The sequence below is a fragment of the Streptomyces incarnatus genome, from assembly GCF_001027185.1.
GTDB classification, from domain to species: domain Bacteria; phylum Actinomycetota; class Actinomycetes; order Streptomycetales; family Streptomycetaceae; genus Streptomyces; species Streptomyces puniciscabiei.
In genome coordinates this window covers 5,482,785-5,538,287 of record NZ_CP011497.1, presented here as the reverse complement: position 1 = coordinate 5,538,287, position 55,503 = coordinate 5,482,785, and the positions used below count along the sequence as shown (strand labels likewise).

Below are 55,503 nucleotides of genomic sequence, written 5' to 3'. Positions count from 1 at the left end.
GGCACGGCGCACGGCGACAGCCGGCACGGCGGCACGGCGCACGGCCACAGCCGGCACGGCGGCAGCCGGCACGGCGCACGGCGGCACGGCAGCAGCCGGCACGGCGAAACGGCGGCAGCCGGTACGGCGAAACGGCACACGGCGTCACACAGAAGAGCGCCGGCCCCTCCCCGCGGTCCTGGGGACGGTCCGGCGCTTTCCGTAGTGTGCGGCTGAGTGTGCGGCGCGGCCGGTCAGAGCGCCTTGCTGTTGCACCCCATGTCCGAACCGAGGTGGGTCTCCTGCGCGCCCGGGTTCCCCTCGCCGTTCAGCAGGTTGCCCGCCAGGCCGTTGACGGCGCCGACGCTGCCGAGCACATCGATGTTCATGTCGTGCGAGCGGCACTCGATGCCCTGGGTGACGTCGAGGTCGTCATGGCCCGGCTCGCCGTGGGCGAAGGCGGTGTTGAGGCCGAGCGTACCGACACTGCCGAGGACGGCAGCACCCACGAGGACGGCCTTGTGGAACGTGCGCATTACTTCTCCGTTGGTCGAGCGGATGCGATCTGCGCGTCACGAGCGGCAGATCGAGGGGGGACGGCGGACATCGCTGCGCGCGGTCAGCCGATTCGGGGAAGGCCCAGCTGGCCCACGGGAGGCGCCGCTACCTGCCCGAGGCCGAGCGGGGACACCTGCGGTTCGTCCGGCGCGACCAGCGGGTTGACGAGCGGGTTCACCTGAGGGTTCACCTGCGGGTTCACCTGGGGGGCGACATGCGGCGGGGCCTCCGTCGCGCCGAAGGTCTGGGGCACGGCGACCTGCGGGGCGACCCGCGGCATGACCTCGGGCGCCGACTGCGGGCTGACCTGCGGCACGACCTGCGGCGCCGCCTGCTGGGGCGCGGCGGCCTGCGGCGCGGCGTACGACGGGCCGGAGGCCTGCGCGGCGCCTCCCGAGGTGGCCGTGGCGCTGGCGCTGGCGGCGTGCTCCTGCGGCGGCGCCGGCGGAGGCGGAGGGGCCTGCATCGCCGGGGGAGCGTACGGCTGCGGAGCGGCGGCCTGTGCGGCGCCCGTCGAGCGGGACATCGCCTGGGCCTGCGGGCCGCTCGGCGGCGCGTACTGGGGAGCCGCGTACTGCGGCGGCGCGTACTGCGGAGGTGCGTACTGGGGAGCCGCGTACTGGGGCGGCGCGTACTGCGGAGGTGCGTACTGGGGCGGTGCGTACTGCGGCGGCGGGTACTGGGGAGCCGCGTACTGCGGTGCGGGGTACTCAGGAGCCGACGCTGGAGCGGCACCGCTGTACCCCGCGGGATAGTCGGCGGCCTGGCTGACGCCGGCGCCGATGGCGGACAGACCGCCGGCCGCTGCTGCGACGAGCGCGGCCTTGTGAAGCTTGCGCATGGAACCCTCGGCCCTTCAAATACCTGTACAGGGAAAACCGTTGTATTCGGTGCGGTCTCGCGTGCGTACGGTGTGATGGTCGTACTGCACCGCCAAAGGGATAACTCCTGGGCTGCACGCGGACTTACGCCGGAGCCGGCAGCGAATTCCCTTGCCCTCCGTGATCCATGATCGCTGCCCTCTCCCTGCTGGCAACGACTTCTCCCCCGACCCGGTCACGGGACGCTGAACGGCGTCACCCATTTGCCATTGACCGCCGGACGCGCCGGACCAGGATGGCAGAGGGGGCCGGAACAGGCCGTCGAGGCACACAGAGCCTGGGGCAAATGGGTGACCGGGGCCCGGTGTCCGTATCCGTTTCGCCGTTCGTCTCGTTCCCCACTGGGCCAGGGCGATGGTCCGCCGCAGCCGTACAGGGCAGCAGGAAAAAGCAACACCGGCACCAACTCACCAGTATTTCCCAAACGTTCCGAGCACAGGTCAATGAAGGGCCGAGGGTTTCATGCGCAAGCTTCACAGGGTCGCGCTCGTCGTCGCAGCAGCCGGCGGTCTGTCCGCAGTCGGTGCCGGCCCGAGCTCCGCCGCTCCCGACTACAGCGGTGGCGTCCCGCTCCCCGTCTCGCAGCCGGACGCCCAGGCGGCTTCGGCGACCTCCTCCCAGGCCAGCGTGCAGACTTACGGCTCACCGGCCCCGTATGCGGCCCCGCAGCGCGGTGCCGAGGTCACCCCGCAGGTGAACCCGAACCTGAGCCCGCAGCTCAACCCGCAGATCTCCCCCCAGGCGGCCCCGCGGTCGGGAGGTGGCCTCACGGGCCAGACCAACCTCTTCCGCCCGTCGCAGGAATGCAGCCCGCAGTCCCTGCTCAACGCGGCCGTCCCGGTCGCCCTGCTCGCCGCGTCCGAGACCCACGGCATCGAGTGCAGCCAGGCCAACTACCAGTCGAACGCGCTCGCCCACGCCAGCGCGCACTAGGACCACCGGACGGCCGCAGGCCGACGCCCGCGCGGGCCCTTCGAGGAGCACCCTCGAGGGGCCCGCTGGTATGCGATACGGCTTTCGGGTGCTTTTACCGGGAGATCAAGAAACCGGCGCGTCGCTGTCCGTTTTGGGTTATTTCCTATTAATCTCCGTGACTGTAAGAAAGCGATCTGCGACAGATCGTGACCCCTTCACTCCACCGGAGAAGACATGCACAAGCTTCGCAAGGCCGCCGTCCTGATCGCCGCCGTCAGCAGCATCGGACTCGTGGGCGGCACCGCCCACGCCGGCGGCCAGGAAGGCGGCGGCAAGGGCGGGGAGGGCGGACGCTTCAGCGTCCTGCAGAGCTCCAACTGCAAGTCGCACGACCTGAACCTGGACGTGCTCGGCGAGGTCGGCATCCTCAACGGCCTGCTGGGCAACGCGCTCAACGGCGAGGGCGACCCGGGCGCCCAGGCCACCCACATCGGCTCGACGATGGGCTGCAACAACAGCGCCTTCTAAGCGGGACCGTCGCGCCGTCGACAAAACAGAAAATAATCCCGGCACCGAGCCTCAGGCCCGGTGCCGGGCCCTTTTTTGTGCGGCAATGAGCATTCAGGGTGACAAGGAATTCAGAATTCGGCGCGTCGCTGGTTGTCCTCGGTATTTCTTATTAGCCTCCGTAACCGCACGAAGTCGATCTCTCACGGATCGCAACCACTTCACTCTCACCGGAGAAGACATGCACAAGCTGCGCAAGGCCGCCGTCCTGGTCGCCGCCCTCGGGAGCGTCGGGCTCCTGACCGCCGGCGCCGCCCACGCCGACCAGGGCTGGGGCAAGGGCGGGAGCGGCACCCGCTTCAGCGTTCTGCAGAGCACCACCTGCAGGTCCCACGACCTCAACGCCGACATCCTCGGCGAGGTCGGCATCGCCAACGGCCTGGGCGGCAACCTGCTGAACGGCGAAGGCGCCCCCGGCGCCCAGTCGTCGACCCTCGGCTCGTCGATGGGCTGCAACAACAGCGTCGGCAAGTAAGCCGGACCTTCGTCCCCGGTGCCCCGGCCACAGGCCGGGGCACCGGGGACTTTTCCATTACCGCACCGGAAAAGCGAAATGCCGGACCGGGAACGATCCCGGTCCGGCAGGTGCCGGTCGCGCATCAGAACGTGAAGTGAGGCTTGTCGAAACGGGGCCTCTGGAAGCCCTTGGGCAGCTTCACATGGTTGGAGCAGTCCAACACCGGCCCGACCTCCTCGGATCCGCCGTGCAGCAGCTGGTCGTCGGGAAACACCACGCGCGACCGGTCGGCGGTCAGGCAGTCCCGGGTCTGGTGGATGACGTGCTTGCCGTGGTCGTCGCTGCGGGTGTCGCTCTTGCGCATGCAGACGACGCCGCCCGAAGCGGTGGTCCGGCACTCGCCGCCGGGTTCGCCGGCGTGCGCCTGCGCGGCGCCGGCACAGATCACGGCGAGACTTCCGACCAGCCCCGAGAGGGTGGCGACCTTCTGTCGAGTGAACATGTCGTGCGTTCCTTTGCGATTGGGTGCAGGAAGCGAGCCGGCGCCGCCATTGACGCAGCCCGGACGCGCTCCCTGAGGGATCTGCCGCGCGTCCGGGCTGCCTTCGCATGGGGTGTTACTCAGCACACCGGTGAACAAGCCGAGTTGGTCCGGGACAGGAGGTCCGAGTTCGTGCGATGTGCCTGTCGTACTTGATTACTGGGCGTCGGTCGGGGCGGCGTACTGGCCGTAGCCCTCCTCGGGGGCGTCCTTGTGCTCGCCACCCTTCTCGCCCTTCTCGCCCTTGTCGTCATCGTCGTTGAAACCGCCCCACGTGGCCACGGCGTTGGAGGTCGAGTTGGCGACAGCGGTGATGGTCGGAGGGGCGACGTCGTCGTGGTCCTGACCGCCGGCGAAGCTGACGCCGATACCGAGGGTGGACAGCCCCGCAACCGCCGCCACTACGACCGCAGCACGCTGAAACTTACGCATGGTTTGACCCTTTCTTAACCCGGGCGGACAGCCCTGGTTGACTACGTGCCGTGAGCTTATACACACAGTCCGTAGCAATTTGGGATCTTCGCTCCATACGCCGTGTCGTCTCAGCGCACCGCGTCCAGTGGAAGTTTCCGTCCCGGACACTCAGACCAGACCGGGCAACTCCACCTTGCCGTCAGCCTTGTCGGGTGCGCCTGACGTCGTGTTGGAACAGGTGACCTGCGGTCCGATCTTCACACTTCCACCCCCCAGGGCGGCGGGCATGGTGAAGGGCTGCGTGGGCAGGCAGTTCTCGTAGTGGGGGATCGCGCCGTCCTCGGGAATCTCGCCCTGGATCCGCTGAACGCAGGTGACGTTGCCCAGGATGTCCTTGGTGCAGGTACCCGGGCCGGCCGCGGTGTGCGCCTGGGCCACCCCGGCGCAGGTCGCGGCGAGGCCGCCGATGAGCCCCGAGACGGCCGCGATCTTCTTCGTGCTGAACATGGCTTGCGTTTCCTTTGTGAGGGGCGCCGGGCACCGTGCGCCACCGACCGGGCGTGAAGGGAACCCTTCGGGAAGGGCCCGAAGGGTTCCGCGGAAGGCGTCGCGCGTGCTGACGCCGTCGACCTCAGCCAGAGAAGGCGTTGTTGAACTGACCGCAGGTGGTGTCCAGGGTCTGAGCAAGTCCGAGCACGCCGATCGGGAGATCGTTCTCGGCCACCGTCTGCGGGCTGCACTCCTGGTAGGGGCGGTAGAGGTCGTTGACCTCCAGCCCGCCGCGCTCATGAGCGTAGGCGGTACCGGCGCCGGCACCGATGGCGGACAGACCGCCGGCCGCCGCCACTGCTGCGATCACGACCTGCTGAAGCTTGCGCATGGAACCCTCGGTTCTTCATTGCTTGACGTCGAGGCTGATTGCCTACCGTGACTTAGCGAACACTAGCAGTAGCCAAGTGCGGTATTCCACTTTGGCGGATATCCGTGTCTAAAAGGGGACATGAGCGCTCGGGTTCTTCCGGAGAAGGACAACTGGCGCCGCAGCACTGCCGATTGGTATCGGATACGCCAACGCGGCCGGAGAAATGGGCAGTTGTTCGCGGAACGGCCGCACGCCCCGCCCCGGTATTACGAAAATGTCGGTTCCGCGGTCCGCTGACGGCGTTCCGCCGGCACCGACACCACGAGGTCCCGCAATCCCTCGATGTAGCGCCGCATGTTCTTGTACGCGACGTCGGTGTCCGGGTAGCGGCAGGCGAACCACAGGCCCTCGTGCAGCCGCGTGACCCAGGCGCACACCTGGTCGCCGTACGACACCCGGATCAGCCCGTACGCCTTCTGCTCGGTCCAGCGGGCCGAGCCGGGGATGAGGCGGGCGTCCGCGTACGAGACGATCGAGTACATGTCGGGCGACGTCGGGCGGAAGTCCGAGCCGAGCAGGCGCAGTACCCGGGCCAGCGGAATGCGCGCCAGCGACCGGTTGGCCTGCAGCTCGGCGCGGACCGCGGTGAGCGCGCCGTCGAAGTCCCGGGTCGCGGGCACCTCGATCGGTGCCCCGCCGACGTACCAGCCCACGGAGTCCGACCACGCCGACTTCACCCGGGTGTGGAAGGGCACCACCGTGCGGTAGACCGGTTGCCCGCCGAGCTGGTGCACCAGCAGGCTGGTCGCGGCCAGCACGCCCACCATGCTGCCGCCGTAGGGCCTGCAGTACGTCTCGAACGCGGCGGCGGCGTCCGCGTCGACGAGCGGCTCGCGCAGCAGCTTCTGGGTGGGCAGTACGCCACCGGGTCGCAGCCCGAGATCGACGGGGAAGTCCGGGAGCTTTCCGCCGCACCGGGCGATGAACTCCCGCCAGCGGGCGACGATCGCGTGGGTGCCGTCGATGTCGTCCGCGTTCGCCCGTTCCTGCTCGCAGAAGTCGACGTAACTGCCCACGGGCGTACCGGCCGTGGTCCGGCCCGTGGTGCCCGCCAGGTACAACTCCCGGATCTCGTCCGGGATGCGGTAGAGGGAGTAGGCGTCGACGTTGGTGTGGTCGAACGCCAGGTACACGCTGGTGGAGTCGTCGCGCAGGACGGCCGCGTAGATGAGGTTCGGCCAGCCGAGCGCGTCCGCCGCGACGTCGAATCGGTCCTGCAGATAGCGGACCAGCGTGTCCGCGTCGGCGAAGTCACCGACCACCTCGCGGCGCAGCGCCACGTCGTCCTCGTCGAGGGTGAACCGGTGCATGTCGTCACCGGTCCATCTGAAGCCGCTGCGCAGCGTCTCGTGCCGCAGTGTCCAGCCGCGCAACGCCTGTTCCAGCGCGTCGAGATCGGCTCGGCCCGGCAGATCGAACGACGCACCGATCCAGGTCGGCACGAACAGGCCGTCGTCGCGCACCGAGCGCGCGGTCCTGATGTGCGACTCCTGGATGTACGCCGGCGGCCGCGGGTCGGGGGGCAGCGCTGCCGCGGCCGCGACCGTCGCCGGGCTGAACGTCCACTCGACGAGCCGTCCGGGCCGGACTTCGCAGCGCTGAATGTCAGAAATTCGCACGGGGGCGTCTCCTTCGCAGAAGACCCAGACTTGATCACGGGGGAGCCGTGCGCGAGCGGCGGTCGCCGTGTCGCCGGCTTTTCAGCGGGACGTGTGAGGCCTCGAACGGCGAAGCGAGCGGCGCGGGTTCGGGTCGCGCCGGGAAGAGCGCCGGCACCGCGCGCGGCGGAGCTCTCCCCTGGCGCCTTTCCGCGACCGGCCTCACTCGTACCGGTAGATCCCGCCCAGGTCCTCCAGCTCGTCGGGGGTCACGTCCCACGGCGGCAGCCGCTCGTGCCGGGCCACGACCCGGCCGTGCTGGGCGTCGTGCGGGCCGGGCGGGTCGGCCGGGAGATAGCGGTGGCCGCGGTGGCGCCGCTGCCAGTGGGTCCACTGCAGGTCGACGAAGGCGTGGTGCAGCCAGAAGACCGGGTCGTTGGGGGAGGCGCCACCGACCATCACCCCGCCGATCCAGCGGTGCACCCGGTTGTGGTTGTGCCAGGAGACGCGGCCCGAGCCCTTCCCCCAGCCCTCCAGCCTGTTGCGGAACCCCTTGGTGACCGTCGAGTCCCAGGGCGCCGTGTCGTACACCGGATCGGCCAGCGCCGCCTCCACGTCATGGGCGGTCGGCAGCTGGATCGGGTCGACATGGTGGCCCAGGTCGCGGGTGAGGTAGGGCACGTCGGTCACGTTCTCGGTGATCTTCCAGTGGCCGGCCCGGTAGGCGAACGGGCCGCTCATCACCTGCCGGTCCGAGCGCCGCCCGTTGCCGCCCATCAGATCGTCGGTCCACGGCAGGGAGGTGGCCGTGCGGTCCCGGGTCCAGTCCCAGTACGGCACCGTCACCGAGTCGTCCACCCGGCGCAGCGCCCGCTCCACCTCCAGCACCAGCTTGCGGTGCCAGGGCAGGAAGGAGGGCGCCATGTGGGCGGTGCGCAGCCCGCGTTCACCGTCGGGGGCGTTGTACTCCATGTGCATCCGCACGAACTCGTCGTACTCGCCGCGCCGTTTGATCTCCAGCAGGGCTTCCACGAACCGGCGCCGCTCGGTACGGCTCAGCTTGGCGACGTTCTTACGCGTGTACGCCATGGCCGCCTCCCCCGTGCGTCGGCGCCCCGCCCATCGGTCCCGGTGCCAGGTCGCGCAGTTGCTCGTCGGGGCCCAGTTCGTCGACCGCAGCGCGGGCCGCGGCGAGTGGGGTGGCGTACGAGCGGTAGTGGTCGACCATGGTCAGCCAGCTGCCGTCGGCGCGGCGCATCAGGTGCAGTGGGCGGCCGTCGATCGTGACCTCCCACTGGGCTGTGGCGGCCCGGCGGCCGGTGCGGACCTCGGCGCCGCGGATGTGGCGCCCGCGGTAGGTCTCGTCGAAGGCGCCGGTCCGCCGGCTGTCGTCCGGGGTGTTCGGGGGCCGCTCACAGGCCGCGGCCACCGGGGCGAGCGCGACGCCGGCGGCCGAGGCGAGCAGCCTCCGCGTCACCTCCCGCCGGGTGCTCTCCTGTGGCCGCGCTCCGCCCGCGACCGGCGCTCCGCGCTGCCCGCCCACCGGGGCCGCGCCGACCTCTGGAACCATCGTTCCCTCCTCGTCCGGTCAGGTGTCCGAAGCCGTAACCGCCGAACGGCCCTCCCGGTCACCGCAGTGCGGCCGGACCGGTGACGGGAGCGCGGGGGCCTGCGCCGGAGCGGCAGGGGCGCCGGAGTGCTCAACTGGTCCAGAAGTCCCACCAGCGGGTCAGGACCAGCATGCCGACGACCCCGGTGTGCAGCAGCGGCAGCACCCAGGTGAACTCGGCGAGGAAGGCCCGCAGCGGTGCGGGCGCGGGCAGGAAACGGTGCAGTACGGCGAACGAGGTGACGTACCAGAACAGGACGATCGTGGCGACCCACGCCAGACAGCACCACAGGCACAGCGCGTTGATCCGGTACAGCGACTCGAACTGCAGCCACGACACGAACCCGATCCCGAACAGGCAGCCCGCGTCGAGGGCCAGCCAGTACCAGCGGGGGAAGGCGGCGCCGGCCAGCAGGCTCGTGCCCACGCAGATCACGACGCCGTAGGCCACCAGCCCCAGCATCGGGTTGGGGAAGCCGAAGACCGAGGCCTGCGCGCTCTTCATGACGCTGCCGCAGGACACCACCGGGTTGAGGCTGCACCCGGGCGTGAAGTTCGGGTTCTTCAGCAGCTTGAACTCGTCGAGCGTGATGACCCAGGAGGCCAGCAGCCCGGCCGCGCCGGTGAGGACCAGCAGAAGCCCGAGACCACGGCTGCCGCCCGCCGCCCGGACCGGCCGCGCCGACGCCATCAGGCGCCCGGGCCGAGGGCCGGGAGAGCGGAGTGGGCCGCGTCGGTCACGGCCCGCCCGGCGCGGCCCTCGACGCCCGGCCGCGGCCGCCGGTCGTCCCGGGACGGCCGGGGCAGTCCCGCCCGGCCCGGCGCCGGCCGGACCGTCGGGCCCGGCCGGGCGGAACTGCCCTGGCCGGCGGGGCGGAAGGAGCGCGTGTCGCCGGGGGTGGAGGTCACCGCGCGACCTTATCGGCACCCCCGGGACGGCTCGGCCGACCGCTCACCCGACCGGTGGAGCACACCCGGCGCTCCACACGATCGGGGGACACCGGGGGGGCCGTGCGGGGCCGCCGCCAGGACTTCCGGCAGCGCACGGAGGCCCGGCGCCGTGCCCGAGGGACCCCGGCGCGACCGGGACCGCCTGACGCACGCTCCCCCGGGGCCGCAGCAGGCCCCGCCCGCTCCCCCGCCCGGCCTTCGGGCGGCCGGGCCACGTGACCCGCTGCTAGAGGCCCAGCAGGGAGGCGAGGAGTCCGAGGAGGCCGGACAGGACTCCGTGGGACGCGCCGGTCACCTGGTCGCCGTCGCCGTCGGTGGACGCCTTCTGCAAGGTGTCCAGTGCCTTGTCGAGCGTGGCCTGCGCTTCCTTCACGTTGTCGGCCTGTGCCCTGGCGTCACCGCCGGCGGGCGCCGAGGCGGCCGGCGCCGTCGCGGCCGCCTTCGCCACGGCGTCCTTGGCGGCCTTGACGAGCTTGGTCGCCTGGTCGGCGGAGAGCTGGCCCTTGTCGGCCTTGAGCACGGCGTCGAGCAGCGTCTTGACCGGCTCGAGCACGGTACCGAAGTGCCCGAGGCTGTTGACCTGGGTGAGGACCTTGTCCGCACCGGGGACGGGCGCCTGGGCGGTGGCCTGGGTGCGCTCCGGGGTCGAGTCGGCCGCGAAGGCCGTGCCGGTGACGCCGGCCAGCAGGGCTGCGCAGAGCGCGGTGGAGGCGATGCGTCGAACGGGTGGAACCCCCATGGACGTTCCTTTCGCTGGTGAACGGGATCTTGTGCCCACCGTGTGATCACCCACCGCCCCCCGCAACCGATCGAGCGCGTTCCGGTGAACCGCCCGTCCATTCGGGGCACGAGGTCCGCACGCCGGGCCCATTGACCATCCGCTACGCACGAGTAAGTTGACTCTTCGGTAAGTCCGCGTCAGCCGAGCCCGACCGGGGAGCCGTCATGGGCGTACGCAGGGACCTGAAACGCGCTCGGCGGCGCACCGACCTGGCGGCGCGTGCCCGCACCGAGCTGATCCGGGACGAGAACGGCACGGTGCGCGAGGTCCGTACCGCCCCGCTGGCGCCGCGCGGCTCCGGGGGCGGCATCGCCGACATCCCCTTCACCAACGCGCGGGAGGCCCCCGGCTCCGTGGTCCTGCGCCGCCGGGAGAACGGCACCTGGCACCCGGTGACCGCCGAGGCCTTCGCCCGCGAGGTCACCGCCGTCGCCAAGGGACTGATCGCGGCCGGTCTCGAACCGGGAGGCCGGGTCGCCGTGATGTCCCGCACCCGTTACGAGTGGGCGGTCCTGGACTTCGCGGTCTGGGCCGCCGGCGGTCAGGTCGTCCCGGTGTACGCCACCTCGTCCGCCGAGCAGGTGGAGTGGATCGTCCGCGACTCCGGCGTCCGTCTCGTCGTCGCCGAGACGGAGGAGAACGCCGCGACCGTCACCACCGGCACGGCCCGCCACCCCGCACCGCCGCGCGTCCTCACCCTCGACGCCGACGCGCTCGACGGCCTCACCGCCCTCGGCCGGGACACACCCGACGAGGAGGTCACCAAGCGCCGTACGGCCCTGACGCCCGACGCGGTGGCCACCATCTGCTACACCTCCGGCACCACCGGACGGCCCAAGGGCTGCGTCCTCACCCACGCCAACCTGTACGCGGAGGCCGCCAACACGGTCGAGCTGCTGCACCCGGTCTTCAAAGAGGTCACCGGCCAGGTGGCATCGACGCTCCTCTTCCTGCCGCTCGCGCACATCCTGGGCCGCACCCTGCAGATCGCCTGTCTGCTGGCCCGGATCGAGCTGGGCCACTGCCCGAGCCTCAAGCCCGGCGAACTGCGCCCGATGTTCCGGGAGTTCAGGCCCACCTTCCTGGTCGGTGTGCCGTACCTCTTCGAGAAGATCCACGACACCGGGCGCGCCACCGCCGAGCGGATCGGCCGGGGCGCGTCCTTCGACCGCGCGGACCGCGTCGGGGTGCGCTTCGGGGAGGCGTACCTCGGCAAGTTCCTCGGCACGGGCAAGGGGCCGGGGATCGGCCTGTACGCGGCCTGGGCGCTGTACGACCTGCTGGTCTACCGGCGCATCCGCAAGGAGCTCGGCGGCCGGATGCGCTACGCCATCAGCGGCGGCTCCCCGCTCGACCGCGACCTCAACCTCTTCTTCTACGCGGCCGGCATCATCGTCTACGAGGGCTACGGCCTGACGGAGACGAGTGCCGCCGCCACCATCGTCCCGCCGCTGGGGCCGCGTCCCGGCACGGTCGGCCTGCCGGTGCCCGGCACCGCGGTCCGCATCGCCGACGACGGGGAGGTCCTCGTCCAGGGCGGGGTGGTCTTCGGGTCCTACTGGAACGACCCGGCGGCCACGGACGCGGTGCTCACGGACAACTGGTTCGCCACCGGCGACCTCGGCTCCCTCGACATCGACGGATATCTCACCATCACCGGCCGCAAGAAGGACATCCTCGTCACCTCCGGCGGCAAGAACGTCTCCCCGGCCGTGCTGGAGGACCGCCTGCGCAGCCGCCCGCCCGTCGGCCAGTGCCTCGTCGTCGGCGACCGGCGGCCCTTCGTCGCCGCCCTCGTCACGCTCGACCCCGAGGCGGTCGCCCACTGGCTGTCGGTCCGCGGACTGCCCCCGGACACGCCGATGCCGGAGGTGGTCCGGGATCCACGGATGCGCGCCGAGGTGCAGCGAGCCGTGGACCACGCCAACGCGGCCGTCTCACGCGCGGAGTCGATCCGCGCCTTCGCCCTGGTGGAGGGCGAGTTCAGCGAGGAGAACGGGCTGCTGACCCCGTCCCTGAAGGTCAGGCGGCAGGCGGTCGCGGCCGCGTACGCGCGGGAGATCGAGGCACTGTACGGCGGATGAGCCTTTCGGGCAGCACAGAGGCGCCGTTCGGGTGAATTACCCGGCATATCCCCTGTTCCGGTTACTTCGGGTGTCCATATCTCGTTCACAGTCTGCAGGTCGTGGCACGCGTGACGCCCCTGTCATCGGGCTCCGTGGCCGGCTTCCGATTCCCCCTGAGAGGAAGACAACGAGAGTGCGACAGACCCTGAGCAAGGGATTGGTCGTGGCTGCCGCCGCGACAAGCGCCCTGTCTCTGTACACCCCATGGGCGTTCGCCGACTCCGATCCGTTTTCGGCGGTGACGGACGCACACGCCCCTGCGCTGTCGGCCGCCATGGCCGGCGACGACGGGGCCGATGACGGTGTCCCGGGCATGGCGAGCGCCGTGCGGGCGATCGAGCAGGCACAGGACGCCGTGCGGATGGCGCACAGGGAGGCCAGACTGATGGCCCCGGAGGCCCCGGCCCCGGCGGCAGAACCGAGTGACCAGCGCTCCTCCGAGGGTTCCGGGAGCTACGGCGACGACGACAAGACGAGCCACAAGCCCTCCCAGAGCTACGGCGACGACGACAAGTCGAGCTACGGGAACTCCGGAAGCTACGGCGACGACGACAAGTCGGACCACGGGGACGACCACAAGTCCAGCTACGGCGACGACGGAAAGTCGAGCTACGGGGACGACCACAAGTCGAGCTACGGGGACGACCACAAGTCCAGCTACGGCGACGACGACTCGAGCTACGGCAACTCCGGGAACTACGGCGGCGACGAGCACTGCGGGTGCTACGGCGAGGAGGAGAAGCCTCCGCCGCACCGTCATGTGCCGCCGCCCCACAAGCCGGAGCAGCCGCACCAGCCGCCGCACCGTGATGTGCCGCCGCCGCAGCACCACCGGCCCCCGGAGATGGCCCACACCGGCGCCGAGGGCACCGTCACGGCCGCGGCCGCCGGCGGGATGCTGCTGGCCGCCGGAACCGTGCTCTACCGGCGGGGCCGCCGGACCGCGGCCCAGAAGTAGTTCCCCGGGTGCCGGACGCCTCGCGCCCGGCACCCGCCGGTCATCCTTGTGGCCGATCGGCGCCGAGTCACCCGATTCCTTTGGTGCAATGAGCGTATATATGGCGGTCCCGGCAATTGGGGCATAGCCGCACCAAAGGAGTGGGGAATGACGTCCGAGTGCCGCCGATCCCTGAGGCGCATGGCCTTCATCGCCGCCGGCCTGTGCGCGGCGGCGGCTTTCATTCCCAGCCCGGTGCTCAAGGGCGACAGCGCGGCGCACCTGCTCCCCCGGCCCTGTGCACCGGTGGCGCGTACCATGCCGCCGGCCGTGTCCTCACAGTCGCGGCCTGCCGGTCCCCTCCGCACGGCATGCCCCGCCGACGGGCCGGTCCCGTCCTCGGGAGCGGCGACGCCCCAGCCCGCGTTCGGCGCGTACCTCAACTACGGGCCCCTCGGCGTGCAGCAGATCCAGGGCCTCAGCGACTGGCTGAACCACGCCGAGGTGCGCGTGGGGCACACCTACCTGCCGGGGGACCTGTGGAGCAACATCGAGGGCGCCCACGACTTCCTCGATCCCTGGGCCCGTTGGCGGCGCGCCAAGGCCGACCGGCTCCTGGTGGTCAACGTCCCGATGATGGAACGCAATGAGGACCACCTGCCGGACGCGGAGGTCAGGCAACTGCTGCAGCGCGCCGCGGCGGGCGACTTCGACCGGCACTTCCGGGTGCTCGCCGAGCGCCTCGTCGCTCTGGGGGTGCCGGACACGATCCTCGTGCCCGGCTGGGAGATGAACGGCATCACCTACACCCACCGCTGCGGCCCCGACCCGGCCGACTGGAAGACGTACTGGCGGCGCGTCGTCACCGTCATGCGCTCGGTGCCCGGGCAGCGGTTCCGGTTCGACTTCACGCCCAACCGGGGGGCGGACGCGGTTCCGTGGCCGCAGTGCTATCCGGGCGACGACGTCGTCGACATCATCGGCATGGACTCCTACGACCAGCCGGAAGGCATCACGTTCGACCGCCAGGTGTCCGAGCCCTACGGCCTGCAGTACCAGGTCGACTTCGCGAAGGCGCACGGCAAGCCGTTCTCGTACCCCGAGTGGGGTCTGTTCCGCAACGGCGACGATCCGAGGTACGTGCTGCGCATGCTCGCGTGGATGGACGAGCACAAGCCGCTCTACCACACGATCAGCGACTACTGTCCGCACGGGGTGTGGCTGTGCTCGGCCAATCCCCGGTCGTCCGCCGTCTACCGGGCGGTGCTGTCCGACGGACCCGCGCCGAGCCCCACCCCGAACCCGACACCCGCGCCGCCGGGCCCCGCCACACCCGCGCCTCCCGGCCCGGCCACACCCGCGCCTCCCGGCCCGGCCACGCCCGCGCCTCCCGGCCCCGCGGCGCCGACGACCGCGCCGCGCCCCTGCGGCCCGTGCCGGACGGCGGGGCACACCCGCTAGGCGGAACCGGCCGCGGTGGCGGTCCGGCTCATGACCCGCCGGACGCCGTCCCGCGCCGCGGCACCGCAGACGGCGGCGGCCAGCAGCGGCACGGTGCGCCGGCGAGACAGCAGGAAACGCTGGTTGACGACGGTCTCGGGCAGCCAGCGGTACTTGTACGGTTCCTTGCCGCGCAGGAAGCTCAGCACCTCGACGCTGCCGGAAGCGAGGTCGTCGACGGCCGCGCTGAGCATCATGGTCGTCACGTCCGCCTTGCGCTCCAGCAGCCGCGGATGGATGCCGTAGAGGTAGAGCCCCGCCAACCGCCGTGTGCCGATGCTGAGATCGACGGCGACGACCTCGTCCTCCAGCCGGTACTCCCGCACCACGGCCTCGCCGGACCGGACGAGCGCGACCGCCGAGCGGACCAGGTGGTCGAGGAAGCGCGGCCGCAGATGCTCACCGGTGACCTTCCTGCCCTGCCACTGCAGCCGGTGGAGTTCCAGCATCCGCCGCAGCGCCGTCCCCGTTTCCAGGTGGTCCACGGTGCGCCACTCGACCCCCAGCCTGCGCAGCTTGTTCTGTTTGTTGCGCACCAGCTGGGCGCGCCTCCGGGGCAGCCGTCCGGTCAACTGCTCCATGGGCAGGGCGGGGATCTCCAGGCACACCGAGTCGCTCAGCCGCCGGCGCGGCCCGCGCCAGGCTTCGTAGACGCGTTCCATCGCACTGCCGGGCCGTACCTCGCGGAAGTCGATCAGGGCGGTGCGGGCCAGGTCGGTCAGGGCGTCCGCCAGCGCGGCCGCGCCCTGCGCGGCCACCGCCTCGTCGAGGAGCACGTCGCAGTAGTCGGTGATGGCGCCGCCGATCGGCGCCAGCACCGGCAGGGGGCCGGGCAGCCGCATCAGCGGTGCCACCGCCACCAGGTCACCGTGCGCACGCACCAGGACCAGCCGGAGCCTTCCCGGCTTTCCGTACGACAGCCACCACGAGTGCAGCCAGGCGTGGCTCTGGAACGCCGTCGCGGACGGACAGGCCCGGTACAGGCGTTCCCACTCCCCCGCCAGGCCGGTGAAGGTCTCCTCGTCGGTGCACACCTCCACCGACAGGGCGCGCACGGGTGCGGTGGTCATCGCACGGCCTGCGCGTCGGCGGCGGGAGCCGGCCCCGGCAGCTGCGCCCGTCCCGTGCCGTCGTCCTCCACCGCCCGCCGGGGCCGGGCCAGCAGCACGAGGCCGCCCAGCAGGCCTCCGGCGGCGGCCCCCACGAGCGAGGTGAGCGCCGGGGACTCGGACGACGGCCTGGTGGGTTTCAGGGCACGGGACAGGCCCACCAGCGCGACGCCGGTGTCGTTCCTGGTCCGGTTGGACTGCTGGGTCAGTACGCCGGACACCGCGTTGGCGATGGCGGCGGCACGGGCGGGGCGCTCGGAGGTCGCCGTGATCGCGATCATCGGCGCATCCGGCGAGGTCGCGGCCTGGACGCTGCCGCGCAGCTTGTCCACCGGGACCCCCGCCTGCGCCTGCACCTGCCCGAGCACGGCGGGGTCGGTCACCACCCGGCCGTATCCCTGCGCGAAACCGAGTGCCGTCGCGGAGTCGGCCTTCGCCCGGTCGGCCGGTACGGCGATGACGTAGCTGGTGGCCGAGTACCGAGCCGGTGTCACCACTCCGTACACGCCCCCGGCGGCGGCGCCGACAAGCGCGCCGGCCGGGATGATCCACCGCAGCAGCAGTCGCCCGGCACGCGCGAGCGTCCGGCGCGGCGGTCGTACGGGCGACGAGGGGCTGTCGGACATCGGGGCCTCACTTCCAGGTTGAGCCGGACAGCACGGCCGTGTACACGTCCATCAGCTGACCGGCGGTTCGCTCGATGCTGTAGTGCCGCACGGCGTCCGGGACGGCACGCCCGCCCGGTCCCGCCGCACGCAGGCGCAGTAGTTCCCGGACGTACGCGTCGATGCCGCCGGTGACACGCCGGGCGCGCGGTGCGGTGTGCGCGGGCAGGTCGTCGATGGCGGGGCAGGTCGTGTAGAGCACGGGCAGCCCGGCCGCGAGCGCCTCCAGCACGGCCAGGCCGAAGGCCTCCTCGGCCGACGGAGCGGCGAGCACGTCCATGGCGGACAGCAGGGAGGACAGCGCGGGCGCGTGATCCCGGGGGGCCGGCAGATGCGGCCGTTCGCCCGTCAGCACCACCCGGTCGGCGACCCCCAGGTCGTGGGCGGTGCGCCGCAGTGCCTCCTCCTGGCGTCCACCGCCGACCAGCAGCAGCCGTACGTCCGCGGGGAGCCGGTGCAGCGCGTGCACGAGCAGGTCGAAGCGCTTGCCCGGGTCGAGTCGGCCGAGGCCGCCGACGACATAGGCGTCCTGGGGGATTCCGTAGAACTCCCGGGCCTCCGCGCGGCGCACCGCGTCGTAACGCAACCGGGACGCGTCGATGCCGTTCGGGATCGTCCGGACGCGCCGACCGGGCACACCCCACCGCCGCAGCCGTTCGGCCACCGTCGGCGAGACGGCGATCGTGGCCCGGCCGAGGCGCTCGCCGGCCAGGTACAGCGCCCGCACGCCCGCGGTCAGCCGGCGGCCCTCGATCCGGGTGTCGCCCAGGGAGTGCTCGGTGGCCACCACCGCCCGCACCCCGGCCAGGCGCGCCGCGAGCCGGCCGTAGAGACAGGCCCGGTACAGGTGCGTGTGCACCAGGTCGTAGCCGCCGGCGCGGATCAGCCCGGCCAGGCGGGGCAGGGCGCTCAGGTCGCGGTTGCCACCCATCCCGAGGTGGGTGACACGGACGCCGTCGGACCGCAGTCCGTCGGCGACCGGGCCCGGGTTGGCGAGGGTCACCACGTCGCACCGGACGGGCAGGTGCCCGAGCAGCAGACGCAGTTGCTGCTCGGCACCGCCGACGCCGAGACCGGTGATGACGTGCAGGGCTTTCACGGTGCCTCCAGGCCCCGCCCGCAGAGGCGGGCGAGGCGTGTCTTCAGCTCCAGGCGGGCGGCGGTGTCGGCCTGCCCGATGTGCACCCGGGGCAGGGCCAGGTCGCCGGCGAGGGCGGGGTGGGGAGCGATGGCACAGGCATAGCCGTATCCGGCGCGGCGCACGGCCGCCTGGGCCTGCGCGTCGACCCGGCCGTAGGGGTAGGAGAAGCCCTGCACGTCGGCGTCGATCAGCTCGGCCAGTAAGGCACGGCTGCGGCTGACCTCGGCATCCAGTTCGCGGGGACCGGCCAGGGTGAGGTCGACATGGGTGAGGCCGTGCGAGGCGATCTCCATGCCGGCGGCCGCGGCCCGGCGGATGCCGTCGGCGCCGAGGAGGCGTTTGCGCGGGCCGAGCGGGTCCCAGTCGTTCTCGCCGTCGAGCCGCCGGGCCAGCACGAACACCGTGGCCCCGCAGTCCCAGCGGCGCAGCACCGGCAGCGCCGCGGTCACGAAGTCGGCGTAGCCGTCGTCGAAGGTGAGTCCGACGAGTCCGCGCTCCCGTCCGCGTGCGCGGGCCGCGAGCAGCTCCCGCACGCTGACCCCGCGCAGACCGCGGCCGCGCAGCCAGGCGAGCTGGCGGTCGAGCCGGGCGGGGGTGACGGTGATGTTGTACGGGTCCTCCGGGTGGTCCGAGACGGAGTGGTACATGGCCACCCAGGCGGCGGGCCCCCGCTTCCGGCCTTTCCGGCCGGCCCGTTCGTGATCCGGTTCGCCGTCGAGCGGGGACGATACGGATACGTCAGCGACCATGGCTCATTCCTCGTGTGACGATGCGTCGGGCGACAGGCGTGGCGCGGGCGAGGACGGTCCGGGCGTCTGCCACGTCGAGAGCCCAGACCAGCGCGAGGAAGACGGCCGTCACGCTCACGCAGCCCACGGCCACGGCGGCCGGGGGTGAGGTGAACGGCCGTGCGCAGACGGCCCCGGCTCCGGCGGCGCACAGGGCCGCCCGCACCGGTTTGGCCAGTTCGGCGACGACCCGGGGGACGCGCACGGGGATGCTGCGGGCACCCGTCCCGAGCAGCAGGAGGAGGGCGGTGAGGGTGATGCCGGCGGCGTTGGCCGCGGCGATGCCGCGCGCCCCCCAGATCCCCACGGCCCAGGCGCCGGCGCCGATGTTGACGATCAGGCCCGCCGCCATCGCGCCCAGCGGGTACCAGGTGGCGCGGCCCGCCGAGAAGTACGACCGTACGAGCGCCCCCACCAGGGTGTGGCCGAGCAGTCCGAGGGTGTACACCCGCATCGTGGAGGCGGTCGCGGCGGTGTCCGCGGCCGTGAACGCGCCGTGCTGGAAGAGCAGTTGGATGATCTGCGGCGCGCAGGCCTCGATCACGGCGATGCCCAGCAGCACGAGGCAGCCCACCAGGACGAGGTCCCCCTCGGTCCGCTCCCGGGCCCGCCGCAGGTCACCCTCGGCGACGGCCCTCGCCAGTACGGGAAAGGTGACCACGCACACCATCAGCGACAGCGACATGGGCAACTGCGCTACCTTCTGGGCGTAGTTGAGGTGCGAGATGGCACCGGCGGGCAGGGCCGAGGCGAGGTGGCGCTCGACGAACACCTGCGCCTGGCGGCACAGCACGAACAACAGCACCGAGGTGACCAGGGCCGGCGTCAGCGGACGCCGGTCGTCCCCGCCCGGCGCGGGCAGCGGCTGCGGGCCGGGTTCCCCGGCGATCCTGCGCCACAGGGACGGCAGCTGGACCGCGATCATCAGGCATCCCCCGAGCGCGACGCCCAGCGCGGCGCCCCGCACGCCCCAGCGATCGCCGAGGCCGAACAGCGTGGCGATGATCACGATGTTGAGCGCGAGAGAGGTCGCCGCCGGAGCGACGAACGAGCCGTGCGCGCGCAGCGCCGCACTGCAGTACCCGGCCAGGCCGAAGGTCAGCACGCAGGTGGCGGTGAGCCGGGTGCAGTCCGTGGCGAGGGACGCGTCCGGCAGGCTGGGGGCGAGGAGGGAGACCAGCAGCGGTGCGCCCACCATGATCGCCAGGGCCGCGGCGGCGAGGCCCAGGCACAGCCGGGGCAGCGACGCGGCGATCAGCGCGCGCACCGGGTCGCCCCCGCCCGGCACGCGGCCCCGCCGGGCCAGTGCCGCGCTGAAGGCGGGCACCAGCACATAGGCCATCCCGGCGTCGATCAGCAGCGTCGCCGCCGTCTCGGCCACGGTCCAGGCCACCAGGAAGGCGTCGGTGTCCGCCCCGGCGCCGAAGAAATGGGCCAGCGCCTGGTCCCGTCCCAGCCCGAGCACCGCCCCGGACACGGACAGCGCGGCGGAGATGAGGGTGGCCTTGGCGAGGAACCGGCCCGAGACGGTTCCGGGGAACGTCTCCTGCCCCGGGGCCGTCCCGGCGGCACGGCGGGTGCCGTCGGCGGCCGGGGAGTCCCCCGGGTCGCAGCCGTGCGCCGTACCCAGGTTGTGGCCGTCCGTCGTGCCCTGGTCGCAGCCGTGCGCCGTACCCAGGTTGCGGCCATCCGTCGTGCCCGGGGCGCAGACGTGCGCCGTGCCCGGGGCACAGCCGTGCGCCATACCCAGGTCGCAGCCGTCCGTCGTGCCCAGGTCGCAGGCGTGCGCCGTGCCCGGCTCGGGTGCTGTACCCGGCTCGGGTGCCGTGGGTGCGGGTGGGTCCGGTGCCACCGGGGGCGTGGGCGTCATCGCGGGAGCTCCGAGGCGGCCCGTTCCGTGGCGGCCGTTGCTCCGGGGGCCAGCGCCCACCAGGCGGCCAGCCCCAGGGCCACGGCCATCAGGACCGTGCTGGGGCCGCCGATGTCGGCGTACACGTAGTCGACGAGCTGCCACAGCAGCAGCCCGCAGGCCGCGACGGCACAGTCCGGGGCGCGTTCCGCACGCCGCAGCCGGCCGACCGCGCGGACCAGCAGCGCCAGCCAGCTGCCCGCCACCGTGAGCAGGCCCAGCAGGCCCTGCTCGCTGAGCATCAGCAGATACATGTCGTGCGGCGAGAGCAGGGGCTGGCGCCAATAGCCCCGGCCGGCTCCCTCCGTGTCGCTGCCCGACGACAGGGAAAGCGGGGCGTGCCCGTCCCGGTACGCGGGGAAGGCCTTCAGCCCGACGCCCGTCACGGGGTGTTCGCGCCACATGCCGGTGGCCGCCGCCCAGAGGCTGTAGCGGTCGATCACGGACTGGTCCGGTGCGTCGGTGACCCGGGTGATGCTGGTCAGCCGTTCCTGCAGCGCCGTGGTGCCGACACCGAACCCGCCCACCAGTACCACCGCGGCCGCGACCGCCGCCGCGCCCACCTTGGCCGCGCGCCGTACCCCGGCCGACAGCAGCTGCGCCCCGCAGGCGAGGGCAGTGGCGATCCAGGAACCCCGGCTGAAGGACACCGTGAGCGGCGCCAGCAGCACCAGCGCACACCCGGCCGCCACGACCCGCTGCCGCCGGGCCGGTGCCCCGAGGGCGAGGCCGGTCGCGGCCACCACCCCGAACGCCACGGCGGTGGCCATGTCCATCACATTGGTCGGCCCGAACGTGCCCACCGCCCGGATGTAGGCCCCCTGGTACGAGGCCCCGGTCCCGGTGAGGTACTGGTGCACCCCGATCGCGCCCTGCCACAGCGCGAGGCCGACCAGCGACCAGAGCACCAGCCGGGCGTCGCGCCGGTCCCGCAGCAGCACCACCACGGCGGCCGGAACGAGCACGAACGCCTGCAGATACCGGGCCAGTCCGGTGAGGGCGTCACCGGGCGTCGCCGCTCCGCACGCGGCGACCGCGATGCCCACCACCGGCAGCCCCAGGACGACCGCGGCCGTCGTGGTCAGCGGGCGCCGGGCCCGCCGCACGGTCCGTACGACGGCCCACAGCACGGCCAGCCCCGACACCGCGTCGGCGGGGGTGGCCCTGCTGTCCGGTGCGGCCGGCAGGCACAGCATGGCGATGATCGCCACGACGGGCAGGACCGGCGTGAGGCGGCGCAGCACCGGCAGCGCCAGGGGCCTCGCCGCGCTCGGCAAGGCCATCGGGGACGTGCTCACCGGCACTCAGCTCCCCGTCGGCCGTACGAAAGGCACCGCCGTCAGCGGCCGTACGAACGGCACCGCCCCGAGCGGCCGTACGAACAGCACCGCCCCGCGCCCGGCGACAGCGCTCCGCATCCGGTCGCAGCCGGCCTGAGACCGCCGGAACCGGGCCGGGGAGCAAGGCGGTTCGGGTCGCGGCCCGGCCGGGCGTGAGCGTCGGGAGCCCCGCCCGGAAGGCAGCCCTCGCCCGGTGGCGGCGCCGGGCGGGTCGAGCAGGGAGACGGCACGCCCCGCCGCCGGTGACCGCCGCCCGGCCGGAGGGGGAACGGTGCTTTCCGCGGTCATGTGGTGATGGACTCCCTGCTCTGGTTGGGTACCAGGACCGGCGGCGCGGTGGTGCCGAGCAGTTCGCGGTACACGTCGATCACCGCGTCCGTGGTCTGCTGTACGTCGTGGGCCGCGAGCACGTGCGCGCGGCCCTGCGCGCCCAGTGCCGCGCGCAGCGGTGCCCGGCGCAGCAGCGCGGTCAGGGCCCGGGCCAGCAGATCGGGGTCCTCCGGCGGCACCAGGCAGTGCGGCAGATGCCCGGGCGGCAGGCTCTCGCGTGCTCCGTCCACGTCAGTGACCAGGATGGGCCGGGCACAGGCCATGGCCTCCAGGGGGACGAGTGCCATGCCCTCCCAGCGGGACGGCAGGACGACGACGTCGGCGGCCCGGTACCAGGGGGCGGCGTCGGGTGCCGGGCCGGCGAACTCCACCGACGCGGGCGCGAGTGCCCGCAGCCGTCCGGCGTCCGGACCGTCGCCGACCAGTACCAGCCGGGCGGCGGGCTCCTGCCGCACGACCTCGGGCCAGGCCTCCAGCAGCACGTCCTGGCCCTTCTGCCGGCACAACCGCCCCACGCACACGACGAGTGGGCCCGTCGCGGACCGGGCGATGCCGCCCTCCGGCCGGAACCTGTTCGTGTCGACGCCGTTGGGAATCACCTGCCACTCGGCGGTGATGCCGCTCTGCTCCCCGGTGCGCCGCTCCGCCTCGCTCACGCACAGCACGCGCGTCGCCCAGCGCGCCCCGAACTGCTCCCAGCGCAGCGCCGCTTGGGCCATGACGCCGTCCACGGCCTCGAACGACCACACGTGCGGCTGGAAGACGGTCGGGAGCCGGCCGCGCACCGCGAGCCGGGCCGCGAGCCCCGCCTTCGCGCTGTGCGCGTGCACCACGTCGGGCCGCACCTCGCGCAGCAGCCGCGCCAGTCTCGCCACCTCTCCGGGGAGTTGGGGCCCCGGTGCGCGGGTCGCGTCCCAGGGCAGGACCCGGCAGCCGGCCGTGCGCAGGGCGTCCGTGAGCATGCCGCCTCGTGGGCAGGCCACGGCGACCCGCAGTCCCGCGACGCGCTGTGCCGCCGCCAGGTCCGCCACGAACCGGGCGACGCCGCCCTCCACGGGCTGCGCGATGTGCAGGACGTGCGGCTCGCGTGCGGCGGACCGCGCCGCACGGCGTGGGACGGAACCGAGGGGAATGCGCATGACCAGGGCTTCCCTTCCGAAGAAAACATTCCGAACGCGTCACGGGGCGCGTGAACGCAGTTTCGGCATAAACGCATCGGATTCAGTAGGCAACACTAGCCGCTTATCCGTCTTTTTCCGGGAAGCCGTCAACCAGTGTCGAAAACACGCCCTCATTCAGGGGATTAATCCGATAAAAATGTCGCACTGTCATTCAGGATGTATGAGTTCCGCGAACTTGTCGGCGCGGAGTTTCCCGCGGCGCCTTTCACTCGTTAGCCCAGCGGAAGCCAGATGAAAGGAACCCAATGAAGAATCTGAAGGCTGCCGCGCTCATGGCCGGCGCTCTGGCCATCGGCTGCGCTGCGGCGCCCGCTGTTGCCGCGGACCTGCCGGGGCAGGGCCTCGTCGAGGACGGGAAGTCGGTCGCCCGCACCCTCCCCAACGCAGCCGAGATGCCCACGGGTGAACTGGCCACCAACGTCAAGCAGACGGCACAGGGCGTGAAGAAGTCCGGCATCGTCAAGACCCCCGTCTTCGGCGGCGCCCTGCCGAACCCCCTCAACGGCAAGCCTCCCGTGGCGCTTCCGCTCAAGTAGAGGACATGCCCTGCCGGACCGCAAAGGCCGGCTCCGCCTGCCGCGGAGCCGGCCTTCGTCGTATGCGCGTTGTCCGGGAAAGGACAGGAAGCAGCCGACGGCCCGCCGACGCTCGGCGGGCCGCCAGGCTGGGGACTGCTCAGAAGAACAGGCCGCCGGTGTACGAGCCGAGCTGCGACTGGTCGACCGGGGCCGTGTTGCACGCGGCGTAGTGCGAGTTCGGCGCGATGGTCGCGGCGCCGCCGAGGACGCCGACGGCGCCGTTGGACCACGGCGCGATGCAGCGGCCGTCGACGAGCGAGCCGTTGGAGACGAGGAGGCCCTGCTGCGGGGAGTTCACGACGACCGGGGACTCCGAGAAGCCGTCGCCACCGGTGACGTTGGTGTTGTTGTCGTCGGCCGCAGCGGCGCCACCGGCCGCCAGGACGAGGCCCGCGGCCAGGACGGACAGGGCCGTAACCTTCTTACGCATAGATGCGCCTTTCAGATGGGAGGGGCGGGTCGGGCGGGAGCGTCTGCCGACGTCCCCGCCCTGCTCCGGATGGTTCGGAGCGCAAAGGGGGGCTCAGAAGAGCAGGCCGCCGACGTACGGGGCCTTCTGCGACTGGTCGACCTTGGCCGTGTTGCACGCGGCGTAGTGCGAGTTCGGAGCAATGGTCGCGGCGCCGCCGATGACGGCGCCGACGGCACCGTTGGACCAGGGCGCGACGCAGCGCAGGTCGACGAGCGTGCCGTTGGAGATGACGGCGCCCTGCTGCGGGGCGTTCACGACGACCGGGGACGACGAGAATCCGTTGCCGCCCTTGACCGTCGTGCAGTTGTCGGCTGCGGCAGTGCCGGCGGCCGCGAGGACGACGCCCGCGGCGAGGGCGGAGATGGCCGTAACCTTGTTACGCATGGAGTGTCCTTTCCGGACTGCGAGGGGGTTCACCTGCTCGGACGACTCGGAGCAGGGGTCAGAAGAGCCAGCCGCCCTGGTAAGGGGCCTTCTGCGACTGGTCGACCGTCGCGGTGTTGCAGGCGGCGTAGTGCGAGTTCGGCACGATCGTCGCGGCGCCGCCGAGGACGCCGACGGCACCGTTGGACCACGGCGCGATGCAGCGGCCGTCGACGAGCGAGCCGTTGACGACGACCACGCCCTGCTGCGGGGCGTTCACGACGACCGGGGACTCCGAAAAGCCGCCACCGCCAGTGACGTCGGTCGTGTTCGAGTGGGCGGAGGCAACGCCGGCGCTGCCGCACAGGGCGCTGAGGGCGAGGGCAGTGACGACCGCGAACTTCCTGGTCAACTCGGTTCCTTCCTGGATTCACGGTAAGCCGCGCTTACATAGCAAGAAACCGAAATATGTGGCGAAAAGTCACGCGGACAACGCTCATTCGGAGCGGATTCCACCGGATGGCGGAACAACTCCGTCCGCCCATTACCCCGACCGTATGCACCGTAATAACGCCCGGCGTGCGTCCGGCCCACTGGCAAGGAGGAGTCCAGTGGGCCGGACAGGCTTGAGGCGTATTTCCCGGCACGCATCGGGCGCCGGGCAGGTGCGGAACCACCGGTCCGGCCACGGCTTCTGGAGCTGGCGGCTCAGAGGCGCCGAACGGGGTCGAACCAGGCGTCCACCGGGGCGTTTCCACCCCGCGGCACTGCGGCGTCGGCCGCGGGTCGGGGTCTTCGGCGGACCAGAACCGGATCAGAGTGTCGGAATTCCGGTCCCGTCTCTGTCTTGCGAGCGGTCTCCGTGTCACCCCTGGTTGAGCAGGCTGCCGACACCGGAGCTGGTCGGCCCGTTCAGCGGGTGGAGCTGCACGGAGCCGGAGCCGAGCGGATTCTTCACCGGAATCGCGGGCTTCTTGTTGCTGCTGCGGCCCATACCGTCCAGGTACACCCCGGAGACCCTGGCCGCCTTGTTCTTGCCGGTGACCGTCGACGACTGGGCGTCGAACGCGCTGCCCTTGGTGAGGTTGCCCTGCTTGGCCACCCGCATCACCGTGTCCGCCGCGGGCACGAGCGCCGGAGTCACCTCGGTCTGGGACATGAGGCCGAGCGGGCCGGTTTGCGGGGCAGGTGCCTTGGTGGCGGCCGAAGCCGCCACGGCGGAACCACCCACAAGACCCGCACCAATGGCCAATGCCGCAGTGGTGAAAACTGCCTTCTTCATGATTCACCTCACTTGAAGTTACCTCTGATCCGACAGACGCAGAACATAGCAGTCCGGCGCACGCCTAAAGCGAGGCACTACTCCATACGCGTGAATACAAAGAGAGTGAAGAAGCGCATTACTCCGGATTCCATTGAGTTATTCACATGTGGTCGGCGAATCCATTGATCGTAAAAGAAAACTATGACACCACGTCCTTGCGGGCGAATCCCCGGAAGGCAAGGGCAAACAGCACCAGCGCGTACGTCACGGAGATCGCGGTGCCCTGGATCATGCCGGACCACTCCGGGCGCGGCTGGACGGCGTCGGCCCAGGCGAACTGCCAGTGCGCGGGCAGGAAGTCGCGCCAGTGGCCGAGCGCGGTGACGGCGTCCAGGACGTTGCCGACGATGGTCAGGCCGACCGCGCCGCCGACCGCACCGAGCGGGGCGTCCGTCCTCGTCGACAGCCAGAACGCGAGCCCGGCGGTCACCAGTTGGGACACGAAGATGTACGCCACCGTCACCGCCAGGCGCGCCGCCGCCGTCCCGGTGTCCAGCGCACCGCCCGTCGGTATCTGCAGCGGGCCCCAGCCGTAGGCCGCCGTACCGGCCGCGAGGGCGACCAGCGGGAGCAGGATCATCGCGGCGAGGCTGAGCCCGAGCGCCACCGCCAGCTTGGACCACAGCAGCCGGGCGCGCGGCACGGGCGCGGCGAGCAGATAGCGCAAGGAGGACCAGCTCGCCTCCGAGGCGACCGTGTCCCCGCAGAACAGGGCGACCGGGATCACCAGCAGGAAGCCGGCCGAGACGAACAGGTTCACCGCGGCGAAGTTGGCGCCGGACGCGGTGGCGGTGTCCATCAGGGTGATCCGGCCGTCACGGCTGGAGGGGTCGCCGCCGATCGCGAAGGCGATCAGCAGCACGAACGGCAGCAGGGCGAGGACGGCGCCCATGATCAGGGTGCGGCGCCGCTTGAGCTGGCGGACCAGCTCCACCCGCAGGGGCAGGGTGTGCCGCGTCCGGTAACCGGAGGCGGCCTCGGTGAGCGTGCTCATGCTGAGCCTCCGATCAGGGTGAGGAAGGCGTCTTCCAGGCGGCGGTGCGGGCCGACCGAGGCGACGGGCACCTCGAGCCGGACCAGCTCCGCGACCAGCCGCTCGGCCGTGCCGCCGGGGTCCAGCCGGATCAGCAGCCCGCCGTCGGTGCGCACGGCGGAGGCGACGCCGGGCAGCACGGCCACCTTCTCCACGACCGGCTCCTCCACGGGGGCCGCGGTGCCGACCAGCAGCGTGTCACCGGAGCCGGTGATCTCGCCGACGGGACCGGCCTGGACGAGCCGGCCGCGGTCCATCACCACCAGGTGGGTGCAGGACTGCTCGACCTCGGCGAGGAGATGGCTGGAGACGATCACCGTACGGCCGCCGGCCGCGTAGCGGATCATCACCTCGCGCATCTCCCGTATCTGCGGCGGGTCGAGGCCGTTGGTGGGCTCGTCGAGGATGAGCAGGTCGGGCAGGCCGAGCATGGCCTGGGCGATGGCGAGGCGCTGGCGCATGCCCTGCGAGTAGGTGCGCACCGCGCGGGCGAGCGCGTCGCCGAGCCCGGCGATCTCCAGGGCCTCCTCCAGGTGGGCGTCCTGAGGGGGGCGGCCGGTGGCCCGCCAGTACAGCTCCAGGTTCTCCCGGCCGGACAGGTGCGGCAGGAAGCCCGCGCCCTCCACGAAGGCGCCGACTCTCGACAGCACGGGCGCGCCGGGCCGGATCGCGTGGCCGAAGACGCGGATCTCGCCGCCGTCCGGGGTGATCAGGCCCATCAGCATGCGCAGGGTGGTGGTCTTGCCCGCGCCGTTGGGTCCGAGCAGGCCGAGCACCTGGCCCTTCTCCACCCGGAAGGACAGCTCGCGCACCGCGTACCGGTCGGCGGACTTCGCGTACCGCTTGGTCAAGTCGCTGATGACGAGCGGCACTTCGGCCAGCTCGGGGTCGGGTGCGGGGCCGGCCGTACGACGGCGGGCGGTGAGCAGCAGGGCGAGCGCGACCGCCGCGCCGGTCGCCGGGAGCCACCAGACCCAGGCGGGCAGGGGTGCCGCGGCGGTGGTGACGGAAGGCGCCGTGGGCACGCTGAGGTCGCCCTCGAGGGAGACGGTGTAGGTGGCGGGGGCGGCCGGTGAGGCGTAGCCGAGGTCGGTGGAGGCGAGGACCAGGCGGAGCCGGTGGCCCTTCTGCACCTTGTGGTCGATGGCCGGGAGGGTGACCGCGACGTCCTTGCCGGCCCGGGCGCCGGTCACCCGGAAGGGGGCCACGAGCTGGGCGGGCAGCACCTGCTGGGTGCCGCCGGGGCCGACGTCGTAGACCTTGCCGAAGAGGACGGCGTCGGCGCTGGTCGAGGTGATGTGGACGGTCGCGGTCGGGGTGCCGGTGATCTGCAGGTCGCGGGTGAGCGGCGCGGAATCGAACGTGGCGTACTGGCCAGGGAAGTCGAGGGAGACGCCGAGGCCGAGCGCGGACAGCTGGGACAGGCCGCCGCTGCCGCCGAGGCCGGGCAGCGCGGAGACAGCGGGCGGGCTGGCGCCGGCCGGGTTGGTGACCTTCTGCGTGCCGCCGGTCAGCGGGACGGCGCGCGGGTGGGAGCGCAGGCCGGGGTAGGCGGCGGCGGTCGCGCCGCGCAACTGGGCGGTGCCGTCGGTGGAGTTCACGCCCCCGGTGCGGGTGATCCGGAAGGCCGGGCCGGTGCCGGCCGAGGCGTCGCGCTTCAGATACCGGTCGAACCACGCGCGCACGCGTGCCTGTACCCGGCCGGTCTCCATGTCGCCGCCGTCATGGCCGCCCGCGATCCAGTCGACGTCGACGGGGGCGCCGTTCGCCCGGATCGCCTTCTGGGCGGCGTCGGACTGGCCGAGGGTGAACAGGGAGTCCGTCTGGCCCTGCAGCAGCAGCGTGGGCACCTTGATGCGGGCGCCGACGGCCGAGGGCGAGCGCTCCTGGAGCAGCTCACGGGCGGCCGCGTCCGGGGTGCCGGACTCGGCGACCCGGTCGTACATCCGGCACAGGTCGGGCTCGAAGCGGGCGCAGCCGCCGCCCGTGTTGAAGAAGACGCCGGTCCACAGCTTCTTGAAGACGCCGTCCGGGAACAGGGCGTCCGCGAGGTTCCAGTACGTGATGGCCGGGGCGATGGCGTCGACCCGGTGGTCGTACCCCGCGGTGAGCAGGGAGATCGCGCCGCCGTAGGAGCCGCCGACCATGCCCACGCGCGGGTCGCCGGGTTTGTCGAGCTGGACCTCGGGCCGCTTCGCCAGCCAGTCGATGAGCCGGGAGGCGTCGGCGACCTCGCCCTTCGGGTCGTTGAGCCCGATCTTCCCGGTGGACCTGCCGAAGCCGCGCGCGGACCAGGTCAGGACCGCGTACCCGTCCCGGGCGAGGTCCTCGGCCTGCTGCCGCATGTCGTCCTTGCTGCCGCCGAAGCCGTGCGCCAGCAGGACGGCGGGGTGCCGTCCGCCGGTGGCCGGGGTGAAGTACGAGGTGTCCAGGCGGACGCCGTCGACCGCCATGACCTGGTCGGTCCGGTGCGGCGGGGGCGGGTCACCGGATGCGGCGGCCGTCCACGTCCCGGCGCCGGCCAGCACCACGACGGCGGCCGCGGCGGCGACGAGCCGGCGCGGCCCCTTGAGCGGCCCTCGCCATGAGGGCACCCGAAGATCCATGCCTCAACGGTACGGGCCGCCACCGACAACCGGGGGAGCCGCTGGGCTGAACCCCCCGCCCTCCCCCAGGACTACAGGGGCTGCCCGGCGTACCGCAGCCGTGGTACGCAAGGCCCATGGAGATTCGCCGGGCCACCACCGTCACCGAAGTCGTCGCCGCCGGGCACCTGTTCGACCATCCGGCGCGCCCGGAGTGGGCGGAGCGTTTCCTCACCACCGCCGGGCACCATCTGCTGCTGGCCCACGAGGAGGACGCGGTGGCCGGTTTCGTCAGCGGCGTGGAGACCGTGCACCCCGACAAGGGCACCGAGATGTTCCTGTACGAGCTGGCCGTGGACGAGCCGTACCGGCGCCGGGGCATCGGCCGGGCGCTCGTCCTGCGCCTCGCCGCGCTGGCCCGGGAGCAGGGCTGCTACGGGATGTGGGTGGCGGTCGACGTCGGGAACGACGTCGCCCTTGCCGCCTATCGCAGTGCGGGCGGCAAGGACGACGGTTCGTGCACGGTGTTGACCTGGGAGTTCTGACCTACACCTGGGCGCTCCCGGCCACCGGGGCGGCCGTCGCGACCGGCGTGCCCCCGGCCGCCTGCTCCTCCTCGTCCGGCCGGACGTCCTCCGGCAGGGACACCAGCCAGCGGGTCTCGCGGCGCGGGCGCAGGTAGAAGGCCCAGTAGAGGGTGGCGACCGCGGTGATGCCGCCGGTCCACCACAGGTACGACGGGTCCTGCTCGACCAGGATGTAGACGAGGACGGCGATCAGCAGGACCGGCATCGCCGGCCACAGCGGCATCCGCCACGCCTTCCGGGTGCCGTGCACGCCGCGCCGGGAGAGCAGCGCGGCGATCGCGACCAGCAGGTACAGGCCGGTGACGGCGACGCCGGTGACGCCGTAGAGGGTGTCCAGGTTGACGAAGCAGAGGAAGGCGCCCGGGACACCGACGACGAGGGTGGCGACCCAGGGGGAGCCGAACCGGCCGAGCTTGGCGAGGGCGCTGTTGACCGGGCCGGGCCAGGCCTTGTCGCGGGCGGAGGCGAACAGGACGCGGGAGTTCTGGATGACCATGACGATGCCCGCGTTGATGATCGCGAGGGCGACGCACAGGCTGACGAAGGTGCCGACGGCCGAGTTGCTCCAGGCGATGACCATGCTGGAGATGTCGCCGCCGGTCAGGGTCTTGAGGTCACCGGCGCCCAGGGTGATCGCCACGACCGGCACCAGGATGACGACGCTGGAGATGGCGAGGGTCGCGAGGACGGTACGGGCGACGCTGCGGCGCGGGTTCTCCAGCTCCTCGGAGAGGTAGATGGCGGTGGAGAAGCCCTGGGTGGCGAACAGGGCGATGGCGAGCCCGGAGAGCACCATCATGGCCGTGACCGGGCTGACGTGCGCGTGGTCACCGGCCACCTGCAGGGAGCTCACCAGGCTGCCCGCGCCCCGGTGGGAGTGGGTGAAGCCGAGCATCGCGACGACTCCCGCGGCGACGACCTCCAGGACCAGGAAGATGCCGGTGATCCAGGCGTTGGCGCGCAGGTCCAGCAGACCGGCGAGGGTGGCCGCGATCATCACGCCGGCGCCCGTCATGGACGGGTCGAGGTGGACGACCGGGGCGAGGTAGTCGGCGGTGCCCATGGCGATGACCGGAGGGACGATCATCACGACGAGCAGCGACATCACGAAGGCCAGCCAGCCGGCGAGCCGTCCGGCGAGGGTGGAGACGATGGCGTACTCGCCGCCCGCGCTGGGGATGAGGGTGCCCAGCTCGGAGTAGCAGAACGCCACGGGGATACAGAGCAGCGCGCCGATGGCGATGCACAGTGCCGTCGCCGTGCCCAGGCTGGAGAACAGGTCGGGCACGATCACGAAGAGGGTGGAGGCGGGCGTGACGCAGGACAGCGTCAGCAGGGTGCCGCCGACCACGCCGATGGAGCGCTTGAGTTGCTGAGGACTGTGCGGCGCGCCCACGGCGGATGTCTCGGCAGGGCTGAGCGTGTCGGTCATGCGGCGGTTCCGATCGACTCGTGTGACGTGAGGGTGGGGCTCGGGAGCGCGCTATCGCCTCCGGCGGATCGTGGTGCGTGTGTTGTCTCGTCCGCTCCCGGCGGTGCATAGGGAACCCCGACGAAAACCGCCGCGTCAATGGGTGTTCACCTACGGAATCCGCAGCAAAAATGCGATCAACAACGGATTCCCGTGGCAACGGTCCACATTCTCGGGCTGTTGGGCCGGTACGAGAATCGCAGTTCCCCGGCCCAAAAAAACAGGGCCGTCCGCATAGCGGACGGCCCTGTCAGGCCCTGTCGGTCGCTCAGTGGTTGCGCGGGAAGCCCAGGTCCACGCCCGCCGGGGCGTCGGCCGGGTCGGGCCAGCGGGTGGTGACGACCTTGCCGCGGGTGTAGAAGTGCGTGCCGTCGTTGCCGTAGATGTGGTGGTCGCCGAAGAGCGAGTCCTTCCAGCCGCCGAAGGAGTGGTAGCCCACCGGCACCGGGATCGGCACGTTCACGCCGACCATGCCCGCCTCGATCTCCAGCTGGAAGCGGCGGGCCGCGCCGCCGTCCCGGGTGAAGATGGCGGTGCCGTTGCCGAACGGCGAGGCGTTGATGAGCGCCACGCCCTCCTCGTAGGTGCCGACGCGCAGCACGCACAGCACCGGGCCGAAGATCTCGTCCTGGTAGGCCCTGGCGCCGGCCGGCACCTTGTCGAGCAGCGAGATGCCGATCCAGTGGCCGTCCTCGAAGCCCTCGACGGTGTATCCGGTGCCGTCCAGGACCACCTCGGCGCCCTCGGCCGCCGCGCCCTCGACGTAGGAGGCCACCTTGTCGCGGTGGGCGGCGGTGATCAGCGGGCCCATCTCGGACGCCGGGTCGTTGCCCGGACCGATCTTGATCTTCTCGGCGCGCTCGCGGATCTTCTCCACCAGCGTGTCACCGATGGCACCGACCGCCACGACCGCCGAGATCGCCATGCAGCGCTCGCCCGCCGAGCCGTAGGCCGCGCTCACCGCCGCGTCGGCCGCCGCGTCCAGGTCGGCGTCCGGCAGCACCAGCATGTGGTTCTTGGCCCCGCCCAGCGCCTGCACCCGCTTGCCGTGGGCCGAGGCGGTGGTGTGGATGTAGCGGGCGATCGGGGTCGAGCCGACGAAGGAGACGGCCTTGACGTCCGGGTGCTCCAGCAGCCGGTCGACGGCCACCTTGTCGCCGTGCACGACGTTGAAGACGCCGTCCGGCAGCCCGGCCTCGCTCAGCAGCTCGGCGATCCGGACGGACGCCGACGGGTCCTTCTCGCTCGGCTTCAGCACGAACGTGTTGCCGCACGCGATGGCGATCGGGAACATCCACATCGGGACCATCGCCGGGAAGTTGAACGGCGTGATGCCGGCGACGACACCGAGCGGCTGGCGGATCGCGGCCACGTCGACGCGGCTGGCGACCTGCGTGGACAGCTCGCCCTTCAGCTGCACGTTGATGCCGCAGGCCAGGTCCACGATCTCCAGACCGCGCGCGACCTCGCCGAGGGCGTCCGAGTGCACCTTGCCGTGCTCGGCGGTGATCAGCTCGGCGATCTCGTCGCGGTGCGCGTCGAGCAGCGCGCGGAACCGGAAGAGGATGGTGGTCCGCTGGGCCAGCGAGGACTGGCCCCAGGTGGTGAAGGCGTCCTTGGCCGCCGCCACGGCCGCGTCCACCTCCTCCACCGACGCGAACGCGACCTTCGTGGTGACCGCGCCGGTCGCCGGGTCGGTGACCGGCCCGTACGTGCCCGACGCGCCTTCGACGGTCTTCCCGCCGATCCAGTGGTTGACGATCTTCGTCATGCCCAGAGACTCCTTCTTACAGATGGCGGCGTCGGGTCGAGACGTGCCGTTCGTACAGCTCACGTGCCTTGACCGCCGACGGTCGGGTCGCGGTCTCGGCCACAGGAACATCCCACCAGGCCTGCGCCGGAGGCGCGCCCGACACAGTGTCGGACGTTTCGGTCTCCACGTAGACACATGTGGGAGTGTCGGCGGCGCGCGCCTCGGCGAGCGCCTCGCGCAGCTCCCGCACGGTCTTCGCGCGCAGCACCCGCATGCCGAGGCTGGCCGCGTTGGCGGCGAGGTCGACCGGCAGCGGGGCGCCCGTGAACGTCCCGTCCCCGGCCTGGAACCGGTAGGCGGTGCCGAACCGCTCGCCGCCCACCGACTCCGAGAGCCCGCCGATGGACGCGTACCCGTGGTTCTGCACCAGCAGGATCTTGATCGCGACGCCCTCCTGCACGGCCGTCACGATCTCCGTCGGCATCATCAGGTACGTGCCGTCGCCGACCAGCGCCCACACGTTCCGCTCCGGCGCGGCCAGCTTCACCCCGAGGGCGGCCGGGATCTCGTAGCCCATGCAGGAGTAGCCGTACTCCAGGTGGTACTGGTCCACCGACCGCGCCCGCCACAGCTTGTGCAGGTCGCCGGGGAGCGAACCGGCCGCGTTGACGATGATGTCCGAGTCGTCCACCAGGGCGTCCAGGGCGCCGAGGACCTGCGGCTGGGTGGGCCGTACGTCGAGCTCCTCGGCCTCGAAGCAGGCGTCGACGCGCTGCTCCCAGCGCTCCTTGTCCTCCGTGTACTCGGTGACGTACGACTCCGCCACCTTGTGCCCGTGCATCACCAGCGCCTCGGTCAGCTCGCCCAGGCCGCTGCGGGCGTCGGCGACCAGCGGGAGCCCGGACAGCTTGTGGCCGTCGAAGGGCGCGATGTTGAGGTTGAGGAAGCGGACGTCCGGGTTCTCGAAGAGGGTGCCGGAGGCCGTGGTGAAGTCGGTGTAGCGGGTGCCGACGCCGATCACCAGGTCGGCGGTGCGGGCCAGCTCGTCGGCGGTCGCGGTGCCGGTGTGGCCGACGCCGCCGACGTCCTGCGGATGGTCGTACCGCAGCGAGCCCTTGCCGGCCTGGGTGGAGGCGACCGGGACGCCGGTGGCCGACGCGAACTCGGCGAGGGCCGTCTCGGCGCGGCTGTGGTGGACTCCGCCGCCGGCGATGACCAGCGGCCTCCTCGAGGCGCGGACCACCCGGACCGCCTCGGCCAGCTCGGTCGGGTCCGCGCCCGGCCGTCGTACGGTCCACACCCGCTCGGCGAAGAACTCCTCCGGCCAGTCGAAGGCCTCCGCCTGCACGTCCTGGGGCAGGGCGAGGGTCACCGCGCCGGTCTCCACCGGGTCGGTGAGGACCCGCATGGCCTGCAGGGCGCTCGGGATCAGGGCTTCGGGGCGGGTGATGCGGTCGAAGTACTTCGACACCGGGCGCAGGGTGTCGTTGACCGACACATCGCCCGCGTACGGCACCTCCAGCTGCTGCAGGACCGGGTCGGCGGGCCGGGTGGCGAAGACGTCGCCGGGCAGCAGCAGGACCGGGAGGTGGTTGATGGTGGCCAGGGCGGCGCCGGTGACCAGGTTGGTCGCGCCCGGGCCGATCGACGTCGTCACCGCGTGCGTGGACAGGCGGTTCGACTGGCGGGCGTAGCCGACGGCCGCGTGCACCATGGACTGCTCGTTGCGGCCCTGGTGGTACGGCATCACGTCGGCGTACTCGACCAGCGCCTGGCCGAGCCCCGCGACATTGCCGTGGCCGAAGATGCCCCAGGTGGCGCCGATCAGCCGCTGCCGTGCGCCGTCCCGTTCGGTGTACTGGGCGGCGAGGAAACGGACCAGCGCCTGGGCGACGGTCAGCCGGGTCGTCGTCATCGGTACCCCTCTGTGCTTTCTGCGTGGGCCGGGTGGAAGCAGATCCGCCACTCCCGGGTCTGGCCCAGGCCCGCCATGACGTTCAGGTAGTACATGTCGTGCCCGGGCTGGGCGATGGACGGGCCGTGCCAGCCGTCGGGGACGAGGACGGCGTCGCCGGAGCGGACCTCGGCGAGGACGTCCGCGCCGCCCTCGCGCGAGGGGGACACGCGCTGGTAGCCGAGTCCGTGCGGGCCGTCGATCTCGAAGTAGTAGATCTCCTCCAGCTCGGACTCCTCGCCCGGCCGGTGCTCGTCGTGCTTGTGCGGCGGGTACGACGACCAGTTGCCGCCCGGTGTGACCACCTCGACGGCGATCAGCTTGTCGCACTCGAAGGAGTCCGCCGAGGCGAAGTTGCGCACCTTGCGGGCGCAGGTGCCGCTGCCGCGCTCCTCGACGGGGACCTCCGGCGCGGGGCCGTAGCGGGCGGGGAGTCGTCGCTCGCACTTCGCTCCTGCCAGGGCGAAGCGGCCTCCCGCGCCGGAGGCGATCTGGACCCGGGTGTCCCGGGGCGCGTACACGAAGTCGGAGACCCCGGCGAACACGCTTTCCCGGCCCAGGAGTTGGAACTCGTTTCCTTCGATTTGTACGGTACATCCGCCTTCCAGCGGAAGCACGATCCACTCGCTGTCCCCGGTGGTGAACGTATGGCTGCCGCCGGGCGCCAGTTCGACCACGCGCAGACTGCTGTAGGTCCAGCCGGCCACCTTGGGATCGATGTCGACGGCGTACTGGGCGTTCGCGGTGGCGCCCCTGGGCAGATGCAGATCGGTGCTGGTCATGCGGCCCTCACAGCAGTCCTACGGCGGTGTCCACGGCGGCGGCCACGTCGCCGTCCGCCGGATACAGCAGCGAGCGGCCGACCACCAGGCCGCGCACGGTGGGCAGTTGCAGCGCGCCGCGCCACTTGTCGTAGGCGGCGACCTGGTCCTCGGGCGAGTCCCCGATGTCCCCGCCGAGCAGCACGGCCGGCAGGGTGGAGGTCTCCATGACCCGGGCCATGTCGCCGGGGTTCTCGGTGACCGGCACCTTCAGCCAGGTGTAGGCCGAGGAGCCGCCGAGGCCGGAGGCGATGGCGATGGACCGGGTGACCGCCTCGGCGGACAGGTCGTTGCGCACCCTGCCCTCGGGGGTGCGGCGGCTGATGAACGGCTCCACGAACACCGGCAGCCGGCGCGCGGCCATCTCGTCGATGGCGCGGGCGGTGGACTCCAGGGTGGTCAGGGAGCCGGGGTCGTCGTAGTCGATGCGCAGCAGCAGCTTGCCCGCGTCGAAACCGAGCCGCTGGATGTCCTCGGGGCGGTGGCCGGTGAACCGGTCGTCCAGTTCGAAGCTGGCCCCCTGCAGTCCGCCCCGGTTCATGGAGCCCATGACCACCTTGTGGTCGAGGGCGCCGAGCAGGAGCAGGTCGTCCAGGATGTCGGCGGTGGCGAGGACGCCGTCGACGCCGGGGCGGCTCAGCGCCAGGCAGAGGCGTTCGAGGAGGTCGGCGCGGTTGGCCATGGCGAGCCTGCGGTCGCCGACACCCAGGGCGCCCCGGGCGGGGTGGTCGGCGGCGACGATCATCAGCTTGCCGCTCTCGTTGAGGAGCGGCCTGCGGGCCCGGCGGGTGGCGGCCTCGGCGATCGCCTCCGGGTGGTGGGTGCGGATACGGACGAGCTCGGCGACGTCGACCCGGCGATGCGGGGAGCCTGCGGCGCCCTCGCGGCGAAGGGCGGCGGTGGCGGCGCGGTCGCGGGGGGTCGCGGTCGTGCCGGTGCCCTCGCGGGGGGTCGCGGTCGTGCCGGTGCCCTCGCGGGGGGTCACGGTGGCCTCGGCGGCCGCACCGCCCTCGGTGTGCGTCCCCGTGACCCGGCCCGCCCTCACAGCACCGCTCCGGCGTCGAGCGCGGCGGCCACCTCGTCGGGGGTGGGCATCGCGGAGGAGCACTCCAGGCGGGAGGCGACGATGGCGCCGGCCGCGTTGGCGTGCCGCATGATCGTCTCCAGGTCCCAGCCCGCGAGGAGACCGTGGCACAGGGAGCCGCCGAAGGCGTCCCCGGCACCGAGGCCGTTGAGGACGTCGACGGGCAGGGGTGGTACCTCGGCGGACTCCCCCGAGGCACTGACCGCCAGGACGCCCTTGGGGCCCTGTTTGACCACGGCGATCTCCACGCCGGCGGCGAGCAGCGCGCGGGCGGCGGCGTGCGGCTCGCGCACCCCGGTCGCCACCTCCACCTCGTCCAGGTTGCCGACGGCGACCGTGGTGTGGCGCAGGGCCTCGGCGTAGAAGGGGCGGGCCGCGTCGGGGTCGGTCCAGAACATCGGCCGCCAGTCGAGGTCGAAGACCGTGGTGCCCGCCTTCGCCCGGTGGGCGAGGGCCGCGAGGGTCGCCGTACGGCTGGGCTCCTCGCTCAGGCCGGTGCCGGTCATCCAGAAGATACGGGCGTCACGGATGGCGTCGAGATCGAGCTCATGGGCGTCGATCTCCAGGTCGGGCGCCTTGGGCCGGCGGTAGAAGTAGAGCGGGAAGTCGTCCGGTGGGAAGACCTCGCAGAAGGTGACCGGGGTCGGCAGCCCCTGGACCGGGGTGACCCAGCGGTCGTCCACGCCGAAGCCGCGCAGCGCCTCGTGCAGATAGGCGCCGAACGGGTCGTCGCCCGTGCGGGTGATCACGGCGGTGTGCCGGCCGAGCCGGGCCGCCGCGACCGCGACGTTGGTCGCCGACCCGCCGAGGAACTTGCCGAAGGACGACACCCGGGCGAGCGGGACACCGGTCTGCAGCGGGTAGAGGTCCACTCCGATCCGCCCCATCGTGATCAGGTCGTACGCCATCGGCTTCCCTTCGTCATGGCTCTCCCCGGCTTTCTAGTCCCGTACGGCGAACCCTGTCAATGTTTTGTCCAGACATTCGGACCAGCTCTTGACACCGCTTTCCGGACGCCCGCACGCTGGCGCCCATGACGTCGCTGTCTCCCTCCTCCTCACTGTCCCGGATCCGGATCGGATCGGCGCCCGACTCCTGGGGCGTGTGGTTCCCCGACGACCCCCGCCAGGTGCCCTGGCAGCGCTTCCTCGACGAGGTGGCCGACTCCGGCTACGAGTGGATCGAGCTCGGCCCCTACGGCTACCTCCCCAGCGACCCCGCGGTGCTCGCCGACGAGACCGCGCGGCGCGGCCTGAAGGTCTCGGCCGGCACCGTGTTCACCGGCCTGCACCACGGGGAGGCCGTGTGGGACAAGACCTGGGCGCACGTGTCGGACATCGCCGCGCTGACCCAGGCGATGGGGGCGCGCCATCTGGTCGTCATCCCCTCCTTCTGGCGGGACGACAAGACGGGCGAGGTGCTGGAGCCGGACACGCTCACCGCCGAACAGTGGCGGAACCTGACCTCACTGACCGAGCGGCTGGGGCGGGAGGTGCGGGAGCGCTACGGGCTGACCATCGTCGTCCATCCGCATGCCGACACCCACATCGACAGTGAGGAGAACGTCAGCCGGTTCCTCGACGGCACGGACTCCGGCCTGGTGTCGCTGTGCCTGGACACCGGGCACTACGCGTACTGCGGCGGGGACAGCGTCAAGCTGATCGAGACGTACGGGGAGCGGATCGGGTACCTGCACCTCAAGCAGGTGGATCCGCGGATCCTGGCGGACGTACGGGCCGAGGGGACGCCGTTCGGGCCGGCGGTGGCGCGGGGCGTGATGTGCGAACCGCCGCGCGGGGTACCGGAGTTGGGTCCCGTGCTGGCCGCCGCCCAGCGGCTGGGGGTGGATCTGTTCGCGATCGTGGAGCAGGACATGTATCCCTGCGCCCCGGACGCGCCGTTGCCCATCGCCCGGCGGACCCGGGCGTTCCTCCGGTCCTGCGGGGTGTAGGGCGCGCACGGCGCCGCCGGGGTCGACACCCTCGCCGCGCCCCTTACCGGGTGCCGCCCCGCCGTAGCACGATGGGGCGATGGCGAGTGGGGAGACCGTCGCCCGGCGGCCGCATCCGGCGCTGCGCCCGGGAGTGCTGAGCTATCGCGGTGTCCGGGTGCACCTCGGCCGGCCGCGCCGTCGGCTGGAGGCGCCGATCGGGGCGGCCACCTTGCTGCTGGGGTTCGAGCAGCCGGTGCGCATCTGCCGGGCCGGCCGGCCCCCGGTGTCGCTGGTGTCCGTGGTCAACGGGCTGACCACCACGCCCGCCCTCGGCGAGCACGGCGGCCGTCTGTCCGGCATCGAGGTGCTGCTCGCTCCGTGGGCCGCGTTCACGCTGTTCGGCACGCCCCAGTTCGAGCTGGCCGATCGGTCGGTGGACGCCGAGGAGTTCCGTCTCGGTGACCTGGCCGGCGCGCTGGCCGCGCTGCCCGGCTGGCCGCAGCGGTTCGCGCTGCTCGACCAGGTGTTGCTGGAGCGGTTCCGGGCCGGTGCGCCCGCCTCCGAGCGGGTGGTGCACGCCTGGTCGCTGCTGCGGCGCCACGCCGGCGTGCTTCCGGTGCCCCGGCTGGCCGAGGAAGTGGGCTGGAGCGTGCGGCACCTGGAGAACCGCTTCCGGGAACAGATCGGCCTGCCCCCGAAGGCGGCGGCCCGGGTGCTGCGGCTGCAGCGGGCGCGGCGGCTGCTGGCCGCGGGCCATGGGCAGGCGGAGACCGCGGCGGTCTGCGGGTACTACGACCAGGCGCACTTCAGCGGCGAGTTCAGGGCCATGACGGGCTGCACTCCGGGCGAGTTCCTGGCGGCCCGGCGGCTGCCGGCGGCGGGCGCCGTGACCGACCGGCTGGCGGGCGAGGCCACCAGCCTGCTCCTCACCTCCGGCCGCGGTGCGCTTTTTTCCAAGACCCGCGCGGGCCGGGCCCGGCACGCTGACCCCCAGGCCGGCACGCTCCCGGGGGAAGCGGGGGCCTCCGGCGGCCAGGGGGACTGATCCAGGCGGGCACTCCTGGGTGAAGCGGCCGCGGGAGGGTGCGGGGAGGCCGGCGGGCCGGGTCTGACGCAGCAGGCCCGGCCCGCCCTTCCGCCCTGGTTTCCCCTGCCGTGGATCACCGGATCACCTGAACCGTCGCCCCGGTGGATCGGCGCGGAATCAACGCGCCGCGCCGACGCGCCTGCGTACGCCTTTGCGTCGGCTGTGTCACAAACACCCCTTCCCTGTGACACATGTCCCGTGTACGCGGGCCCCGCGTCACATCCTGCCGACAGGCACGGTCCCCTGGTCACGCTGCGTCGTTCACCGGGCACAGGCTCGGTGATCGCCAGCGCAGCGCCCGGCTCCCCCGACGGCCGCCCCCGGCCGCCGCTGCGGCGCGCGCAGGGAGGTGCAACTCATGACCGACCAAAGGCTCTGGTCCTACAAGGAGATCGCGGCGCACATCAAGGTGCAGCCGGACACCGTACGGTCCTACCGCAAGCACGGGCTGCTGCCCCCGCCCGACCGTGTGGAGGGCGGCAAGCCCTACTGGTACGCCGACACCGTCCGCGCCTGGGTCGCCTCCCGGCCCGGCAACCGCGGCCGTAGGTGACCCGCACCGTAAATCGGCTGTGCCCCACCGGCCGCGTGGGGCACAGTCACCATCATGAGCTTCTCCGTCAAACCCACCCTGACCGGCCGGAAGACCGTCCTGCGGCCCTTCACCGAGGCCGACGCCGACGTGATGTGGGAGATCATCGCCGACCCCGAGGTCGTCCGCTTCACCTTCGAGCCGTCCACCGAACTCACCCTGGACCGGGTGCGGTCCTGGTACGGCTCCCGGGCCACCGCGCCCGACCGCCTGGACCTGGCCGTCACGGACCCCGGGACCGGTGAGCTCCTGGGCGAGGCCGTCCTCCACGAGTACGACCCCGCCACCGGAAACTGCACCTTCCGCACGCTCCTCGGCCCCCGGGGCCGCGGCCGCGGCATCGGCACGGAGGCGACCCGGCTGATCGTCGGCTACGGCTTCGAGCAACTCGGGCTGCATCGCGTGCAGTTGGAGGTGTACGGCCACAACGCGCGGGCCCGGCGGGTCTACGAGAAGGTCGGATTCGTGGTCGAGGGCGTGCGCCGTGAGGTGCAGCGGCGTGACGGTGAGTGGGCCGACGAGGTGATCATGTCGATCCTGGACCGGGAGTGGGCCGCGCTCAGCGCCACGGCTCGATGACCGTGACCCCGGCCCCCGGCGCCGTACCCATCGCCGCGAGCGCCGCCGGTGCGGCGCCGAGGGGGATGGTGGACGTCACCAGGAGGTCGGGGCTGAGCACGCCGGCGCGGACCAGGCGGAGCATCTCGGGGTAGGTGCGGGCGGCCATGCCGTGGCTGCCGAGCAGTTCGAGCTCCAGGGCGATGGCGCGGGCCAGCGGGACGGGGGTGGTGCCGTCGGCCGAGGGCAGCAGGCCGACCTGGACATGCCGGCCGCGGCGGCGCAGGCCGTTCACGGACGCGGCGCAGGTGGCGGGCGAGCCGAGGGCGTCCAGGGAGAGATGGGCACCGCCGCCGGTCAGTCCGCGGACGGCGGCGGCCGTGTCCGGGGTGCCGGTCGCGTCCAGGCAGTGCGCGGCGCCGAACTTCCGTGCCAGGCCGAGGGACTGGGGTGACACGTCGACGGCGATCACGCGCGCGCCCGACGCCGCCGCGATCATCACCGCCGACAGCCCCACCCCGCCGCAGCCGTGCACCGCGACCCACTCCCCCGCCGCCACCCGGCCCTGCTGCACCACCGCGCGGAAGGCGGTGGCGAAACGGCAGCCGAGGGCGGCGGCGGTGCCGTACGCCATGTCGTCCGGGATCGCGACCAGGTTGACGTCGGCGTGGTCGAGGGCGACGTACTCGGCGAAGGAGCCCCAGTGGTGGAAGCCCGGCTGGGTCTGGCGTTCGCACACCTGCTGGTCGCCCGCCGCGCAGGCCGGGCAGGTGCCGCAGGCGCAGACGAACGGCACGGTGACCCGGTCGCCGGGCCGCCACCCCGACACCCGGGTGCCCACCGACTCGACGACACCGGCGAGTTCGTGCCCGGGCACGTGCGGCAGCGTGATGTCGGGGTCGTGCCCCATCCAGCCGTGCCAGTCGCTGCGGCAGAGCCCGGTGGCCTCCACCCGGACGACCACGCCGTGCGCCGCGGGTTCCGGGTCGGGCACGTTCCGCACCTCGGCCGGCTCGCCGTACCGCTCGAACACCACCGCGCGCATCCGCACCCCTTTCGGAAACCTCCGCGCAGATTAGACGGTTCGGGGATCGGGTCGCGTCGCCCTTTCTTCGCCTCCCTCGCTCAGACCGAACCGTTCGTGAACGCGCCGCAAAGGCCGGGGCGCCCACCAAGTGGCCCTCCCCGTCAGTCGCATGATCGCCGGTACCAGCAGGCTGCGGACCACCATCGCGTCCATCAGGACCGCCAGGGCGATGCCCAGGCCGAGCATCTTGGTGTTGGTCACCCGGGAGGTGCCGATGGCGACCATCACCACCGCGAGGATGACCGCCGCCGCGGTGATCAGCCCGCCGGTGCGCTGCAGTCCGTGCCGCACCGCCGCGTCGTGGTCGCCCGTGCGGTCGTACTCCTCCTTGATGCGGGAGAGCAGGAACACGCCGTAGTCCATGGAGAGCCCGAAGGCCACGCAGAACATCAGCACGGGCAGGGTGGTCTCGATGGAGCCGGAGCTGGTGAAGCCGAGCGCACCGGAGAGGTGGCCGTCCTGGAAGACCCAGACCACGGCACCGAACATCGCGGTCAGGCTGAGCGCGTTGAGCACCACGGCCTGCACGGGTATCAGCACGCTCCCGGTGAGCAGGAAGACCAGCAGGAGCGTGACGACGGCGATGAACGCGGCGGCCCACGGCAGGCACTGGGATATCGCGTGCTTGGTGTCGACGAGGACGGCGGCCGTGCCGGTCACCTTGGCGTCGAAGGGGGCGTGCAGCGCGCGCAGATCGCCGACCAGGCGCTGGGCCGGGTCGTCGACGGCCTCGCCCCTCGGCTGCACCGCGAAGTAGGCGGCATCGCCCTTGACCAGCGGGCCGTCGACGCGGGCCACCTCGGGCAGGGCGGCCACCTGCTGCTTGTAGGCGGCGTACTGACCGGCGGTGGCCCTGCCCTCGGCGAGGATCTCGAGACCACCGCCGGGACTGCCCGGGAAGCCCTCGCGGATGTGCTCCTGCACCACGTGGGACTCGGCGGTCGAGGGCAGCTGACGGTCGTCGGCGGTGCCGAACTTCACGCCGAGGAAGGGCAGTCCGAGCGTCACCAGCAGGACGGTGGTGCCGAGTGCGAACAGCGGAGCCCGGCGCATCACCAGGCCTGCGGCGCGGGCCCAGGTGGTCCCGGTGGGCGGCTCGGCGGAATCCGGGTCGCGGCGTCGGCGGAACAGACGCCGCAGGTCCAGGGCGTTGACCCGATGGCCGAGCAGGACCAGCGCGGCCGGGAGCAGGATCAGGGCGGCGGCCGCGGCGAGCAGGACCACGGCGATGCCGGCGTAGGCGAAGGACCGCAGGAAGTACTGCGGGAAGACCATCATGGCGGCCAGGGACACCGCGACCGTGAGGGCGGAGAACAGGACCGTGCGCCCGGCGGTGCGCAGGGTCGCGCCGACCGCCGTCAACGGGTCGGCGCCCGTGGACAGTTCCTCGCGGAAGCGGCGGACTATGAACAGCGCGTAGTCGATGGCCAGGCCCAGGCCGAGGGCCGTGGTGAGGTTGAGCGCGAAGACGGAGACGTCGGTGAAGGCCGTCAGGCCGCGCAGGACGGCGTTGGTGCCGAGGATGGCGACGATGCCGATGCCGAGCGGCAGCAGGGCGGCGATCGCGCTGCCGAAGACCATGACCAGCAGCACCAGCGTGATCGGCAGGGCGATCATCTCGGCGCGGGCCAGGTCCTCCTTGATGATCGTCTGCATCTCGTGCCGGACCGCGACGATGCCGCCGACCCTCACCCGGACCGGGCCGTGCGTGCCCCGGTAGTGCGGGGCGAGCCGGTCGAGGGTCCTGCCCATCGCGTTGTCGTCGCCCGTGATGCGGGCGGCGATCAGCGCCTCGTGGCCGTCCTTGGCGCGCAGGGCCGGTGATCCGCTCTGCCAGTAGGAGCCGATGCCGGTCACGCCCTTCTCCCCCGCCAGGCGGCCGGCCAGGTCGCGGGCCTCGGCGGCGACCGCCGGATCGTCGACCGAGGCGCGGCCCGAGTCGACCAGGAGCAGCAGGTTCGGCTGGGAGCCGGGGAACTCGCGCTCCAGGGCCTTGGTGGCGTACGTCGACTCGGCGGCCGGGTCCTCCCAGCCACCGCTGCCGAGACGGTCCGCGACCCCGCTGCCGGCGAACACGGCGAGCGCGGTGAGCACCAGGGCCACGAGGAGCGACAGGCGGGGGCGGGCGGTCACGAAGCGGGTGTAGCGGCCGGGGCGCGGCGGAGCCCCGGCCGACGCGCCATCCCGCGCCCCAGCCGACGCGCCGTCCCGCGCCTCGTCCGGTGCCCCGGTCGGCGCCCCCTCCCGCGCCTCGTCCGACGCCCCGGTGGGCGCCCCGTCCCGCGCCTCGTCCGGCGCTCCGCCGGGCGCTTCCCCAGGGGCTCCCCCCGGGGCTTCCCCGGGCGCCCCCTTCCCCGTCCGCGGTGGCGTGTTGACTTCGGTCATCGTGCGGTGTCCCCTCCACCGTGACCCATGGCCGTGCAAGCAGGGAGCATGGGTCGCTCATTGGCCATAGACTGGCAAACACGAGACATCGCTCGCGTTTCTCAAGAATGCGAGCGACCACTCGTGTTTGTCAATCACGTTCGGAGAGCTGGGGATACCGCGTGCCCGACCACCCGCAGACACAGAAGGAGCAGCCGCGTCGCCGGCAGGCCCGCGGGGAGCGCCGTATCGCCCAGCTGCTGGAGGCGGCCGCCCGGGTCTTCTGCACCACCGGCTACACCGCCGCCAGCACCAACGCCATCGCCCGCGAGGCCGGCGTCTCGCCGGGCACGCTCTACCAGTTCTTCCCGAACAAGGAGGCGATCGCGATCGAGCTGGGCGACCGGCTCGTCCACGAGATGCGGGATACCTACGGCGAGGCGCTGGCCCCCGTCGACCCCGCGACCCCGCTGGAGGAGGCCATCGGTGCCGCCATCGACCGGTTCATGGCCTTCAACACCGAGCACCCGGTGTTCTTCGCGCTGATGCACGGCCCCGACATCCCGGGCCGGATGGCCGAGACCCACGACCAGCTGCACACCACGCTGATCGGCCGGATCGAGGACCTGCTCGGCTCCCTCATGCCCGGTGCCGCCCCGGCCGACGTCACCCGCACGGCGCACATCTGCCTCGGCGTCTACAAGGCCGGCCTGGAACTGGTCCTCGCCCACGAGGGCGCCGAACGCGCGGCCTATGTCCAGGAGATCAAGAACGTCCTGGTCCGCTACCTGCACCCCCTGGTGGGCGACCGGCTCGGCCGCGGGTGATCCGCCCGGACTGCGGCCCTGGGCGCATCTGCCTAGAGTGCGGATGAATCGCCCAGCCGCTGTCCGAGGGGACTCCCTTGAGCCACTCCCCGCCTCCCGGCACACCCAGGGCCCGCATCCCCGGCCCGCAGCAGCCGCCACCGCCGTACCCCCGTATCTCCGCGGGCCTGTGGCGGCGCTGTCTGGGCGGGGGGCTCGCCCTGTGGGTGCTGACCGCGTGGGTCACGTACGAGACGCGCAGCAGCGTGCTGCTGCCGACGCTGATCCTGCTCGGCAGCTTTCTGGTACCGGTGGCCTTCGTGCTGTGGGCGTACGAGCGGCACGGCCGTGACCTCGGGGTCAGCGCGATCCTCGGCTGTTTCCTGGCCGGCGGGACCCTCGGCGTGCTCGGCGCCTCGCCCGCGGGGTCGTATCCGCTGGGCTCCTCACCGGCGGTGGTCGTCGGCGTCGGCCTGGTCGAGGAGGCCGCCAAGCTCGGGGCGCTGGTGTTCGCCCTGCGCCGGCAGCCGGCCGTGCGCGGACTGCGCGCCGGGCTGGTGCTCGGCGCGGCCGTCGGCTTCGGCTTCGCCGCCCTGGAGAGTGCCGGGTACGCCGTCGACGCGGCCGTCTCCACCCAGGGCATCGACCTGCGGACCCTCCTGGAGACGGAGATCCTGCGCGGACTGCTCGCCCCCTGCGGGCACGGGCTGTGGACCGCGATCGCCGGTGGCGTGCTGCTGTCCCGGCGCCGCCTGAACGGTTGCTTCCGCTTCTCGGCGCCGGTCGCCGGCACCTGGCTGGGCGTGTCCCTGCTGCACGCACTGTGGGACTCCACGCACGGCGTCGCGCTCTGGGTGGTCGCCCGGCTGACCGGCACCGGACCGGCGGGCCGGCTGTTCTCGCCGGGGTACCTCGTCAGGCCGAGCGCCGCACAGGAGCACCTGTTCACGCTGTTCTCGGTCGGCGGACTGGCGTTGGTGTCGCTGGCCGGGGTCGGGTGGATGCGGTCGCTGGCGCGCCGGGACCCCCCTTGGTGAGGTACCCCCTAGGGGTATAGTGTGAGAAGCGTGGGGTTCGCTCGCGGGCCCCATCGGCCCCACCCGCCTCGACGAGGAGTAACGACATGACCGCCCACACCGACACCCCGGGCTCCGTCACCACCGTCTACAAGGTGACCGGCATGAGCTGCGGCCACTGCGAAGGCTCCGTCTCCGGCGAGATCTCCCAGCTCCCCGGCGTCAGCTCGGTGAAGGCCGTCGCGTCCACCGGCGAGGTGACCGTGGTCTCCGCGGCCCCGCTGGACGACGAGGCCGTGCGCGCCGCCGTGGACGAGGCCGGCTTCGAGCTGGCCGGCCGGGCCTGAACGTTCCCTCACTCCCTCATTCCCCGACCGGCCGTGCCGACCAGCTGATACTGGCTCCGTACGGTCCGGTCCGATGTCTGGAGTCCGGACATGACCAGCACCACCGCAGAGACGGCCATAACCCCTGGCGAGACCTCCGGCGTAGAGCTGCTCATCGGCGGGATGACCTGCGCCTCGTGCGCCGCCCGCGTGGAGCGGAAGCTCAACCGCATGGAGGGCGTCAGCGCCACCGTCAACTTCGCCACCGAGAAGGCGAAGGTCACGTACGGCGCGGGCGTCCGGGTCGCCGACCTGATCGCCACCGTGGAGAGGACCGGCTACACCGCCGAGGAGCCGGCACCGCCGGAGCCCGCACCGGAGGCGTCCACAGAGGCCTCCGAGCGGGCCGGCGGGCACGATGCCGAACTCGGCGCCCTGCGGCACCGCCTGCTCGTCTCCGCGCTGCTCGCCGCGCCCGTGGTGCTGCTCGCGATGGTCCCCGCGCTGCAGTTCGACGCCTGGCAGTGGCTCTCCCTGACGCTCGCCGCGCCGGTCGTCGTCTGGGGCGGTGCCCCCTTCCACCGGGCCGCCTGGACCAACCTGCGGCACGGCGCCGCCACCATGGACACCCTGGTCTCGGTCGGCACGCTGGCCGCGTTCGGCTGGTCGCTGTGGGCCCTGTTCTTCGGTACCGCGGGCGCGCCCGGGATGCACGACGAGTTCCGCCTCACCCCCGGAGCGGCAGCGACTGATGCAACGGCGCGGATGGACGGCGCCTCCACCATCTACCTGGAGGTCGCCGCCGGAGTCGTCGCGCTGATCCTGCTCGGCCGCTATCTGGAGGCCCGCTCCAAGCGGCGCGCGGGCGCGGCCCTGCGGGCACTGATGGAGCTGGGCGCCAAGGACGTGGCGGTGCTGCGGGACGGGCGTGAGGTGCGGGTTCCGGTGGCGGACCTGGCCGTCGGCGACCGGTTCGTCGTACGGCCCGGCGAGAAGATCGCCACCGACGGCACGGTGATCGAGGGCGTCTCCGCGGTGGACGCGGCCATGCTGACCGGCGAGTCGGTGCCGGTGGACGTCGGCCCGGGCGACCGGGTCACCGGCGCCACGGTCAACGCGGGCGGCCGGCTCGTCGTCGAGGCGACCCGGGTCGGCGCCGACACCCAGCTGGCCCGGATGGCGAGGCTGGTGGAGGACGCGCAGAACGGCAAGGCCGAGGTGCAGCGGCTCGCCGACCGGATCTCCGCGGTGTTCGTGCCCGCCGTCATCCTCGTCGCGCTGGGCACCTTCGGCGTCTGGCTGGCCGTCACCGGCGACACGGTCGCCGCGTTCACCGCCGCCGTCGCCGTCCTGATCATCGCCTGCCCCTGCGCGCTGGGCCTGGCCACGCCGACCGCGCTGATGGTCGGCACCGGGCGCGGCGCCCAGCTCGGCATCCTGATCAAGGGCCCCGAGGTGCTGGAGTCCACCCGCCGCGTCGACACCGTCGTCCTCGACAAGACCGGCACCGTCACCACCGGCCGGATGACCCTCCAGGCGGTGTACGTCGCCGACGGCGAGGACGAGAAGGAGCTGCTGCGGCTCGCCGGCGCCCTGGAGCACGCCTCCGAGCACCCCGTCGCCCGCGCGATCGCCGCCGGAGCCGAAGAGCGATCCGGCGCCCTGCCGCCGGTCGAGCACTTCGAGAACGTCCCCGGGCGGGGCGTACGGGGGCGCGTGGACGGCTGCGAGGTGGCCGTGGGGCGCCTCTACGACGATCTCCCCGAGGACCTGGCCCGCCTGGCGGCCGAGGCCGAGCGGGAGGGCCGTACGGCCGTGGTGGCCGGCTGGGACGGACGGGCGCGCGGGGTTCTCGCCGTCGCCGACGCGGTCAAGGAGACCAGCGCCGAGGCGGTGCGCGAACTGCGTGCGCTGGGCCTCAGGCCGGTGCTGCTCACCGGGGACAACCGCACGGTCGCCGAGGCGGTCGCGCGGAGGATCGGCATCGAGCCCTCGGACGTGTTCGCCGAGGTGCTGCCCGAGGACAAGGTGGACGTCGTACGACGGCTGCAGCGCGAGGGGCGGACCGTGGCGATGGTCGGCGACGGCGTGAACGACGCGGCCGCGCTGGCCACCGCCGACCTGGGCCTCGCCATGGGCACCGGCACGGACGCGGCGATCGAGGCCGGCGACCTGACCCTGGTCCGCGGGGACCTGCGGGTCGCGGCCGACGCCATCCGGCTGTCCCGGCGGACGCTGGCCACCATCAAGGGCAACCTGGTGTGGGCCTTCGGCTACAACGTGGCCGCGCTGCCGCTGGCCGCCGCGGGACTGCTCAACCCGATGATCGCCGGCGCCGCGATGGCCTTCTCCTCGGTCTTCGTGGTGACCAACAGCCTGCGGCTGCGCCGCTTCCGCTGAAGTCCCAGGAGGTTACCGGCGGTTCGCCGCAGCTGAAGTAAGAGACCCTCTAGAGTCCGGCGCGAGCCTCACATAAGCTCTTCACAAGGCTCGCGCGTCATCCTTACGCTTGGACCCCGATCGCTGTATCGGGGCTCTTGCGCACCTAAAGGACATATGCAAGAGACGCAGATCACAGTGATGCGAACGTAACCATCGAAGGGGTTCGAAGGTCTAAGTTGGCGATGTCAGACCAGCGTCTTGGGGGGCGCCGGCTGGCATCTGGGGATGTCTTGGGGGACTTCCTCAGAGATGCGTTGCCGGGGCACGCGCGCCGGGAAGCTTTGAGCGGCCCTCCCAGCGTGTGGTGTCCCGGCAGATCGCAGACGTGTCACTGGAGCAGGACGAGTTTTGCTCATTCTGCTCAACGACAGCGATTCAGGCGCTGTCCTCTCCGAGCGCCCGGCCGGATCCCGTGGGGGGAATCCGCACCGGGACATGGGAAGGCGCCCTGGTCGTCGGCCCGTGGGGGGACCGGCGCCAGGGCGCCTTCCGCTTGTGTGTCTGCTGTGCGTCCACGGCTACGACGGCGCCGCCGGCCTTCTCCCGCAGCGAGGGGCACCAGCGAAGCGGCGCCCCTCCACCGGCAGGTGTCAGCGCTCCTCGACCGGGACGAAGTCACGCAGCTCCACGCCCGTGTAGATCTGGCGCGGGCGGCCGATGCGGGAGCCGGGCTCCTTGATCATCTCGGTCCACTGGGCGATCCAGCCCGGCAGCCGGCCGAGGGCGAACAGGACCGTGAACATCTCGGTCGGGAAGCCCATGGCCCGGTAGATCAGACCGGTGTAGAAGTCCACGTTCGGGTACAGCTTGCGCTCGACGAAGTAGTCGTCGGACAGCGCGTGCTCCTCCAGCTTCAGGGCGATGTCGAGGAGCTCGTCCTCCTTGCCCAGCGCGGAGAGCACGTCGTGCGCGGCGGCCTTGATGATCTTGGCGCGGGGGTCGAAGTTCTTGTAGACCCGGTGGCCGAAGCCCATCAGACGGACGCCGTCCTCCTTGTTCTTCACCTTGCGGATGAAGGTGTCGACGTCGGAGCCGGAGTCGCGGATGCCCTCGAGCATCTCCAGCACGGACTGGTTGGCGCCGCCGTGCAGCGGGCCCCACAGGGCGCTGATGCCGGCCGAGATCGACGCGAACATGTTGGCCTGCGAGGAGCCGACCAGGCGGACCGTCGAGGTCGAACAGTTCTGCTCGTGGTCGGCGTGCAGGATCAGCAGCTTGTCCAGCGCGGCGACGACGACCGGGTCCAGCTCGAACTCCTGCGCCGGGACCGAGAAGGTCATGCGCAGGAAGTTCTCGACGTAGCCGAGGTCGTTGCGCGGGTAGACGAACGGGTGGCCGATCGACTTCTTGTACGCGTACGCCGCGATCGTCGGCAGCTTGGCGAGCAGCCGGATCGTGGAGAGGTCGCGCTGCTTCTCGTCGAACGGGTTGTGGCTGTCCTGGTAGAAGGTGGACAGCGCCGAGACGACCGAGGACAGCATGGCCATCGGGTGGGCGTCGCGCGGGAAGCCCTTGTAGAAGTTCTTGACGTCCTCGTGCAGCAGGGTGTGCCGCGTGATGTCGTTCTTGAACGTCGAGAGCTCGTCGACGGTGGGCAGCTCACCGTTGATCAGCAGGTACGCCACCTCGAGGAAGGTGGAGCGCTCCGCCAGCTGCTCGATGGGGTAGCCGCGGTAGCGGAGGATGCCCGCCTCGCCGTCGAGGTAGGTGACCGCGGATTTATAGGCGGCCGTGTTGCCGTACCCGCTGTCCAGGGTCACCAGCCCGGTCTGGGCGCGGAGCTTCCCGATGTCGAAGCCCTTGTCGCCGACGGTGCTGTCGACCACCGGGTAGGTGTACTCGCCGTCGCCGTACCGCAGTACTACAGAGTTGTCGCTCACGTCTTCCCTCACCGACGTAGTGCCTCATCTTCGAGGTGCCCTGACTGTCTCTACCATCCCCCATTTGGCTCAGGAGAGTGCACTCGGGGTCGACCATTGGGCCTATTGGCGGCACTCAGTGCCGCCAACCTGCTCATCCTGCCCCCTCCGAACGGCATCTGGAAGTGCTCTGTGACCTTCACGACTCATTTGATCGATCATTTTTTGTGATGCGGGTCCCAGCACCTGCTCAGCAGCAGGTCAGGAGCCGTGCAGCCGGAAGTCCAGTGCCGTGCAGCGCCGTCCCGCGGACACCGTGCGCACCGCCTGTCCGATCGCCTTGCGTGAACCGACGAGGACGACCAGCCGTTTGGCCCGTGTCACCGCCGTGTACAGCAGGTTCCGCTGCAGCATCATCCATGCCCCGGTCGTGACGGGAATCACCACAGCGGGATATTCACTGCCCTGCGAGCGGTGGATGGTCACCGCGTACGCATGGGCCAGTTCGTCCAGTTCGTCGAACTCGTACGGAACCTCCTCGTCCTCGTCCGTCAGCACCGTGAGCCGCTGGTCGACCGGATCGAGCGAGGTGACGACACCCACGGTGCCGTTGAAGACACCGTTCTTCCCTTTCTCGTAATTGTTGCGAATCTGGGTGACCTTGTCGCCGACACGGAAGACCCGGCCGCCGAACCGCTTCTCGGGCAGATCGGGCCGGCCGGGCGTGATGGCCTGCTGGAGCAGCCCGTTCAGCACCCCGGCCCCGGCCGGCCCCCGGTGCATGGGGGCCAGTACCTGCACGTCCCGGCGCGGATCGAGCCCGAACCTGGCCGGAATCCGCCGGGCGGCCACGTCCACGGTGAGCCGCCCGGCCTCCTCCGTGTCGTCCTCGACGAAGAGGAAGAAGTCCTTCATCCCGTCGGTGAGCGGATGCTGCCCCGCGTTGATCCGGTGTGCGTTGGTGACCACGCCGGACTGCTGGGCCTGCCGGAAGACCCGGGTGAGCCGGACGGCGGGGAGGGGACTGCCGTCGGCGAGCAGGTCGCGCAGGACCTCGCCGGCACCGACGCTGGGCAGTTGGTCGACGTCACCGACGAAGAGCAGATGGGCGCCGGGCGGCACGGCTTTGACCAGTTTGTTGGCGAGCAGCAGATCGAGCATGGAGGCCTCGTCGACCACGACCAGATCGGCGTCGAGCGGCCGGTCCCGGTCATAGGCGGCGTCCCCGCCGGGCTTCAGCTCCAGCAGCCGGTGGACGGTGGAGGCCTCGGCGCCGGTCAGCTCGGACAGGCGCTTGGCGGCACGCCCGGTGGGCGCGGCGAGCAGCACCTTGGCACGCTTGGCCCGGGCCAGCTCCACGATCGAGCGGACGGTGAAGGACTTGCCGCAGCCGGGTCCGCCGGTGAGCACGGCGACCTTCTCGGTGAGCGCGAGCTTGACGGCGGCCTCCTGCTCCGGGGCGAGCTCGGCGCCGGTACGGCCTTTCAGCCAGCCCAGGGCCTTGTCCCACGCCACGTCCTGGAACCCCGGCATCCGGTCCTGGTCCGTGCGCAGGAGGCGGAGGAGCTGGGCGGAGAGGGAGAGCTCGGCACGGTGGAAGGGCACCAGGTAGACGGCGGTGACGGGTTCGGAGGCGTCCCCGTCCGGCCCGGGCACCTTCTCCCGTACGACACCGGGGTCGCCGTCGTCCTCCGGTGGCTGGGCCAGCTCGGCGAGGCACTCGATGACAAGCCCGGTGTCGACGGCGAGCAGCTTCACCGCGTCGGAGATCAGCTGCTCCTCGGGGAGGAAGCAGTGGCCCTGGTCGGCGGACTGGGACAAGGCGTACTGCAGCCCGGCTTTCACCCGCTCCGGGCTGTCGTGCGGGATGCCGACGGACTGGGCGATCTTGTCGGCGGTGAGGAAGCCGATGCCCCAGACGTCGGCGGCCAGGCGGTACGGCTGCTCCTTGACGACCTGGATCGACGCGTCGCCGTACTTCTTGTAGATGCGCACGGCGATGGACGTGGACACCTCGACCGTCTGCAGGAAGAGCATGACCTCCTTGATCGCCTTCTGCTCCTCCCAGGCCTCGGCGATCTTCTTGGTCCGCTTCGGCCCGAGCCCCGGCACCTCGATCAGCCGCTTCGGTTCCTCCTCGATGATCCGGAGGGTGTCCAGCCCGAAGTGCTGGGTGATCCGGTCGGCGAACACCGGTCCGATGCCCTTGACGAGACCGGAACCGAGGTAACGCCGGATGCCCTGGACGGTGGCGGGCAGGACGGTCGTGTAGTTCTCGACGTGGAACTGCTTGCCGTACTGGGGATGGGACCCCCAGCGCCCCTCCATCCGCAGGGACTCCCCGACCTGGGCACCGAGCAGCGCACCGACGACCGTGAGCAGGTCACCGCCGCCCCTGCCGGTGTCCACCCGGGCGACGGTGTATCCGTTCTCCTCGTTGGCGTACGTGATCCGTTCCAGGACACCACTGATTTCACAAACGCCTTGGCGGCTGCTCTGCCCGGAGTCATCTCCCCTGCCTGACACGGTCCCACCTGCCCTTCCGGCGTCTGCGATGCCTGCGAGGCTACCGCCCGCCACTGACAGAGCAGGCCGTGATCGTCCGAAGTGATCCGCAGGGGGAACGCCCCTGCGAGCAGGACCACTGGGACTCTGAGATGACTCCGGTCCTGGAGGCCGGACAGGGAACCAACGACCAGGCGTTGGAGCGTCCAGGCTGCCACGGTGGTGCATGACTCATGGGCGTGAGTGTGGACGTGAATGACTTACTGGAGCTGGCCCTGGCGGTCCTGCTCGGATCAAGTGCTGGTTTGTACGCGCGTCACAGGTTCAAAAAGGGCAAGCACTTCTCCGCGGTCCAGTTGCAGGAGTTCGCGGACGGCATGCGCCGCGAGTTGTTCGAGCGTGCCGGGGCGTCGGACAAGTGGGTCGACATGACCGACTACCTGGAGGAACAGCCCTACTACCCAGGACACTGGTTCCTCGCCACGTACCGGATCCTGTTCAAGTCCGGCATCGTCGCCACGCCGAATCCGCGGATTCAGCGTGGCGGCGGTTTCAGGATGCGGCTTTCCCCCAAAGGAATTGAAGAAGCGAGAATGGAGCGCTTGATGGCTGCGGCTGAAGAGCCTCGAACGGTCAGGAACTACCAGGCAGGCGTCATCCAGATCGGTGACCAGAACCAAGCCAGTCATGTGAATGCCCACTTCGGCGCTGATCCAAGTCCGCTGCTTGCCCAGCTCGTCACCGCGCTGGTCACCGTGTCTCGGAACACGACCGTGCAGCCGCAGCTGCGCGAAGCGGCCGAGCAGGCGGCCGCAGATCTGCAAACAGCGGATGAGTCCCGCCTTCCCCTGATCCTGGAGCGCGTGCGCGGGATCGCCAGCGTGGCCGCCACCGGGTTCGAGGCAGTCCGGCCGATCCTGGACGCGATCACCGGCTGAGACGAAGCACCGGAGGCCAATCACCTCCCCTGTGGCAGGTCAGGCGCGTGGAGCACCCGGTGGGCACGAGCCGGGCCCGCCCAGGACCCCGGAGGGCACCAGCGGGGCACCGGGGAGCCCGCCCGCCCACGAAGACTCCCCCCACCGCATCGACCCACGCACAGTCAACTCCCTTGCCCCGCCTGCCCGGTAATCTTGGTCCGGTGAGCGATCCCGCACCCATGGAGCCGCCGGACGTGCTCACCGCGCTCGGCGTCTCCTTCCGGCTGTATGAGCATCCCGGTGTGGTGGAACCCGTCGAGGTGTGTGCCGCGCTGGGCGTTCCGCTGGAGCGGACCGTGAAGACCCTGGCCTTCGTCACCCCGGAGGACCGGCTGCTGCTGGCGGCGCTGCCCGGTCATGCGCGGCTGCGGTACGGGCCACTGGCCCGGGCCGCCGGGATGCGCCGTGCTGACCTGGTCCCCGCCGACGCCGGGCGGCTGGCGCGGGCCGGCATGCGGCCCGGTGGGGTGTGTCCCGTGTCGACGGAGGCGGGCGTGCTGGTCGTGTTCGATGCGGCCGTAAGCGGTCTGGGGCGTGTGTACTGCGGCAGCGGGCGGGCCGACCGGAGTGTCGAGATCGACGCCGGGGCGCTCGTCGCGGCCGTCCCGGCTGCCGTCACGGCGCCGATCGGGGACGTGTCCAGGGACGTGTCCAGGGTCAAGCCCAGCGACGGGCCTAGCGGCGAGTCCAGCGGCGCGCCCGCCGTCGAGCGCGCGTGAACATC

At 71.9% G+C, this 55,503-nt stretch carries 54 protein-coding genes (1 of these 54 cut by a window edge); 19 read left to right on the top strand and 35 right to left on the bottom strand.

Annotated elements, in window-relative coordinates; all coding sequences use genetic code 11:
- Positions 1 to 233 precede the first annotated feature (233 nt).
- Together ABB07_RS24980 and ABB07_RS24975 are read right to left on the bottom strand one after the other, a co-directional pair.
- Positions 234 to 515, bottom strand: a complete 282-nt coding sequence (locus ABB07_RS24980; protein WP_208900808.1) for a hypothetical protein — start codon at positions 513 to 515, stop codon at positions 234 to 236.
- A gap of 83 nt (positions 516 to 598) precedes the next feature.
- Entirely contained in the window at positions 599 to 1,378 is a 780-nt protein-coding gene (locus ABB07_RS24975) for a hypothetical protein (RefSeq protein ID WP_208900807.1), read from the bottom strand.
- A 502-nt stretch (positions 1,379 to 1,880) separates the two neighbouring features.
- On the opposite strand from ABB07_RS24975, the gene ABB07_RS24970 reads away from it, so the two are divergent.
- From ABB07_RS24970 to ABB07_RS24960, 3 genes are all read left to right on the top strand, one after another.
- On the top strand, positions 1,881 to 2,351 hold the full coding sequence (locus tag ABB07_RS24970; RefSeq protein ID WP_208900806.1) for a hypothetical protein: 471 nt from the start codon (positions 1,881 to 1,883) through the stop codon (positions 2,349 to 2,351).
- A 216-nt stretch (positions 2,352 to 2,567) separates the two neighbouring features.
- Positions 2,568 to 2,861, top strand: coding sequence for a hypothetical protein (locus ABB07_RS24965; protein WP_055705018.1), 294 nt, complete (start codon positions 2,568 to 2,570; stop codon positions 2,859 to 2,861).
- Positions 2,862 to 3,081: 220 nt separating this feature from the next.
- Complete coding sequence (locus ABB07_RS24960) at positions 3,082 to 3,375, top strand: hypothetical protein (RefSeq protein WP_208900805.1); 294 nt, start codon at positions 3,082 to 3,084, stop codon at positions 3,373 to 3,375.
- 124 nt (positions 3,376 to 3,499) lie between these two features.
- Here ABB07_RS24960 and ABB07_RS24955 read toward each other — a convergent pair whose 3' ends face one another.
- From ABB07_RS24955 to ABB07_RS24910, 10 genes are all read right to left on the bottom strand, one after another.
- The gene (locus tag ABB07_RS24955; RefSeq protein ID WP_244189504.1) at positions 3,500 to 3,859 is read right to left on the bottom strand and encodes a hypothetical protein; all 360 of its coding nucleotides are present in this window, start codon (positions 3,857 to 3,859) and stop codon (positions 3,500 to 3,502) included.
- 195 nt (positions 3,860 to 4,054) lie between these two features.
- On the bottom strand, positions 4,055 to 4,330 hold the full coding sequence (locus ABB07_RS24950) for a hypothetical protein (RefSeq protein ID WP_208900804.1): 276 nt from the start codon (positions 4,328 to 4,330) through the stop codon (positions 4,055 to 4,057).
- Positions 4,331 to 4,480: 150 nt separating this feature from the next.
- Positions 4,481 to 4,819: a hypothetical protein gene (locus tag ABB07_RS24945; protein ID WP_208900803.1), complete on the bottom strand. Its 339-nt coding sequence runs from the start codon at positions 4,817 to 4,819 to the stop codon at positions 4,481 to 4,483.
- Positions 4,820 to 4,943: 124 nt separating this feature from the next.
- The gene (locus tag ABB07_RS24940) at positions 4,944 to 5,192 is read right to left on the bottom strand and encodes a hypothetical protein (protein WP_055705022.1); all 249 of its coding nucleotides are present in this window, start codon (positions 5,190 to 5,192) and stop codon (positions 4,944 to 4,946) included.
- Positions 5,193 to 5,440: 248 nt separating this feature from the next.
- Positions 5,441 to 6,853, bottom strand: coding sequence for a condensation domain-containing protein (locus ABB07_RS24935; protein WP_208900802.1), 1,413 nt, complete (start codon positions 6,851 to 6,853; stop codon positions 5,441 to 5,443).
- Between the two features lie 201 nt (positions 6,854 to 7,054).
- On the bottom strand, positions 7,055 to 7,921 hold the full coding sequence (locus ABB07_RS24930; protein WP_208900801.1) for a tyrosinase family protein: 867 nt from the start codon (positions 7,919 to 7,921) through the stop codon (positions 7,055 to 7,057).
- On the bottom strand, positions 7,905 to 8,402 hold the full coding sequence (locus ABB07_RS24925; protein ID WP_208900800.1) for a tyrosinase family oxidase copper chaperone: 498 nt from the start codon (positions 8,400 to 8,402) through the stop codon (positions 7,905 to 7,907). Before ABB07_RS24925 ends, ABB07_RS24930 begins: the two co-directional genes overlap by 17 nt.
- Positions 8,403 to 8,532: 130 nt before the next feature.
- Positions 8,533 to 9,132 (bottom strand): vitamin K epoxide reductase family protein, encoded by a 600-nt coding sequence (locus ABB07_RS24920; RefSeq protein ID WP_208900799.1) that lies wholly within the window; start codon positions 9,130 to 9,132, stop codon positions 8,533 to 8,535.
- Complete coding sequence (locus ABB07_RS24915; protein WP_208900798.1) at positions 9,132 to 9,350, bottom strand: hypothetical protein; 219 nt, start codon at positions 9,348 to 9,350, stop codon at positions 9,132 to 9,134. Before ABB07_RS24915 ends, ABB07_RS24920 begins: the two co-directional genes overlap by 1 nt.
- A 268-nt stretch (positions 9,351 to 9,618) precedes the next feature.
- Entirely contained in the window at positions 9,619 to 10,131 is a 513-nt protein-coding gene (locus tag ABB07_RS24910; RefSeq protein WP_208900797.1) for a hypothetical protein, read from the bottom strand.
- A gap of 206 nt (positions 10,132 to 10,337) precedes the next feature.
- Between ABB07_RS24910 and ABB07_RS24905 the strand changes: the two genes are divergently transcribed.
- The 3 genes from ABB07_RS24905 (at position 10,338) to ABB07_RS24895 (ending at position 14,697) form a co-directional block, all read left to right on the top strand.
- Positions 10,338 to 12,257: an AMP-dependent synthetase/ligase gene (locus ABB07_RS24905; protein ID WP_208900796.1), complete on the top strand. Its 1,920-nt coding sequence runs from the start codon at positions 10,338 to 10,340 to the stop codon at positions 12,255 to 12,257.
- 280 nt (positions 12,258 to 12,537) lie between these two features.
- Complete coding sequence (locus ABB07_RS24900; protein ID WP_208900795.1) at positions 12,538 to 13,257, top strand: LPXTG cell wall anchor domain-containing protein; 720 nt, start codon at positions 12,538 to 12,540, stop codon at positions 13,255 to 13,257.
- Positions 13,258 to 13,404: 147 nt separating this feature from the next.
- Positions 13,405 to 14,697, top strand: a complete 1,293-nt coding sequence (locus ABB07_RS24895) for a glycoside hydrolase family 26 protein (protein ID WP_208900794.1) — start codon at positions 13,405 to 13,407, stop codon at positions 14,695 to 14,697.
- Here ABB07_RS24895 and ABB07_RS24890 read toward each other — a convergent pair.
- From ABB07_RS24890 to ABB07_RS24860, 7 genes are all read right to left on the bottom strand, one after another.
- Positions 14,694 to 15,806: a GNAT family N-acetyltransferase gene (locus tag ABB07_RS24890; RefSeq protein ID WP_208900793.1), complete on the bottom strand. Its 1,113-nt coding sequence runs from the start codon at positions 15,804 to 15,806 to the stop codon at positions 14,694 to 14,696. The genes ABB07_RS24895 and ABB07_RS24890 overlap by 4 nt on opposite strands.
- Complete coding sequence (locus ABB07_RS24885; RefSeq protein WP_208900792.1) at positions 15,803 to 16,471, bottom strand: YveK family protein; 669 nt, start codon at positions 16,469 to 16,471, stop codon at positions 15,803 to 15,805. The genes ABB07_RS24890 and ABB07_RS24885 overlap by 4 nt, the downstream gene beginning before the upstream one ends.
- Positions 16,472 to 16,478: 7 nt before the next feature.
- Complete coding sequence (locus ABB07_RS24880; protein WP_208900791.1) at positions 16,479 to 17,609, bottom strand: glycosyltransferase; 1,131 nt, start codon at positions 17,607 to 17,609, stop codon at positions 16,479 to 16,481.
- Positions 17,606 to 18,400 (bottom strand): polysaccharide deacetylase family protein, encoded by a 795-nt coding sequence (locus ABB07_RS24875; RefSeq protein ID WP_208900790.1) that lies wholly within the window; start codon positions 18,398 to 18,400, stop codon positions 17,606 to 17,608. The genes ABB07_RS24880 and ABB07_RS24875 overlap by 4 nt, the downstream gene beginning before the upstream one ends.
- A complete protein-coding gene (locus tag ABB07_RS24870) occupies positions 18,390 to 20,309 on the bottom strand; it encodes a lipid II flippase MurJ (protein WP_244189503.1) in 1,920 nt (639 codons plus the stop codon). The genes ABB07_RS24875 and ABB07_RS24870 overlap by 11 nt, the downstream gene beginning before the upstream one ends.
- Positions 20,306 to 21,631, bottom strand: coding sequence for an O-antigen ligase family protein (locus ABB07_RS24865; protein WP_208903606.1), 1,326 nt, complete (start codon positions 21,629 to 21,631; stop codon positions 20,306 to 20,308). Before ABB07_RS24865 ends, ABB07_RS24870 begins: the two co-directional genes overlap by 4 nt.
- Positions 21,632 to 21,972: 341 nt before the next feature.
- Positions 21,973 to 23,157 carry a glycosyltransferase gene (locus ABB07_RS24860; RefSeq protein ID WP_208900789.1) on the bottom strand — a complete coding sequence of 395 codons (1,185 nt, stop codon included), beginning with the start codon at positions 23,155 to 23,157 and terminating at the stop codon, positions 21,973 to 21,975.
- Positions 23,158 to 23,444: 287 nt separating this feature from the next.
- Here ABB07_RS24860 and ABB07_RS24855 point away from each other — a divergent pair, with 287 nt between their 5' ends.
- Positions 23,445 to 23,735, top strand: coding sequence for a hypothetical protein (locus ABB07_RS24855; protein ID WP_208900788.1), 291 nt, complete (start codon positions 23,445 to 23,447; stop codon positions 23,733 to 23,735).
- Between the two features lie 139 nt (positions 23,736 to 23,874).
- Here the strand turns inward: ABB07_RS24855 and ABB07_RS24850 are convergent, their stop codons facing one another.
- The 6 genes from ABB07_RS24850 to ABB07_RS24825 form a co-directional block, all read right to left on the bottom strand.
- Positions 23,875 to 24,207, bottom strand: a complete 333-nt coding sequence (locus tag ABB07_RS24850) for a hypothetical protein (protein ID WP_142218830.1) — start codon at positions 24,205 to 24,207, stop codon at positions 23,875 to 23,877.
- A 93-nt stretch (positions 24,208 to 24,300) separates the two neighbouring features.
- Positions 24,301 to 24,633, bottom strand: coding sequence for a hypothetical protein (locus tag ABB07_RS24845; protein ID WP_208900787.1), 333 nt, complete (start codon positions 24,631 to 24,633; stop codon positions 24,301 to 24,303).
- 58 nt (positions 24,634 to 24,691) lie between these two features.
- Positions 24,692 to 25,024 (bottom strand): hypothetical protein, encoded by a 333-nt coding sequence (locus tag ABB07_RS24840; RefSeq protein ID WP_208900786.1) that lies wholly within the window; start codon positions 25,022 to 25,024, stop codon positions 24,692 to 24,694.
- Between the two features lie 453 nt (positions 25,025 to 25,477).
- Complete coding sequence (locus tag ABB07_RS24835; protein WP_244189502.1) at positions 25,478 to 25,771, bottom strand: hypothetical protein; 294 nt, start codon at positions 25,769 to 25,771, stop codon at positions 25,478 to 25,480.
- A 304-nt stretch (positions 25,772 to 26,075) separates the two neighbouring features.
- Positions 26,076 to 26,930, bottom strand: a complete 855-nt coding sequence (locus ABB07_RS24830) for an ABC transporter permease (protein WP_208900785.1) — start codon at positions 26,928 to 26,930, stop codon at positions 26,076 to 26,078.
- A complete protein-coding gene (locus ABB07_RS24825; protein WP_208900784.1) occupies positions 26,927 to 29,575 on the bottom strand; it encodes a CocE/NonD family hydrolase in 2,649 nt (882 codons plus the stop codon). Before ABB07_RS24825 ends, ABB07_RS24830 begins: the two co-directional genes overlap by 4 nt.
- Before the next feature lie 116 nt (positions 29,576 to 29,691).
- On the opposite strand from ABB07_RS24825, the gene ABB07_RS24820 reads away from it, so the two are divergent.
- Entirely contained in the window at positions 29,692 to 30,099 is a 408-nt protein-coding gene (locus tag ABB07_RS24820; RefSeq protein WP_208900783.1) for a GNAT family N-acetyltransferase, read from the top strand.
- Between the two features lies 1 nt (position 30,100).
- On the opposite strand, the gene ABB07_RS24815 is transcribed toward ABB07_RS24820, so the two are convergent.
- From ABB07_RS24815 to iolC, 6 genes are all read right to left on the bottom strand, one after another.
- The gene (locus ABB07_RS24815; RefSeq protein WP_208900782.1) at positions 30,101 to 31,573 is read right to left on the bottom strand and encodes an APC family permease; all 1,473 of its coding nucleotides are present in this window, start codon (positions 31,571 to 31,573) and stop codon (positions 30,101 to 30,103) included.
- 307 nt (positions 31,574 to 31,880) lie between these two features.
- Positions 31,881 to 33,383 carry a CoA-acylating methylmalonate-semialdehyde dehydrogenase gene (gene mmsA, locus ABB07_RS24810; protein WP_208900781.1) on the bottom strand — a complete coding sequence of 501 codons (1,503 nt, stop codon included), beginning with the start codon at positions 33,381 to 33,383 and terminating at the stop codon, positions 31,881 to 31,883.
- Positions 33,384 to 33,399: 16 nt separating this feature from the next.
- Positions 33,400 to 35,280, bottom strand: coding sequence for a 3D-(3,5/4)-trihydroxycyclohexane-1,2-dione acylhydrolase (decyclizing) (gene iolD, locus ABB07_RS24805; RefSeq protein ID WP_208900780.1), 1,881 nt, complete (start codon positions 35,278 to 35,280; stop codon positions 33,400 to 33,402).
- Positions 35,277 to 36,101, bottom strand: coding sequence for a 5-deoxy-glucuronate isomerase (iolB, locus tag ABB07_RS24800; RefSeq protein ID WP_208900779.1), 825 nt, complete (start codon positions 36,099 to 36,101; stop codon positions 35,277 to 35,279). The genes iolD and iolB overlap by 4 nt, the downstream gene beginning before the upstream one ends.
- 7 nt (positions 36,102 to 36,108) lie before the next feature.
- Positions 36,109 to 36,969 carry a Cgl0159 family (beta/alpha)8-fold protein gene (locus tag ABB07_RS24795; protein WP_208903604.1) on the bottom strand — a complete coding sequence of 287 codons (861 nt, stop codon included), beginning with the start codon at positions 36,967 to 36,969 and terminating at the stop codon, positions 36,109 to 36,111.
- Between the two features lie 212 nt (positions 36,970 to 37,181).
- The gene (gene iolC / locus ABB07_RS24790; protein WP_208900778.1) at positions 37,182 to 38,132 is read right to left on the bottom strand and encodes a 5-dehydro-2-deoxygluconokinase; all 951 of its coding nucleotides are present in this window, start codon (positions 38,130 to 38,132) and stop codon (positions 37,182 to 37,184) included.
- Positions 38,133 to 38,257: 125 nt separating this feature from the next.
- Between iolC and ABB07_RS24785 the strand changes: the two genes are divergently transcribed.
- The 4 genes from ABB07_RS24785 to ABB07_RS24770 all read left to right on the top strand — a co-directional run bounded on the left by ABB07_RS24785 (position 38,258) and on the right by ABB07_RS24770 (position 41,415).
- On the top strand, positions 38,258 to 39,175 hold the full coding sequence (locus tag ABB07_RS24785) for a sugar phosphate isomerase/epimerase family protein (protein ID WP_208900777.1): 918 nt from the start codon (positions 38,258 to 38,260) through the stop codon (positions 39,173 to 39,175).
- 79 nt (positions 39,176 to 39,254) lie between these two features.
- Positions 39,255 to 40,202, top strand: a complete 948-nt coding sequence (locus ABB07_RS24780) for a helix-turn-helix domain-containing protein (RefSeq protein ID WP_208900776.1) — start codon at positions 39,255 to 39,257, stop codon at positions 40,200 to 40,202.
- A 400-nt stretch (positions 40,203 to 40,602) separates the two neighbouring features.
- Positions 40,603 to 40,797: a helix-turn-helix transcriptional regulator gene (locus tag ABB07_RS24775; RefSeq protein WP_208900775.1), complete on the top strand. Its 195-nt coding sequence runs from the start codon at positions 40,603 to 40,605 to the stop codon at positions 40,795 to 40,797.
- A 54-nt stretch (positions 40,798 to 40,851) separates the two neighbouring features.
- Entirely contained in the window at positions 40,852 to 41,415 is a 564-nt protein-coding gene (locus ABB07_RS24770; RefSeq protein WP_208900774.1) for a GNAT family N-acetyltransferase, read from the top strand.
- On the opposite strand, the gene ABB07_RS24765 is transcribed toward ABB07_RS24770, so the two are convergent.
- Together ABB07_RS24765 and ABB07_RS24760 are read right to left on the bottom strand one after the other, a co-directional pair.
- Complete coding sequence (locus tag ABB07_RS24765; RefSeq protein ID WP_208900773.1) at positions 41,396 to 42,439, bottom strand: zinc-dependent alcohol dehydrogenase family protein; 1,044 nt, start codon at positions 42,437 to 42,439, stop codon at positions 41,396 to 41,398. The genes ABB07_RS24770 and ABB07_RS24765 overlap by 20 nt on opposite strands.
- A gap of 30 nt (positions 42,440 to 42,469) precedes the next feature.
- Entirely contained in the window at positions 42,470 to 44,614 is a 2,145-nt protein-coding gene (locus tag ABB07_RS24760; protein WP_208900772.1) for an MMPL family transporter, read from the bottom strand.
- A 413-nt stretch (positions 44,615 to 45,027) separates the two neighbouring features.
- Between ABB07_RS24760 and ABB07_RS24755 the strand changes: the two genes are divergently transcribed.
- The 4 genes from ABB07_RS24755 (at position 45,028) to ABB07_RS24740 (ending at position 49,393) form a co-directional block, all read left to right on the top strand.
- A complete protein-coding gene (locus ABB07_RS24755; RefSeq protein ID WP_244189501.1) occupies positions 45,028 to 45,672 on the top strand; it encodes a TetR/AcrR family transcriptional regulator in 645 nt (214 codons plus the stop codon).
- A 77-nt stretch (positions 45,673 to 45,749) separates the two neighbouring features.
- On the top strand, positions 45,750 to 46,688 hold the full coding sequence (locus tag ABB07_RS24750) for a PrsW family glutamic-type intramembrane protease (protein ID WP_208900770.1): 939 nt from the start codon (positions 45,750 to 45,752) through the stop codon (positions 46,686 to 46,688).
- 86 nt (positions 46,689 to 46,774) lie between these two features.
- Entirely contained in the window at positions 46,775 to 47,014 is a 240-nt protein-coding gene (locus ABB07_RS24745) for a heavy-metal-associated domain-containing protein (RefSeq protein ID WP_208900769.1), read from the top strand.
- Between the two features lie 90 nt (positions 47,015 to 47,104).
- Positions 47,105 to 49,393, top strand: a complete 2,289-nt coding sequence (locus ABB07_RS24740) for a heavy metal translocating P-type ATPase (RefSeq protein ID WP_208900768.1) — start codon at positions 47,105 to 47,107, stop codon at positions 49,391 to 49,393.
- Between the two features lie 632 nt (positions 49,394 to 50,025).
- On the opposite strand, the gene ABB07_RS24735 is transcribed toward ABB07_RS24740, so the two are convergent.
- Both ABB07_RS24735 and recD2 read right to left on the bottom strand, forming a co-directional pair.
- Positions 50,026 to 51,315: a citrate synthase gene (locus ABB07_RS24735; protein ID WP_208900767.1), complete on the bottom strand. Its 1,290-nt coding sequence runs from the start codon at positions 51,313 to 51,315 to the stop codon at positions 50,026 to 50,028.
- A gap of 240 nt (positions 51,316 to 51,555) precedes the next feature.
- Positions 51,556 to 53,820, bottom strand: a complete 2,265-nt coding sequence (recD2, locus tag ABB07_RS24730; RefSeq protein ID WP_482268818.1) for an SF1B family DNA helicase RecD2 — start codon at positions 53,818 to 53,820, stop codon at positions 51,556 to 51,558.
- A gap of 212 nt (positions 53,821 to 54,032) precedes the next feature.
- On the opposite strand from recD2, the gene ABB07_RS24725 reads away from it, so the two are divergent.
- The 3 genes from ABB07_RS24725 to ABB07_RS24715 all read left to right on the top strand — a co-directional run.
- Positions 54,033 to 54,737, top strand: coding sequence for a hypothetical protein (locus ABB07_RS24725; protein ID WP_208900766.1), 705 nt, complete (start codon positions 54,033 to 54,035; stop codon positions 54,735 to 54,737).
- Positions 54,738 to 54,940: 203 nt separating this feature from the next.
- A complete protein-coding gene (locus ABB07_RS24720) occupies positions 54,941 to 55,498 on the top strand; it encodes an aminoacyl-tRNA deacylase (RefSeq protein ID WP_208900765.1) in 558 nt (185 codons plus the stop codon).
- Positions 55,495 to 55,503 carry the 5' portion of a GNAT family N-acetyltransferase gene (locus ABB07_RS24715; RefSeq protein ID WP_208900764.1) on the top strand. Its footprint extends 381 nt past the window's final position, so only the first 9 of its 390 coding nucleotides appear in the window; the start codon lies at positions 55,495 to 55,497; its stop codon lies off the right edge, out of view. Before ABB07_RS24720 ends, ABB07_RS24715 begins: the two co-directional genes overlap by 4 nt.

What these genes read in the sequence shown, in the direction of transcription:
- ABB07_RS24775 (WP_208900775.1), top strand. Translation starts at nt 40,603, where the DNA reads ATGACCGACCAAAGGCTCTGGTCCTACAAGGAGATCGCGGCGCACATC.
- ABB07_RS24890 (WP_208900793.1), bottom strand. Translation starts at nt 15,806, where the DNA reads ATGACCACCGCACCCGTGCGCGCCCTGTCGGTGGAGGTGTGCACCGAC.
- ABB07_RS24725 (WP_208900766.1), top strand. Translation starts at nt 54,033, where the DNA reads ATGGGCGTGAGTGTGGACGTGAATGACTTACTGGAGCTGGCCCTGGCG.
- ABB07_RS24820 (WP_208900783.1), top strand. Translation starts at nt 29,692, where the DNA reads ATGGAGATTCGCCGGGCCACCACCGTCACCGAAGTCGTCGCCGCCGGG.
- ABB07_RS24865 (WP_208903606.1), bottom strand. Translation starts at nt 21,631, where the DNA reads ATGGCCTTGCCGAGCGCGGCGAGGCCCCTGGCGCTGCCGGTGCTGCGC.
- ABB07_RS24825 (WP_208900784.1), bottom strand. Translation starts at nt 29,575, where the DNA reads ATGGATCTTCGGGTGCCCTCATGGCGAGGGCCGCTCAAGGGGCCGCGC.
- ABB07_RS24830 (WP_208900785.1), bottom strand. Translation starts at nt 26,930, where the DNA reads ATGAGCACGCTCACCGAGGCCGCCTCCGGTTACCGGACGCGGCACACC.
- ABB07_RS24920 (WP_208900799.1), bottom strand. Translation starts at nt 9,132, where the DNA reads ATGGCGTCGGCGCGGCCGGTCCGGGCGGCGGGCGGCAGCCGTGGTCTC.
- ABB07_RS24875 (WP_208900790.1), bottom strand. Translation starts at nt 18,400, where the DNA reads ATGGTCGCTGACGTATCCGTATCGTCCCCGCTCGACGGCGAACCGGAT.
- ABB07_RS24925 (WP_208900800.1), bottom strand. Translation starts at nt 8,402, where the DNA reads ATGGTTCCAGAGGTCGGCGCGGCCCCGGTGGGCGGGCAGCGCGGAGCG.
- ABB07_RS24895 (WP_208900794.1), top strand. Translation starts at nt 13,405, where the DNA reads ATGACGTCCGAGTGCCGCCGATCCCTGAGGCGCATGGCCTTCATCGCC.
- ABB07_RS24850 (WP_142218830.1), bottom strand. Translation starts at nt 24,207, where the DNA reads ATGCGTAAGAAGGTTACGGCCCTGTCCGTCCTGGCCGCGGGCCTCGTC.
- iolD (WP_208900780.1), bottom strand. Translation starts at nt 35,280, where the DNA reads ATGACGACGACCCGGCTGACCGTCGCCCAGGCGCTGGTCCGTTTCCTC.
- ABB07_RS24955 (WP_244189504.1), bottom strand. Translation starts at nt 3,859, where the DNA reads ATGTTCACTCGACAGAAGGTCGCCACCCTCTCGGGGCTGGTCGGAAGT.
- ABB07_RS24905 (WP_208900796.1), top strand. Translation starts at nt 10,338, where the DNA reads ATGGGCGTACGCAGGGACCTGAAACGCGCTCGGCGGCGCACCGACCTG.
- ABB07_RS24815 (WP_208900782.1), bottom strand. Translation starts at nt 31,573, where the DNA reads ATGACCGACACGCTCAGCCCTGCCGAGACATCCGCCGTGGGCGCGCCG.
- ABB07_RS24980 (WP_208900808.1), bottom strand. Translation starts at nt 515, where the DNA reads ATGCGCACGTTCCACAAGGCCGTCCTCGTGGGTGCTGCCGTCCTCGGC.
- ABB07_RS24940 (WP_055705022.1), bottom strand. Translation starts at nt 5,192, where the DNA reads ATGCGCAAGCTTCAGCAGGTCGTGATCGCAGCAGTGGCGGCGGCCGGC.
- mmsA (WP_208900781.1), bottom strand. Translation starts at nt 33,383, where the DNA reads ATGACGAAGATCGTCAACCACTGGATCGGCGGGAAGACCGTCGAAGGC.
- ABB07_RS24950 (WP_208900804.1), bottom strand. Translation starts at nt 4,330, where the DNA reads ATGCGTAAGTTTCAGCGTGCTGCGGTCGTAGTGGCGGCGGTTGCGGGG.
- ABB07_RS24970 (WP_208900806.1), top strand. Translation starts at nt 1,881, where the DNA reads ATGCGCAAGCTTCACAGGGTCGCGCTCGTCGTCGCAGCAGCCGGCGGT.
- ABB07_RS24780 (WP_208900776.1), top strand. Translation starts at nt 39,255, where the DNA reads ATGGCGAGTGGGGAGACCGTCGCCCGGCGGCCGCATCCGGCGCTGCGC.
- ABB07_RS24965 (WP_055705018.1), top strand. Translation starts at nt 2,568, where the DNA reads ATGCACAAGCTTCGCAAGGCCGCCGTCCTGATCGCCGCCGTCAGCAGC.
- ABB07_RS24855 (WP_208900788.1), top strand. Translation starts at nt 23,445, where the DNA reads ATGAAGAATCTGAAGGCTGCCGCGCTCATGGCCGGCGCTCTGGCCATC.
- ABB07_RS24835 (WP_244189502.1), bottom strand. Translation starts at nt 25,771, where the DNA reads ATGTCCCAGACCGAGGTGACTCCGGCGCTCGTGCCCGCGGCGGACACG.
- ABB07_RS24870 (WP_244189503.1), bottom strand. Translation starts at nt 20,309, where the DNA reads ATGACGCCCACGCCCCCGGTGGCACCGGACCCACCCGCACCCACGGCA.
- ABB07_RS24785 (WP_208900777.1), top strand. Translation starts at nt 38,258, where the DNA reads ATGACGTCGCTGTCTCCCTCCTCCTCACTGTCCCGGATCCGGATCGGA.
- ABB07_RS24770 (WP_208900774.1), top strand. Translation starts at nt 40,852, where the DNA reads ATGAGCTTCTCCGTCAAACCCACCCTGACCGGCCGGAAGACCGTCCTG.
- ABB07_RS24765 (WP_208900773.1), bottom strand. Translation starts at nt 42,439, where the DNA reads ATGCGCGCGGTGGTGTTCGAGCGGTACGGCGAGCCGGCCGAGGTGCGG.
- ABB07_RS24745 (WP_208900769.1), top strand. Translation starts at nt 46,775, where the DNA reads ATGACCGCCCACACCGACACCCCGGGCTCCGTCACCACCGTCTACAAG.
- ABB07_RS24975 (WP_208900807.1), bottom strand. Translation starts at nt 1,378, where the DNA reads ATGCGCAAGCTTCACAAGGCCGCGCTCGTCGCAGCAGCGGCCGGCGGT.
- ABB07_RS24845 (WP_208900787.1), bottom strand. Translation starts at nt 24,633, where the DNA reads ATGCGTAACAAGGTTACGGCCATCTCCGCCCTCGCCGCGGGCGTCGTC.
- iolC (WP_208900778.1), bottom strand. Translation starts at nt 38,132, where the DNA reads ATGGCGTACGACCTGATCACGATGGGGCGGATCGGAGTGGACCTCTAC.
- ABB07_RS24945 (WP_208900803.1), bottom strand. Translation starts at nt 4,819, where the DNA reads ATGTTCAGCACGAAGAAGATCGCGGCCGTCTCGGGGCTCATCGGCGGC.
- ABB07_RS24885 (WP_208900792.1), bottom strand. Translation starts at nt 16,471, where the DNA reads ATGTCCGACAGCCCCTCGTCGCCCGTACGACCGCCGCGCCGGACGCTC.
- ABB07_RS24930 (WP_208900801.1), bottom strand. Translation starts at nt 7,921, where the DNA reads ATGGCGTACACGCGTAAGAACGTCGCCAAGCTGAGCCGTACCGAGCGG.
- ABB07_RS24740 (WP_208900768.1), top strand. Translation starts at nt 47,105, where the DNA reads ATGACCAGCACCACCGCAGAGACGGCCATAACCCCTGGCGAGACCTCC.
- ABB07_RS24910 (WP_208900797.1), bottom strand. Translation starts at nt 10,131, where the DNA reads ATGGGGGTTCCACCCGTTCGACGCATCGCCTCCACCGCGCTCTGCGCA.
- ABB07_RS24960 (WP_208900805.1), top strand. Translation starts at nt 3,082, where the DNA reads ATGCACAAGCTGCGCAAGGCCGCCGTCCTGGTCGCCGCCCTCGGGAGC.
- ABB07_RS24860 (WP_208900789.1), bottom strand. Translation starts at nt 23,157, where the DNA reads ATGCGCATTCCCCTCGGTTCCGTCCCACGCCGTGCGGCGCGGTCCGCC.
- iolB (WP_208900779.1), bottom strand. Translation starts at nt 36,101, where the DNA reads ATGACCAGCACCGATCTGCATCTGCCCAGGGGCGCCACCGCGAACGCC.